The following is a 57671-nucleotide window of genomic DNA, read 5'->3' on the forward strand; positions in this document are numbered from 1 at the left end:
GTCAGGACGTCATCGGCCAGCGTGACCGAGGAAAATGGCAGACTGTTTTCGCCATCCACCATTCCTTTCATCGTAATAAAATCGGTATTTCCGACACGGTCGTAACCGCCGCGATGGTCGTGACCGGCAAAATAGGCGCGTACGTCATAGCGACACAGCAATTCGACCAGCGTCTCGCAATTCCACAGGTTATGGCTGTTGACCGGCGTCAGCGGGTAGTGTCCGAAAACCAGCAGCACTTCTCGCTGTTCGCGGGCTTCGCGAAGATTCTGTTCGATCCATTCCAGCTGCTTGCGCCCTACCGCGCCGTTCCATGGCTGCGCCTGCGACTGCTGACATTCGGTCAGTTCCTCCAGCATATATTCAGCAAGCTGGCGGTCGTCACCGTTAGCATGATTGCAGTACAGGCTGACGTCATTGCCATCGATAACCAGAAAACGATAGCCTGGCAGGCTGAACGAATAATAACTTTTCGGCAGGCCAATTGCCGGTTTCTGCGCGCCCAGATGTTCAGAAATCACCTGCGCGTCGTGGTTGCCGATAAGCACTGCATGCGGATGACGCAAGGCTTCGTAACGGTTCAGTACTGCCTGAAAACTTGTCCAGTCTCTGTCCACCAGGTCACCCAATGTGACGACAAAATCGAGTTTTAAATCATTCAGCTCATGGATGGCGGTCGCCAGTTTATTCAGGCTGTTGCGGTAATAACGGATTTTATGAGTATCCGCATCCGCATATTGCGGATCGGCAATCAGCCCGAACCGCAGCCGCGCGCCGTTTACCAGTGCATCATGAACCTCTGGCGGCTGATACAGTGAACTGACATTGCCCAGCGCCTGTGCCTGTCGTTCGGATAACAAAGGGGATGAAGTCGTGACGGTCATAATATTCTCCTGTCAGATTCTTATCGGATCCCTGCCCGCATAAAAGATTGGACGAACTGACGCTGAAAGATAAGAAACAGCACCAGCAATGGCAGTACGGTCATCAGCGTCGCAGCGCTGATCAGCGCCCATTGCACGCCCTGCTCCGGCGCTGAAAACAGCTGTAGCCCGACGGTAACCGGTCGCACTTTCACCGAATCGGTGATAACCAGTGGCCAGAGAAAATCGTTCCAGTGGAAACTGATGGATACCAGCGCAAAAGCGACGTAAATCGGTTTCGCCAGCGGAATATAGATTTTACGTAAGATATAAAACCGGCTGGCACCTTCCACAATGGCGGCTTCTTCCAGCACCAGCGGGATACTTTTAAATGTCTGCCGCAACAGGAAAATGGCAAAGGCCGAGGCAAAATACGGCAGCGCAATGCCTGCCAGCGTATCGCGCAGCCCCAGCGTGCCAATGGTTTTGTAGTTATTCAGGATCAGAACGTCGGGGCTTATCATCAGCTGTAGCAAGATCAGAGCGAAGATGAATCCGCCCGCTTTCAGTTTAAACCGCACCAGCGCATAGGCCGCCAGCGTCGCCAGTATCAGCTGACAGACCACAATCATCAGCACCAGCAAAGTAGTGTTGAGAAAGTAGCGGGCAAAGGGTGCCGCATTCCAGGCATGGATAAAATTCTGCAAAGTCAGCGGTGCAAACAGCGAGAAACTGCCCTGCGCGGAGGCCGGATGAACAGCCACCCATAGTGAAACCAGCACCGGCAAAAACCACAGTAAAGCAGCCAGCCAGATGGCGAGGTTCAGGGAAAAACGGCTGAGAGAAAAACGATTCACTGATAGTGCGCCCTTTTATCCAGCAGATTAAATTTGATCAGCGCGATCGCAGCGAGGATCACCAGCAATACGACGGTCATGGCTGAAGCCGCCGGTAAATCCCAGTAACTGAACGCCGTCCGGTAGATGTAAAACAGCAATAAACTGGTGCTGTTATTCGGCCCGCCGTTAGTCATGGCAATGACCTGATCGACAATCCGGAAAGCATTCATCGAGGCATTAATCAGGATAAACAGCGTGGTCGGCATCAGTAATGGCCACTGCACGCGAAAGAAAAAATAGCGCCGCGACGCCCCTTCTATTTCTGCCGCTTCGGCCAGTCGTGGATCGATTTGCTGCAATGCAGCCAGATAAAAAATCATAAAAAATCCGGCCTCACGCCAGACGGAAACTGCCATCAGGCTGTAAAGCGCCGTGCCGGGCTCGCCGAGCCAGTTGACCGCAGGCAGCGAAAACAGCGCCAGCAGTTTGTTGAGCAACCCGAGTTGTGGCGTGTAGAAAAACAGCCACAGATTGGCAATCGCCACCATCGGCAGCAGCGAGGGGATGAAAAACGCCGCTCGGGTGATGGCGTTACCGCGCAGACGCCGGTTCACCGCCAGCGCCATCATCAGCGCCAGTACCACCGACAGCGGAATGGTGATCACGGCGTAAAGCAGGTTATTGCGCAGCGACAGCATAAAGATGTCGTCATCGAGCAGTGCGCGGTAATTATCCAGCCCGACAAACTGCGGGACATGCCCGCTGCGCGCGGCGCTGAACAGACTTTCCCACACCGTCGCCAGCGCTGGATAGTGGGTGAAAAGCAGCAGAAAACAGAGCGCGGGTAGCAGCAGAAGATAACCATAAAGCTGTAAAGACAGCCCGCGTGTGCGGGCGGCCGGTGCAACGGTGTGCAATGTGCTCATGCCGGTCCTTACTGGTAAGGTTTCAGCAGGCGGTCGGCCTGTTTCTGCGCGGAACTCAAGGCGTCTGCTGGCGTTTTGGCCTGCGTCACGGCGGCTTCAATGGCGTGGTTAAGCAGTTCCTGGATCTGCACGCTGTTATACGTCGACAACTCCGGTTGTGAATATTTAAGCTGTTCACGCGCCACCAGCGCCTGCGGCACCTGTTTCACGTAATCCTGCATGACCGGCGTTTCCCACGCGGCTGGCGAGGTGGCGACATAACCCGTCGCGATACTCCAGCGTGCGGCCTGCTCAGGTGCAGAAACCCAGCGGATAAATTCCATCGCGGCTTTCTGCTGTTCAGGCGTGGTATTTTTGAAAACGTACAGGTTGCCGCCGCCGGTAGGGCTGCCGCGCTGGGTTTTCTCCGGGAGCATCGCCACGCCAAACGGGAATTTGGCGTTTTCACGCACGGTAGTCAGGTTGCCGGTGGTGGTAACCATCATCGCCGTTTTGCCGTCGATGAAATCCTGTGGCGTAGTGCCCCAGGCAATGGTGCCTTTTGGTGACACGCCGTCTTTTTGTGATAAATCCGTCAGCCATTGCAGCGTTTCGACGTTGGCTGGCGTATCGAACGTGACCACCGTGCCTTTGCCGTTATCCAGATGGCTGCCGTTGGTCGCAGCAATCCCCTGGAAGTTCCAGTAACCATTTGGCGTGGAAGGAATTTCTATCCCCCACTGTTTCACTTCGTTACCGTCACGCACCACCAGTTTCTTACCGAAATCCACCACCTGCTGCCAGTTAGCCGGCGGCGTATCGCCATTCAGTCCGGCTTTCTCAAACGCCTGTTTGTTCCAGTACATCACCACGGTTGAACGCTGGAACGGAATGCCCCAGACCTTGTTCTGAATATGGCGGATAAAGGCCGGATAAAAGCCGTCGATCCACTGTTTGCCGTCTGCATCATTCGCCAGGTCACTGACAGGCAAAATCGCGCCCGCGTCGATCAGCGAATAGGCTTCAATATCGCCGATCACCGCAATCTGCGGCGCATTACCACCACGGAAGGCGGTCAGCGCCTTGGTCACGGTCGTCGCGTAATCCCCGGTATACACCGGCTGAATGCTGATATCCGGGTGCGTTTTCTGGAAATCTTCCACCAACGTATCCACGGTATGGCTGATTTTCCCACCCACGGCGATCGGGTAATACATTTGTAATTTCACCGGATCCGCCGCAAAGGCTGAGGTTCCGGTGATTAAAAGCATCGCTGTGGTCAGACGTGAGAAACGGTGCGCAATAGACATGATGTTCCCTTCGGCAATAGTCGTTGTAAGAATAAAAGTGACTCAAAAACAAGTGCTACACAGCGACGCGGTTATCTGAACGCAGACAGGCTTGTTCCGCCTGATAGCAGCGTTTTCCGTCAGCTGTGAAGAAAAAATATTGCGCACCCGTGGCCCATTGCAGCCCGACGTACTGGCCTTCGGCGTAGCGTTTCATGCCGGCAACTTTGACGGTCAGTGGTTGCGAATATCCGGATAAGGCGCAAGCGATCAGCGTGTCTGCACCCATATATTCATGGCTTATCACCTGCGCGGTCAGGCTGGCGTTTTCGGCGCAAATCAGCTGAATATCTTCTGCACGCAGCCCCAGACTGATGGCATCCTGCAGGAAATTTTCCACCACCGGCACCGGCATATTAGACAGATAATGATGATGCCCCCGGCATTCGAGCGGCAGAATGTTCATCGGCGGCGCACCGATGAATTGCGCGGTAAAAATGCTGGTCGGGTTGTTATAGAGATTGTCCGGCGTGTCGTGCTGCTCGATACAACCGTCGTTAAGCAGAATGATTTTGTCGGCCATGCTCATTGCTTCAGTCTGATCGTGGGTGACGTACACCATCGTCAGACCGAGCTTTTTCTGAATCGCGCGGATTTCACGGCGCATGCTCTGGCGCAGTTTGGCGTCAAGATTGGAAAGCGGTTCATCCATCAGGCACAGCTTGTTGTTAGCAATTACCGCCCGACCCAGCGCCACGCGCTGCTGCTGTCCGCCGGAAAGTTGTGCAGGAAGCCGGTCAAGCAAGGGTTCCAGCTCCATCAGTTTGCTGACCTCCTGTAACCGCGCAGCAAAATGACGTTTATCCTCACCGCGCGCCCGCAGCCCGAATAACAGGTTTTCGCGAACGTTCATGTGAGGAAAAAGTGCATAAGACTGGAACACCATAGAAAGCTTGCGCTGTGACGGGGTAAGCGCGGTGACGTCAGACTGCCGGAAATAAATCGCACCACTGTCAGCGGATTCGAGTCCGGCAATCGTTCGCAGCATGGTGGATTTACCGCAACCGGAAGGCCCCAGCAGCGCAATGAAATCACCCTCTTCCACATCAAAGCTGATGTCGTTAAGCGCTATTTTATTGCCCCAGGATTTCCGGATGTGATGAAGTGATAAATAGCTCATGCCTGCGATGTCTCTCTGACTCGTGATGGGCATAACCTATCGGGCTAAAATGACGCTTTTATGATGGGGAGATGACGGGATAAAGACGGTCAGGGTGTTAAGCCCTCCTCCTGTGCTCAAAATACAAGCATGATTTGTCTGCGGGCCGGGGGCACTTCATCGCAGAGGGAGGTAGGGAGAGGGTTATAATGACAAATCAAAAAGTAGAAATGCTCTGCTACCTTATTTTATCTGATAACTCTGTTGCCCGATTAATTCCAATGGAATAGAATCGCGCCAGCATTAATTTAAAAATAAACGATTGGCCGGATTTTCATTACCAGCAAGGATGCGGAAATATGATTTATTCCATCAGGAAGGCTCTCCTGTTCGTCCCGTTCTTTTTATCGGGTTGCAGTTCACAGCCTAATATTGCAGAGCAGGAGCAATTACAGCCCCCGGTGAGTAAAACCACCCTACATATGCAAAGGCTTTCCACTCTGGAAGATAAAGACGCCGTGACAATTAATGCTGCGCAACTTCAGCCAGGGGATATTCTTCTTTCATCATCGACCGGCGTGACATCACTGGGTATCAGACTATTTAGCATGACGGGCGTCAGTCATGCCTCGGTTTATCTGGGCAATGGTGAAGTCGCCGAAGCGGTCGGGGATGGCGTTCAGATTGTTTCGCTGGAGGACGCATTAACTCACAGCAATTCTATGGTGAGTTTACGCAACCAAAAATTAACTGAACTGCAAGCTGCGAAATTAAGAATTTTCTCTCAGAATAATCAGGGGAGGAAATATAACTATAAAGGCATCATTATTATCGCGCCTTATACCCTGACGCGGAGAGTTTGCGATCTACCGCTATTTTTCGGAAAAGGAAGAAGCACCTGTATAGATACCCTCGCGACGATTCAGATAGGCAACACACCGGAAATACAGAAAACTTTCTTCTGCTCCCAGTTTGTTATTGAAGCCTTTAATTTTGCGGGCAGTCCGCTCACCGCATCTGACGCACTTTGGGTATCTCCTGCCGATTTGTTGCACATGCGCGAAGGAGATGTCTCTTCTTTTGTACCGGTTCAGCCGCTGCATTATGTCGGCCATTTGAAAAAATGGAATTTGTACAACGCGGTCTTTGGGTAAATACCGGTCAAACCAGGTGCCTCCCTTCTGCGGAAGGCACCTGCCAGCAATGACATTACGACTTTGCTACTTTACGTATTTGTTACTTCACGGATTTACTGAATGCGTCCACAGCCAGAATGGCGTTCGCCACGTCTTCAGCAGAAAGATTGTGGTTCAGGTTACCCAGTGTATCGCCCTCGCCGCCTGCCAGCGCACCCACTTTCACCAGATTGGCGAAAGATTCGTTTTCCAGATGCATTTCTTTCAGCGTTGTTGGCATTTTAATGGAACGATAGAAACGCACGTATTTCGCGATCTCTTCGTCAGGACGCTGTTCCAGCACCATTTGCGTCAGCGTGCCGTACGCCACTTTTTCGCCGTGGGTCAGATGATGAATGTCACCGGAAATCGCCGTAAAGCCGTTGTGGATGGCATGCGCGCCTGCCAGACCGGCATTTTCGAAACCGAGGCCGGAGAGCAAGGTGTTGGCTTCTACCACCGCTTCCACCGCTGGCGTCACCAGTTTCTGCTCAACTGAGGTATAAGCGCTGTAGCCGTAAGTCAGCAGCGTTTTCTCGCAGGCTTCAGCAATCGCCATACCCGCAATCGTCGGATCACCGCCCACCATTGAGTGAGAATGTGAACGCAGAACCGCCTGCGCTTCCACAAAAGTCGCCAGGCCATCGGCAATACCCGAAGCGAAAAGACGCACCGGCGCTTGTGCGCATACGTGAGTATCGACCAGCACCAGATCCGGGTTTTTGTTGTAGAAGCGGTAAGATTCAAACACCCCATCATCTGAATAGATAACAGACAGCGCGCTGCATGGCGCATCGGTAGAGGCCACCGTCGGTACAATCACCACGTTTTGCTTCAGTTCATCGGCAATCGCTTTCACGGTATCGAGCGTTTTACCGCCGCCGAGGCCGACCACCACCTGCGTTCCCGCATCGTGGGCGATGGCGGCGAGACGGGTGATTTCTTTCGCGGAGGCTTCTCCGTTAAAACGTTCATAATGGAATTCAACGCTGGCTTTTTTCAGTGAGGCTTTAACGCGCTCCCCGATAATTCCCCAAACGACATCATCAGCTATCAGGAATGATTTTCCGCCCAGTGCAGGCAGATAATCTCCTAATTCATCCAGAACACCGCTGCCCTGAACGTATTTCCTTGGCGAAGAGAAGATAAATTTACTCATGATAAAAACCTCTTTTCGTTGATAATGTTTACGTGAATGACTCTGCTGAGAGTACTCCAGCACTGCACGAAGCCCAACCCTTTTAATTCAGATTAACAGCATGACTTGCAAAGAAATTTTCCAAATAATGAGGATGTTTAGAATATTAAGCGCAATTATTTTTCATCAATTTAATACCTCTAAATGATTATATAAATTGGCATAATTCCCCCGCCAGATTTATACACTCCGCTGTTAGCTTTTATCTATTGAATACATCAATAAAAGCGACTTTCACTTATCAGCGAGTCCCGTAGAATTCACTCCATTGGCAGCACGTCGTAAGCAGTGGTCATTAGCCAGCTCGCTGTTAGCCATTCCATTAATATTTCTGACATTAATAAGGGAACAGCATGTATAACTTTCAGCGCTACAACGCCAAAGAACTGGCGCTTGCCTACATGAGCAGCAAACCACACGATTTTTCGCCAAATGAATTTTTACAGCAGTTGAAAGAGGTCGAAAAATCTTTCGACGCTGCGCTGAGAAACCCTCAGCAACAACCGCAGAACGGAATGCTGGTGAAGGCGTTTTGATTGCCATCTTGGCCTTCATCAGTTGAGTACCGTGCGTTACCCTTGCTTTACCCTTTGAAGTTTTTTTGCAAGATCCTGTGTCTGGTTCAACTGCAAAATAAGATAATGTAAAAAAGCAAAAGCCCCGAATTATCGGGGCTTTTTGTCTTGTTGAATGACGTCTTACTAAGGGACTACTTCGTCATCTGGCGGTCATCAATGTACTTGCGTTTTTCCGGCGCTGGCGGGAAATACTGATACAGCCAGGTTTCTGACAACGCGGTCTGCCCGTTGCGCAGGAACATGCGCAGCTCAACCGGAGCTACAGAATCGCTGTCCGGATACCAGTCGAACAGAATGCGATAGCCATCGAACGGCTGCACATACAGAATTTCGATGTTTTTGATTTTACCGTGAGAGACGTTGATGACCGGTTCGATACCTTTATCAGCAAACGCTTTCAGCTCACCACCGATGAAGTCAATGGCGAAACGACGCGCCCAGACTTGCGGATAGTTCTCGCCCGGTGCCCAGCCTTCCGGGAAACCACCCATACCGGTACGCGTCGCCAGCACGTTGGCCAGCGGGCTGCGGTGTGGCGGCTCGGAACTCCAGTACAGCTTGTAACTGAAGCTGAATTCAGCGCCGGATTTCACCGGTTTTTCCGGCTGCCAGAAGCACACCACGTTATCCAGCGTTTCACCTGTCGTCGGGATTTCCATCAGATTGACAGCGCCCTTCCCCCAGTCTCCGACCGGTTCGACCCACAGGCTCGGACGTTTGTTATACCAGCCAATCACGTCCTGATAATTATTGAAGTCATGATCAAGCTGCAATAAGCCAAAACCTTTCGGACTGTTATCGCTGAAAGCGTTGAACTGCAAACGTTGCGGGTTGTTCAGCGGACGACAAATCCATTCACCGTTACCGGTCCACATTTCAAGACGATCTGAGTCGTGAATTTGCGGATGGATAGTATCGCAGCGTCCACGTTCACTGGTGCCACAGCTGAACATACTGGTCATCGGAGAAATGCCCAACTGTTTGATGTCTTCACGGGCATGCAGGTGGTTTTCAATTTCCATGACGACCCGGGTCGGTTCGCAGTGGATCACGAATTTATAGGCACCCGTGATACTCATGCCGTCCAGCAACGCATAAACGGTGAACGTGGTATCGCCAGGTTTCGGCGTATCAAACCAGAACGCGGTGAAATCCGGGAATTCTTCTGGCTGGTCAGTGAAGGTATCCACCGCCACACCGCGGGCTGACAGGCCGTACTGATAGGTATCATCCACTGCACGGAAATAGCTGGCACCAAGGAAAGAAACCACGTCGCGACGCGTCAGTTCCGGCGCTTTGTTGACTTTAAAACCGGCGAATCCGAGGTTAGAGAAGCCTTCCAGCTGTTTGGTATCAACTCCCGCGTCGTGATAGTTGAACAGTTCCGGGCGGAAATGAATTTCACGCGCCTGATGTTTCACCGGATCCACAGAATACATACGCACGCGGCGCTTAAAGCCCATACCGACGTGGAACAGTTCCACATCCAGCTGGCGGTCTGGCAGACCATTCCACAGTGAATGCGCATGATCGTACTGAATGGCGTTGTATGCCTGCGGCGTCAGTTCAGCCAGCGTTTTCGGCAATGGCTGCGGAGCCCCACCGTAGGGCTTATCCGCCAAATCTTTCGCCATTTTTTTCAGCGCATTGAAATCAAACGGCAATTCGCCGCCGTCTGCCACATTCGCCTCTGCCGCTTCTGCGGAACGGGTGAACAATGTGGACATCGCCGGCACACCACACCAGGCGGCGAATGCCATAGATGCTTTAATAAATGCTCTTCGTTCCATGCCAGAATCGTTTCCTGTACTGGGCAAAAAATCTGGGGACTTCGTCACACAAACGCAATCCCCGCGTATTCTGAATTTTCGACCCTAAGGCTAACGTAAAATTCACAAGCCGAGTACAAGAAATTGAATGCATTCAGCTAATATTTTGCTTGAAAAAGTTAGCGTATATGACTGAGTACATGCCGTGTATGGCAGGGGCTGAGACGGTTTTTGGAAACGGAAACTCCAGTGACAATTACAGCCACTATTTGATGATAAAGCCGTGGCGAATTTAGGAGCATTCTGTTACCGGAGCCTTACTATTCTTCAACTGGCAGACAAGCAGACAATATAACACCGGCGTCTGTAGGGATAAGACTCACCGGTAAATCCTATGTTCAAGAGATAAACTGAATTCGGATTATATACACGAATCATTAATAATACCGCCACAGACATTTATTATCTGTTAAGTGAATATATTAATTTCATACATTATCCTGATGATTGCATTTAATTTGGATTAAATTTTAATACTACGACGGAGATCAATAATGTGTATTCCTATGCGAATAGCATAAGACCTTATCAATGAAATATAAGGTCAGAACAAATGAAAGATGAACTGGGAGTCCCTGTACCGGTAGATGAACTCAGGGGAACGGCGGCCGGGTATTTTGGTGATTACCTACGGGGCAACGTTCCTGTTAATCAACTTATACCTAAACATGAGTATATACAGGACACAATAGGGTTGGAGAGCGCGTTTAATAAAAACAATCAACATTTAATGTTACTGACACTTGAAGAGGCCGACTCGGTCCTGAATCAATTACTCACGGGAATTGATTCTACCGCAACATACGCAGGAAATATAAAAGATGGCAACACCGGACTCAAAAACATCAAAAACCTCACAACGTATTATAACGATTCTAACAAACTTGTTTTCAATTTTAAGGGTTTAGGCATTAAAGCAATCCTCTACAAAATTAAAGGAGTCGAATATGTGAAAATTACCGGCCGCGCAGGTATCCGCAGGATCCTTAAAGGCACCCGATATGCCATTAATAACCCGCAGGTGCTTGAATTAGGCATAGGTAAAGCGGGAATAAACTCTGGGATTATCTCGGGCATACACTTCAGTATTTGGTTTTCGCTTGCATACAGAACCATAGAGTTAATATTCAAAGATGAGTATAACATTGTGGATTTCATTGGCGACATCACCATGGATATGGCAAAAGTTATTGCAATCGTCTTCGTGACAAAATTAATGGCATTAGCAGGAGGATGGTTAATTACTGCAGCAACAACTGTCGTTATTCCTGTTGCGTTGGGTATCGTTGCGATAGTAGTTATCGGTGTTGTCATCACTTATTCCTTAGATACTATTGACCGGCATATGAAACTTTCAGAAAAATTAAAGGAAATGATTAAAGATGGCTTAGCTGAAAGAAATTCAATTGAGAAGTGGAATTTAATGCACCACTCGCCTTTTAACTCATCTTTACACTTCGGAGGCTAGATGCCAATCAGGAATTTTATCGTCATCCTCATTTTCACACTAATTTTTCCTGTTACACTCTTTTTCCTTTATAAATTCTGCCTGGTAGATGCCATGCTGTTATTCAGGTTCAGCGATGCCATTTACTTCAACTGGCGAGTTTTCCCAATATTGACCACGATACCTATGGCAGTATATTTTGAAGTTCTGTTTGTTAGTTGCTTTTTCACCAAAAATAAAAAGGCAAGCCCTGCATTAGAGAAGTACATTTTACGTATGACAGCGATAACCGTTTTAATGTTTTTCCCTGTATTGCTGGCATGCCCGCTTGTTAACTTAGGATTTGCTTTCTCCTCTTATCATAACTGTGCTGTTGGTGGAGCTTTTACCGGAGTTTTCTATGTTAAGGATGAAAACCAGTGTTACACACTCACCGGAGTTAAATCCTGGAATAAGAGTCACGAGAAATTTAATCTGGAACATAAGCTTGGAATAGATGACTAGAAGTGCCGGACTTCAGGCCTGACAGGTGATAAACCGCTCACCCGTCAGGCATTTGAATTTTACATCACTCTGTCATTCCATAAACTATATGCACTAGTTCCCGCTGAAACATGTTCCCATGTAATCGTTTCATAGGAGAAAGTAATGGCTTCCTGTGGCTGTCCTTGGCTATCGTGAAGAACATGCGGAAGCAAAATATGCAAATCGGTAATTCTCGCACCTGTTAACTTGAATTTATAAAATAGCTCGTTAATACCAAATTGATTTATGCGGTACACGTCAATATCACAGGTGAGAACTTCATTTTCGGAAATTGCTTTCCCAATTAATGGGGAGGACTTATCCAACGGTTTAGTGATAATGACCGGATGGTGTGCAGCATTCTGTTCACGTGAAATCGAGTGGCTTAATTCATAAACCATGATCTGATCTAAATGGGCTAATTGTGCTTTGTTACCAATAGAGTCCAGCGACGAGCATCCTGATGATATTAACCCCTGAGTTTTACCATTTAGAGTTAGATAGATTTCATTAGCCATAAGGTTATTCCTTTAAGTTTAATATTTTACAAAAAAATATTTCCATCCCGAATCATAAGTCATATTAATGTTTATAATTCATAGTAAGCATGAAGCCGGATGAATATAACATCCATTCATTAGTTAAACTGTGACAAAAAGCTAAAACAAATTTTCTTAGTTAATTATTAACCTCATAGTTCGCAGTAAAATAAGATATTAAATTATTATGTCGTTGCCATCAGCAATCCCAGCCCTGCCATGCTAAATTGTTATTGTTCTGTAATTCCTATGCTTCACATATTGAGGTTAACGCATGTCAGATGAACCTATCCAGCAAAAAGCACGGGCGTTGTACGCTCAGCTCACCGGCGAGATTTCACTTCCCTGCTCGCTTCATATTAACGGCGCAGGAAATCTGACCTCTTATTATCCGGTTACGCCGCTCATCACCGCGTCTGTCGCATTAGCCGGGATGGCGTTAACGCGTTTACTGGCGCTTAAACACGGCGGACACGAAACCGTTACAGTCGACCGGCGGCTTGCGTCGCTTTGGTGTAAAACCAGTATAAAACCAGAGGGTTGGGAAATCCCGCCCGCGTGGGACAGTCTGGCGGGGGATTACGCCACCGCTGATGGCTGGATCCGCCTGCATACCAATGCTCCGGCGCATCGCAAAGTGGTGGAATCCCTGCTCGGTAAGGCGCAAAACCGCGAAGCCCTGGCACAGCGGGTAATAATGTGGAAAAAGGCTGAACTGGAACAGGCCGTGGTTCAGGCGGGCGGATGCGCCGCGCAGATGCTCATCCCGGGTGAATGGCAGCAGCATGTGCAGGGGAAATCCCTGCAAAATGAGCCGTTGTTTCAGCGCTCTTTATCCCCTGCCACGGCACTACCTGAGTGGGCGTTATCCCGTGAAAAGCCGCTGGCAGGCATAAAAGTTCTCGACCTGACTCGGATTATCGCCGGGCCCGTCGCCACACGTTTTCTGGCCGGACTAGGCGCGGATGTGCTGCGTATCGATCCCTTCGGCTGGGATGAAACCAGTCAGGAAGCTGACCTCACATTAGGCAAACACTGCGCCCGGCTCAATCTGCATAACCCGCAGGACCGTCATCGTTTCGAAGAATTATTACGCGATGCGGATGTGATCGTCCATGGCTACCGTGCCGGTGCGTTGCATAAACTCGGCTATGGCAGCGAGCAGCGCCGTGCTATCGCGCCGGGTGTGGTGGATGTTTGTCTGAATGCCTATGGCTGGAGCGGGCCGTGGCGCGAGCGGCGCGGCTTTGACAGTCTGGTGCAGATGAGTTGCGGTATTGCACAACAGGGAATGAAACTGTCAGGCAGTAATAAACCGGTGCCTTTACCGGTTCAGGCGCTCGATCACACCACCGGTTATCTGATGGCGGCAGCAGTTTTGCAGGGTTTAGCGCAACGAATGGAAAACGGTCAGGGCAGCGAATCCCGCCTGTCGCTAGCACGTACCGCACGGGAACTGATGGAAAACGGTGCAACAGCCGTCAGCGACGAACCGCTGACTGAATCCGCACATCAGGCCGACTTCTCACCTGAACAGGAAATCACTGTCTGGGGCAATGCACGACGTTTACTTGCGCCCGTCTGGCTGGAAAACACCTTGCTGCAATGGCATCTACCGGCATCACCGCTCGGTTCTGCCTCTGCCAGCTGGCAATCCGATTCGTCGGGAAAATGAGGTTTGACGCGGTCCGGTCACCCTTAAGACAACAATGAAAATGCCGCTTTGCGATATTGCAGCGGCGTTTTGCCAATCATTTTCTTGAAACGGGTGATGAAATACGGCGCGTCTGAAAAGCCGCATTGCAACCCAATTTCCTCGACCGAATGGTCGGTTGAGCGCAGCAGTTCGCAGGCGCGCTTCACCCGCCGCGTGGCGAGATAATCCTGAATCGAGCCCCCGGTTTCCTGCCCGAATACCCGTGATATATAGCTTTCAGAAAGCCCGAGAGCCGCCGCAAGCGCTGCCAGTGAAAACTTCTGCACGTAATTTTCTTCAATCCATTGCATCACTTTCGAAGCCGTTGTGCGGCTGATGGTTTTCGGCTGCCCGTCTTCTGCAGGCATAAAAACCATCAGTTGCAGGATGAGCATGGTGATCTCTTCCCACTGGTTCGACTGGGATTCGGGTAACTGATTGAACTGTTCGAGGATCACTTCTATATGACTGGCGTGCTCGCTCAGATCGAAAATCGGTGCGGCGCGGTCGGCATCCCATAAACTGGCAAATCGTCTGCGACGCTGCGGGAAGGATTGCAAACATCCATCCAGTAACTGATGGTCGAGATGAATGGTGGTGCGCAAATAGGCGTTCTTCTCGTCAGCTTCCACAAAAACTTTATGCAGTTTGAAGGGCGGGAAGACAAACATCCGCCCCGGCCTCAGCGTGTATTGCTGATTATCGACGATCACAATGCCGTAGCCCTGGCTAACAAAAAGTAATTCCAGGCACTGATGCCAGTGAAAATAATTGGCACTTCCGCGGCTCATCCGGTTAAAAGAAACCTGTCGTTCGTTAAGGGCAATACGTTCAAGATAATCAGATGCCGGCATTGGGGTTCCTCATAATGCATTTCTGCGTCATTTTTATCCAGGACAACAAAACACAATTTTCAGTCAGCTTTTTATAATTTAAGCCCTTTTATCCGCCATTTAATAATCACAATTTTAAAAATCACGCCATTGTGTGAAGCAGTTAACAATCAGCGCGGGTCACTTCTCTATATTTCATTCCTGAAACAGAGAAATGAAATAATATTTCAAATTAATAGACCTTTATTTTTTGGTTCCCACTCAGTCACCGGGAGAGCTTTGATGACCCTGAATATTGTCAACATCGATAATCCGTTGCGTACCCGCAACGATATGCAGCAACTGCTCAATGACATGCTCTCGGCAGTGTCGCCGTACACCGAAGAAGGTAAAAGCGGCATTGATCTCGGAAATACCACCACGCATTACGGTAAAGAAATTGCCAAAATGGAAGCGCTGTCGCGCATGCTGTGGGGGATTTTCCCATTGCTCGCCGGTGGCGGCGAATGTGCGGACCTGCCCTTCTATATTAATGCTATTCGCTTTGGTACCGACCCGCAGCATCCGCAGTACTGGGGAAATATCCGTGATTTCGACCAGCGTTGCGTAGAAATGGCTGCTTTTGGTGTTGGTCTCACGCTGCTCAACAAACGGTTGTTGCAGCACTTCACTGTGCAGGAACAGCAAAATCTGGCGGACTGGCTTAATCAGGGACGCGACGCGACCATTCCCAATAACAACTGGAATTTCTTCCCGGTCATGGTGCAGATGGGCTTTAAGCAGTCCGGCCTGCCCTGGGATCAGGCCGCCGTGGCTGCCCGATTTGAGCTGATGGAAAGCTATTATCTCGGTGACGGCTGGTATTCCGATGGCCCCGGTCGTCCGCGTGATTACTACATTTCCATGGCGTTTCATTATTACGGGCTGCTTTACGCACAAAATATGGCCGATGTGGATGCACCACGTGCCGCCATGCTGCGTGAACGCGCTCAGCGCTTCGCACAGGATTTCATTACGCTGTTCTCTGCCGGCGGCGCGGCTGTACCTTTCGGGCGCAGCCTGACCTATCGCTTCGCCGAAGCCGCTTTCTGGAGCGCTGCCGCGTACAGCAAGCTGGACGTGTTCACGCCAGGCATCATCAAAGGGGTAATTCTGCGCCATCTGCGCCACTGGCTGAAAGAGCCGATTTTTGACCGTGACGGCGTGCTCAGTATTGGTTATCACACGCCCAATCTGGTGATGGCCGAGGACTATAACGCGCCGGGCTCCCCTTACTGGGCGTGCAAACTATTTCTGGTGCTGGCACTGCCACAGGACGATGCGTTCTGGCAGGCTGAAGAAGCACCGCTGCCGGAGCTTTCCCGCGCCCACTGTATTCCTCACGCGAATCAGATCCTGACCCGCGACGGGGAAAGTCAGCACGTAGTGATGCTCACTTCCGGTCAGCTAGAGCTGAATAACTTCGTCAATACCGAAGCCAAGTACACCAAATTTGCTTATTCCAGCCAGTTCGGTTTTACCCTCGACAGGGGCCGCTACGGACTCAAACATGCCGGTTGTGATTCGATGCTGATGTTCTCAGAGGGTGACGGGTATTTCCGCGGGCGTCGCGACTGCGCCGAAACCCGGATCACCGAATCAATGATTTATTCCCGCTGGCTGCCGTGGCACGACGTTTGCGTGCGCACCTGGCTCATTCCCTGCGGCGACTGGCATTTACGCGTTCACCATGTTGAAAACCAGCGCCCGCTTGATACAGCCGAAGGCGGTTTCGCCGTCATTCAGGAGCCTGCCACACAAACCGAATATACCGGTGATCGCCGTGCCATGACGGTTTGCGCGCGTAACGGCATCAGCCGGATTGTCAGCCTGGAAAGTCTGTCGGCGCGCGTAGCCGAAGCGGTGATTACCCCGCCAAACAGCAGCATTATGTTTGCCGAAACCGCTGTTATACCGGTACTGAAAAATACCCTTAACGCAGGTTCTCACTGGCTGATCACCGCCGTGTGCGCGTCTGCAACAGCCGATATCAGCAACAAATCCGTGCCGGAAGTCAGCCTCGATGGCGGGCAACTGCGCTGGCAGTCGAACGGCCACAGCGGCCAGATCTCGTTGAATTAACCGTCAGAGTCCGTTTCAGGAGTCACTATGAAAGCCATAAAAACTGCCAGTAAAACGGCTTACTATAAAATGAGCAGCTTTATATTCCTGTATTTCTTCACCTGGTCTTCGAGCTTCGGGCTCTACGCCCTGTGGCTCGGCCAAAAAGCCGGGCTGGACAGCGTCAGTATCGGCACGGTCTTTGCCATCAACGGCGTGTTCGCGGTGATCATGAAGCCGGTATATGGCTACATCATGGACAAAATCGGGATGAGCAAGTCCCTGCTCTATTTTGTCGTGCTGGTTTCCGCGCTGATGGCTCCGTTCTTTATTTTCGTCTATCAGCCGCTGCTGGACAGCCATCTGATGCTCGGCATTATCGTCGGCGCACTGTATCTGAGCCTCGGCTGGTATGCCGGTGTGGCAGCGTCAGAATCTTACGCCGACCGTTTCAGCCGTTTGTATCACATGGAATTCGGGCAGGTGCGGATGTGGGGCTCACTGGGCTGGGCGCTGGCTGCCTCGTTTTCCGGCGTGCTGTTTAATCTGTCTCCGGCCTGGAACTTCGGTCTGAGCAGCGCCACATCACTGGTGATGTTAGTGGTGCTGTTGTCACTGAAGATTGGTGATGAAGAACTCAAAAATAATGACGTCATTTCTTCGCAAAAAATCATGTTCGGCGACGTTATTTTGCTGCTCAAAAACCGCAAATTCTGGATGTTCTCGATGTATGTGGCGGGCGTGGCGTGGATGATGTTTGTCGCCGAACAACAGTTCTCGCGCTATTTCGTCACCTTCTTCGACACCAAAGAACAAGGCAACGCGTGGTACGGATATCTGAGCACCGTACAGTCCGGCATGGAATTCCTGATGATGATGGTGATCCCCTTCCTGGTGAACTATTTCGGGGCCAAGAAGGGCCTGCTGTTTGTCGGTGCGCTGGTGGGATTACGCCTGATCGCTTCCGGGCTGACCCACGATCCGCTGCTTATCTCGATTATCAAACCGTTCTACGGCCTGGAAATCGCCCTGCTGCTGGTGTCGGTATTTAAATATATCGCTGAGCATTTCAGCAAACGTGTCAACGCCACCATGTATCTGCTGGGTTATCAGGCGATGATCTATGTCGGCTCGATTGTGGTCGCCCCGCCTGCCGGCTACTTCTACGATCGCATTGGTTTCGAACACACCTATCTGGTGATGGGCGGCATTGCCCTGTGCTTTACGCTGATTTCCGCTTTCACTTTGTCGGCCTGTCACAGCCTGCGATCCGGCGTGCCTGCACCCGTGACACCCGCTGAGAATAACGGCGAACTCGCGCCGCTGAAGCGGTGACCGACACAAACCCATTTATTGAACTCTATCCACCGAAATAAAGACACTTATTGCTCTGCAAAAGGGAGACGTTATGACGCTTAACATCACGAAAGAAAAGTTATTGCCCGTTGAACTGAATCAGCTGGACAGAATTGCTTTCGCGCAGAAATTACAACGGGCACGTCAGGTAGTGCTTAGTAAAATTTCCCGCAATCTGGATAATTTTGGCGATAAGTTTCCGTCAGAAAACTGCGAAAACGGCCACTACAAACTGACAGACAATGTGGAATGGACCACCAGTTTCTGGACCGGTCAGCTGTGGCTGGCCTGGGAGATGACCGGCGACGACCGTTACCGGCTGGCGGCAGAAAAACAGGTGACGTCATTTGGCAACCGCATCGCTAACCGCATTGATACGGCCACGCACGATCTCGGCTTTCTCTACAGTTTATCCTGCGTCAGCGCCTTTAAACTGACCGGTAATCGTCAGGCGCGCGGATTTGCCCTGCTGGCCGCTGAGGCACTGATGGAGCGTTTTAACACCAAAGCTAAAATCATTCAGGCATGGGGTGATTTAAAGGATCCGGAACAGGCCGGACGCATGATTATTGACTGCAATATGAACCTGCCTCTGCTGTACTGGGCGAGCGAGCAAACCGGGGAGGCGCGCTTTGCCGAAGCCGCGCGCGCCCATGCGGAGCAGGCAGCGAAATATATCGTGCGCCCGGACGCTTCCACTTATCACACCTATTACATGGATACCGTGACCGGCGAGCCACGTTTTGGTAATACTCATCAGGGTTACGCTGATGACTCCTGCTGGTCGCGCGGTCAGGCCTGGGGCATTTACGGATTCCTGCTCAGTTATCGCTATACCGGTGATGAAGAACAGGTCGAGTTGTCTCGCTGTCTGGCACATTATTTCCTTAATCGTCTGCCGGAAGATGATGTCTGCCACTGGGATTTAGCGTTGCTGGGCACCGATGCGGTTCGCGACAGTTCAGCGGCAGCCATTGCAGTGTGCGGGTTGCTCAGTCTGGCGACGACGCTGCCCGCCACCGACGACAAACGCGCATGCTACGAAGAAATGGCGCTGCGTATTATGGATTCGCTGACTGAGAATTATCTGGCCGGTGAGCAAGAAGATTGTGACGGGCTGCTTAAGCATTCTGTGTATCACATGGGAAGCGGCAAAGGCGTGGATGAGTGTTGCAGCTGGGGCGATTATTTTTATGTCGAAGCGCTGACGCGCCTGACGCAATGCTGGCAGTCCTACTGGTAATCACTGTGACGCAGCGCTGACACGCTGCGTCCGCTTTTGTTGCCATTTTTCATTCGTGAATTGTTTTTAAGCATAAGCAGCATCATCATCTCCTTGCGAAGTGTTACATCGTGTTACGGTAACACGCCCATTGTTTAGCACTTCTTCTATGTCCTTACAACCATTAAGAATAATCCGAATTAGTTCCTTTTTTTTGTTCAGTTACAAAGTTAATCCTGACATAAACCAAATTAATCAAAAACCTCCCTGCCTGTGAACGCCTGAAAATAACACTTCCACGCCGCCATCTTTCATGCAAAAAGTAGAGTCAGCGCTCATTCTTTGCGCTTTTTTGCTGACACTAAAGAATCCAATCATTATGCAGAACAAGGACGTCCTAAGAGGACTTACTATGCAAACGATAATCTTGGATCCATGCCGGTATACCCGTCTGGGGTTGCAACAATTACTCACCAGTGAACAGGAGATCAGTTACGCCACCCATTTTGACCAGTTACACGCCGGATGCATCAGACTCAATCCCTCTGTGGTGTTTATAAATGAGGATTGCATGTTGTCTCAGTCACAGAACAAAGAGCGACTGGGCGAACTGATTACTGACTGCCCGGAGACGTTATTTTTTATCTTCATGTCGCGTACGCGTATACATTTTGAAGAATATATTTTTGTTCGTAAGAACGTGATTATCACCTCGAAATCGATTAAGGCAGAAACGCTCCGGCAGTTACTGAATCATCCTTCACTCCCGCAGGCACAGGATCCGGCCAGTTGCGCGGCTCTGGATATCAGACCGGTGATGCTTAGCCGCTCAGAATCCGCCATGCTAAGAATGTGGATGTCGGGTAACGGAACGATTGAAATATCTGATAAGTTGCAAATCAAAACAAAAACGGTGTCTTCGTATAAGGGAAATATTAAGCGGAAAATAAAATCACCGAATAAGCATATTATTTATCACGTTGTTCGTTTGTGTGATCAACTCACCAATGGAATTTACGTGAATTAACCCTTTCCTGGTTCCCGCTACAGGCTGTGTCTTAACGTAGCCTGTAGCGAACGTAATTAATCTGCAAAAATGCGATCTGCCCCACAAATATAAACTGAATCCCTCCGCCCGAATGCCGATGAATCTTAATGGCGTTTTCTTTTCGTCACGGCAGGACTTGCCCGCTGGCAATGCCTACATCGCTGTTATTTACCGTCCGGAACCGACGGTATGCAGGATCAACAGAGCGGAATAAAATAAAATGGATACTCCTACCCTTTCAGATACCAGAACGTCTTTCATCAGCAATATTCGACTGATTACCCTGATTAGCCTGATCCTCACCGGGATCCTATTTCTTTTTGCCGTTTCCATCGGCACATCCAGTTTCTTTCTTAAGCAAAGCAATGCCGCATTGGCCAATGCCACGCAGGAACTGCAAATTCGTCTGGCGCTTTCGAACAGTTCTAACCATTTGCGTACGGCACGTTTGTTGCTGATCCAGGCCGCTGCTGCCGCCCGTATCGGTGATCAGGATGTTTTCAACCAGAACCTGACTGACGCGGCCAGCCGTATTAAACAATCGCAGTCTTCGTTTGAAAGCTATATCAACCGCCCGAATAAAACGGAAAAGGATCTGGCGCTCGATGAACCGCTGAAAAAAGCCTACAACGAATATCTGACCAAAGGCATGGCGCCGATGCTGGAATCAGCAAAGCAGGCGCATTTTGAAGAAGTCATTTCTCAGGAAGCGGAAACCGTGCGCAACCTTGATCTGGCCAACAATACGCCGTTACTGGCTGCCATTGCCTATCGCACCGAAACCGCCAATGCCATTAATGACAAAGCCCAGCGCAATGCTGTTCTCGGTTATACCCTGATGGCAGGCAGTTTCCTGCTGGCGCTGGTGCTGACCTTCATCACTTATCTGGTGATGCGTAAAGTAATCATTCATCCGCTGAACCGTCTGGTGGTGCGTATTCAGAAAATCTCCGAGGGCGACCTGACGCAGCCGGGCCAGAGCAACGGTCGCAATGAAATTGGCGTGCTGAGCAGCAATGTTGAGCAGATGCAGCAGTCTCTGGCATCCACCGTGCTGACCGTGCGCGAAGGTGCCATGTCGATTTATCAGGGGTCGACGGAAATCGCTTCCGGCAATACCGACCTTTCCTCACGTACCGAGCAACAGGCTGCTGCGCTGGAACAAACGGCCGCCAGTATGGAGCAGCTGACCGCGACCGTGAAGCAGAACTCCGAAAATGCCCACCACGCCAGCAAACTGGCCGCTGATGCCTCGCATAAAGCGCAAAAAGGCGGCAGCATCGTGGAAGATGTGGTAACGACGATGGACAAAATTTCCCGCAGCTCGTCCAAAATTGCCGAAATCACCAACGTGATTAACAGCATTGCCTTCCAGACCAATATTCTGGCGCTGAACGCCGCGGTTGAAGCCGCGCGTGCAGGAGAACAGGGACGCGGATTTGCCGTCGTTGCCAGCGAAGTGCGTAGTCTGGCGCAAAGAAGCGCGCAGGCTGCGAAAGAAATTGAAACGCTGATTGAAGAATCAGTCGATTACGTGGGCGAAGGCTGCATTCTGGTCGGCGACGCGGGCGATACGATGTCTGAAATCGTCACCGCCGTCAGTCATGTCACGGATATCATGGGTGAAATCGCTTCTGCTTCTGACGAGCAGAGCCGCGGGATCAGTCAGGTCAGTCTGGCCGTGTCGGAAATGGACGGCGTCACCCAGCAAAACGCCTCGCTGGTACAGGAAGCCTCCGCTGCGGCGGCATCGCTGGAAGAACAGGCGGCGCGTCTTACACAGGCCGTGGCAGTTTTTCGTCTTGAAAACACGGCTCAAAAAGCCCCTGCACACCGCCAGCCACCGGCACGCGCCCTTTCCGTTCCGGACAAGCGCTTATCCAAACAGGCCAGTGAACAACCTGGCTGGGAAACTTTCTGATCCCGAAACATCACCGTAAAGGACGGCCTTAAAAACAAAAACACCGGCGGCATTGCCCCGGTGTTTTTTATGCCGACTGAATTTTGCAGGTAACGGCTATTCTGTTTCTTCGCGCGGCTCAACGAATGTGCCGTCTTTGGTGTCGCCTTCATTGAAGAACCAGATGCCTGCCGGATAATCTTCCAGCGATACCAGATACATAACGCCTTCATAAAATTCTTCTACGGCTAATACTTTACCTGGCCGGCGCGGTCCGCCGTCGGTTTTTACTGTCACAAGATCATTAACTTTCATCGGGTTATCCCATGGTTTTCAATTATGTTTATTGTAGTACAGACAGCCACACAAAAGCAGGTGGCGAGGGGAAAGTTAGCCTGAAAAGTAGAAAATAACCCTGCGGCACTAATTTGCATTTCCTTAACATATTGCGGCCAGAATACTGACTTTCATTTCCTTTATACTGGCGCGTGCTCACCCCCGAGGGAGTACAACAATGAATGTCATAAGAAATATTTTTGCCCGCCACTATGCGGGCTTTTTTTTGCTCTTTTGCCAGCACGTCCCAGCGGAGTAGTCATCACAGAACTGTCTACACAATCAGAGCCACAAACCCGATCCATAAACGAGATCCATAAACTACAGACGTAAAAAAACCCGCGCATGCGGGTTTTTGTTATCTTTACGTTTATCGCTGAAACAGCGGTAAAGCAAGATTAGATAGCGGTAACGTTAGCCGCAGACGGACCTTTAGCACCGTTCTCGATAGTGAACTGTACGTTCTGGCCTTCAGCCAGGGTCTTGAAACCTTGGTCCTGGATTGCAGAGAAGTGTACGAATACATCTTTGCTGCCGTCAGCAGGAGTGATGAAGCCAAAGCCTTTAGACTCGTTAAACCACTTAACCTGACCTTTCATCATTGACATAGGAATTACCTTTTAAAAATAAATTTCGCCACCATGGGCATGTTATAGCCGGATTTCAGTCGTTACTTATGGAGGCACTAAGAAGGAAATTCGTCAGAGCAGGGTTATCATGGATAACGCTTTAAATTGGAACAACTTTACTCAGGATGTCGTGCATAAATAGGTCTGTACCACAGGCCGGTACGCATTAACTCATGACTGCCCTTTAATAGCAACTCTTTTTAATGCAATGGTGAGGTAAACTCTCAAAATAGTCTAAATATGTACCATTCAGTACAATCATTAACCAATCATCAGGCTATTTTTCAATAGGTTGTGAAGTATCTGCCTCAAGGACCGTACCGCAATGCGCGCAAAATTTTGCATCAATTTCATGTCCGGAATGCAGACAAATCTGACAAGAACGCGCTGCCCGTCCTTTTTCCAATTCTTGTGACATATAAGCCGTTAAGATCCCGGTAGGTACGGCGATGATGGAATACCCCAGCAGGATAAGCACCGATGCCAGCATTCGCCCGAGAGCAGTGTGCGGAGTAATATCACCATAACCGACCGTGGTGAGCGTCACGACCGCCCAGTAGACCGAGGCACCCAATGAGGTAAATCCGTCCTTCCCCCCTTCTACCGCGAACATCAGCCCGCCGAACAGGCAAAGGATTATCGCTACAAAGCCGAAGAAGATGCCCAGTTTACGTCGCGCGCGCATCAGGCTTCGCCACAAAATTCCGGCGTCACTCATATAACGCAGCAGCTTAAGCACCCGCAATACGCGCAGCACCCTCAGCAGGCGCACCAGCACCACCAGATCGGGTGACACGCTGAGTGACGGTATCAGCCACAGGATGTACATCGGCAAAATCGTACAGAGGTCTATAAACCCGAAGAAGCTCAACGGATAGTGGACTTTTCGCGGTGAGGAGATCACCCGCAGAACGTATTCCACCGTGAACAGCACGGTGAAAGCCACTTCTATCGTGCCAAATCGGTACAGGATGTCCGGAATAGTGGGAAAGAGATCGGTCGCGCTCGACTCTATAAACAAAAACAGAACGCTCAGCAGCGAGATGACAATCCAGAAGGTTTCCATCCGGCGGCCGCTGCGGGTACGGTGCTCAAATAAAAGGGCATAACATCTGCGTCTTGCTGACGCGAAATAGCGGTAATCCTGTGACATAAACGGCACCGGCAAAAGGAGTTACGGCAAGAATAGACGCTTTTTTCCGCCGCGCCTATGGCTTAGAAAGTCCAAAAAAAACGCCGGTCACATATTGTCTTTAAAAGACCAGTGACCGGCGTTTGTACAGCGCGCTGAAAGCGTGCCGGATTAATCCATGAGCTCTGAAACTGCATGACGGACATAGGCCGTAATTTGTGCGACGTCTTCTGCGTCAGCGCTGCCGCCGCCAATTGACCGCACAGTATTCTCCAGATGGCCGATATCCTGTTCGACTTTCTTCGCAATCTGCACTTTAACAATGGTGTCGACCGAAGAAATAAAAGCCCGCATCACGGCTTTCAGGGCGAAAATCTCACCGAAAGAATCGTACGCAGGTTTGTCCGCAGCGATTGGTTGCGCTGCACGTGGCGGCAGGTCTTTCAGCCTGTCCACATGTTCAATCATCAGATCCATGTCTCTGATGAGTTCATCAAAACTCTTAGCCACTGGTTTTCCTTCGCCCGGCGAAAGGCAGCAGGATACCACCGCGCTTTCAAGCCGAGAAGTCACAGAAACGTGTAAAGAGTAAATTTCGCCACAATGCGCCTGCCCCGCTGATTTAACTCAATTATCAGGACAGACGCATTAGGTCGCTATTTAACCAATATCTCGATACAACACGTAATAAACGTTATTTCTTGCGCAATAACGGTCATTCATTGCTCAGTATGAGTTAGCCGGCGTTTTTCAGCGAAGCCATATCAACAACAAAGCGGTATTTCACATCGCTTTTCAGCATACGTTCGTAAGCGCCGTTGATATCCTGCATGTCGATCATTTCCACATCACAGGAAATGTCATGCTCAGCACAGAAATCCAGCATTTCCTGCGTTTCTGCGATACCGCCGATCAGAGAGCCAGCCACGGTTTTGCGGCCCATCACCAGTTTGCCGCTGTGCAGCGCAGGTTCGATTGGCTCGATAAGGCCAACCAGAATATGCGTACCATCGCGCTTGAGGGTTTCCAGATACGGATTCAGGTCGTGAGGATTCGGTACGGTGTCCAGGATGAAGTCGAAGTGGCTTTTCACTGCGGCCATTTGTTCTGCATCAGTAGACAACACCACGTGGTCAGCGCCCAGACGGTAAGCTTCCTGCTCTTTGCCTTTGGAACGGGTAAACAACGTCACATCCGCGCCCAGGGCTTTAGCGAATTTCAGGCCCATGTGACCTAAGCCGCCTAAACCGACGATCGCCACTTTATGGCCTTTTCCTACTTTCCAGTGTTTGAGCGGAGAGTAAGTGGTGATACCAGCACACAGCAGCGGTGCTGCAGATTTGATGTCCAGTTTTTCAGAAACGCGCAGAACGAATTTTTCTGAAACAACGATTTGTTCAGAATAACCGCCGTAGGTCATCATGTTGTCATGACGATCATGGCTGTTGTAAGTCATGGTAGCGCCTTCTTCACAGTACTGTTCCAGGCTTTCTGCACAGGACTCACAATGCTGACAAGAATCAACCATACAACCCACACCGACGGTATCGCCGACGCTGAAGCCTGTTACTTTCGCGCCAACTTGCTTAACGCGACCGATAATTTCATGGCCCGGAACCATCGGATAAATGCTCTGATGCCATTCGTTACGTGCCTGATGAATATCAGAGTGACACACACCGCAGTACAGAATGTCGATCACAACGTCGGTATCACGCGGGTCACGGCGAACAAAATTATGAGGCGCGAGAGGCGCATCCGCTGAATGTGCAGCGAAACCACGAACGTTAAGTGTCATTTTTTTCTCCTGGTAGGCAAACGGAATACTTCATGCCCGCACAAACTGCGGGCACCAGGAAATTATGAAGGTTTCAGATGACAAACAGATATAACGATTCTCGCTATTGCTTGCCTGAATCTGTTTTTTTGAGGAGATTTGGTGAACAGCGTGGCGTCACGGACACGAAGTAAACAGTAACGCCAGAAACCTGTTCGCTTCAGATTTCATGCGCCACTGTTCGGGGAAGATTAAACCAGACCGGCTTCTTTCAGCTCGCTTTTCATATAGGCATAATAGATAGGTGCCGCCACGACGCCGGGGATTCCAAACGCCGCTTCAAAGACCAGCATCGCCAGCAGAACCTCCCAGGATTTCGCCTTGATACGGCTGCCCACAATGCGCGCATTCAGGAAGTATTCCACTTTATGAATGATGATCAGATACGCCAGCACCAGCGCCCCGACCCATAACGAAAGCGAAAGACCGACGATGAAAATCAGCGTGTTAGAAATAAGATTACCGATCACCGGTAGCAGTCCGCACACGAACGTCACCACCACCAGCGTTTTCGCCAGCGGCAGATGAATGCCGAACAACGGTAAAATCCCGAACAGAAAAACACCTGACAGCACGGTGTTGATCAGCGAAATCTGGAACTGAGCGAATACCACATTGCGGAACGCTTCACCCAGCAAACGCATGCGCTGCAACAATTCCTTTTTCAGCGGCGCATGATGTTCGCCCTGATTGGGTTGCTGAAGTGAAATAATTGCGCCAAGGATCATCCCGATAATCATTGTCAGAAAAACATGCGCTGCATTCTTGCCGAAGGCCTGAATCATCACAATATGCTCGCGTAACCATTGCAGGAAACTGCGCTGTAACTCTTCGATATTGGCGGGCAGATAATGCAGCAACACCGGCGACAGACGGCTCTGCGCGTCGGTCAGCAACCGCGACACCATGGCATTAAAGGCCACCGGGTTTTTCATATCTTCCATCAGAAAATCTGCAATGCCTGCTATCGCCAGCGTCAGGAAACTGACGACCAGCGTGCCGATGACCGCAACCACCGCCCAGCGGGCGCGTTCACCGCTGATGATCTTCTGAAAGTAAGGTGTCAGGGCGTTGATGAGTTCAAACACTAAAAAACCGGCGATGAAACATGCCAGTAAATGGAGAGGAAGAATCAGCAACAGCCCGCCCATCACAATCAACACACTGAGCCAGCGAATTTGATTCGATCTCATAATCTGCATTACCTGTTTCCTTAAAATCTCTGTGTACCGGGCTGCGCCCTGCAATCGTCCTTATCATAGCACTGAACAATGCCCTGCCATTCGCCTCCGGCATAAACACTCAAGAAAATTTTGACAGTCACGCAGGGTTCTCTATGATCGTGCCTGATAACAGATAAAGAAATTCCTACATTCTGTGTGAGTCACTCTCGTGAAAAGCTCTGGTGAATAACAATGTCTGAATTAATCCGTGAAATGCTCGCCCTTCCTGAAGGTCACGATAAATTACTTCTGCACTCTTGCTGCGCGCCCTGTTCAGGTGAAGTGATGGAAGCCATTCAGGCATCGGGTATCGACTATACAATCTATTTCTACAACCCGAATATTCACCCGCAAAAAGAATATATGCTGCGTAAAGAAGAGAATATGCGTTTTGCCGAGCAACATGGCATTCCTTTTATTGATGCGGATTACGACACGGATAATTGGTTTGAGCGCGCAAAAGGCATGGAGAATGCTCCTGAGCGGGGCGAGCGTTGCACCATGTGTTTTGATATGCGTTTTGAACGCACGGCGCTTTATGCCTGGGAAAATGGTTTCAGTGCTATTACCAGCTGTCTGGGTATTTCACGCTGGAAAGATATGAAACAAATTACTGGCTGCGGCGAACGTGCGGCAGCGCCCTATCCGGGCATGGTGTACTGGGATTATAACTGGCGTAAAAAAGGCGGTTCGGCGCGAATGATTGACATCAGCAAGCGCGAGCGTTTTTATCAGCAGGAATACTGCGGGTGTGTTTACTCCTTACGTGACAGCAACTTGCACCGGAAGTCGCAGGGGCGCGGGCTTATCAAACTCGGCTTGAAATATTACGGCGACGAAGACGACGAATAACCGGCTTTCTTTTCCCGGCATCCCCTTCAAACCCGACCTGACTGTCGGGTTTATTATTCTGCTATTTCCCCCCTCACCTCTCAGATACACCAGATTAAAATCTGCGGTCAGTTATTTATATTGCCAGAATAATTACCGGCCTTGTTTAACCACTCCGCTTTGAGATATTTCGCTATTTATTTGCATCTTGCGTTCATTCATGACGCTTGTTACTTTCCGCTTCACGCATTTTTTATGCGAATTAGATCTATGTAATTACTCAGGGTTATTACCTGTGTACTCACCAGGCAGAGAACCATCAAAAATATAAAACAATCACAACATCATTGAGGGACACACCATGTGGGTTTTAATTGGTATTCCGATCGTCGTGCTGGGGTTCGCACTGCGGTTTAATCCATTATTAGTGGTCACGGTGGCCGGTATTTCTACCGGACTGGCGGGCGGTATGCATACCGTTGAGATCATCAGTGCTTTCGGCAAAGCCTTCACCGATAACCGTTATATGGGCCTGATCTGGCTGACGCTTCCGGTCATTGCCATTCTTGAGCGCAGTGGTCTCAAGGAACAGGCGCGGCATCTGATTTCCAAAGTCCATGCCGCCACCACCGGACGCGTTCTGATGTTGTATTTCTTCCTGCGCCAGATGACTGCCGCGCTGGGGCTCAACTCCCTGGGTGGCCACGCCCAGATGGTTCGCCCGCTGATTGCGCCCATGGCGGAAGCGGCTGCCACCACCAAATACGGCGACCTGCCCAATGATGTGCGCCAAAAAATTCGCGCTCATGCGGCGGCTACAGATAACGTTGCGGTGTTTTTCGGTGAGGATATTTTCATCGCCGTACAGTCCATTCTGCTGATCAAAGGTTTTCTCGAGCAGTACGGTATTAATGTCGAGCCATTGCATCTTTCCGTCTGGGCAATTCCGACGGCAATTGCCGCGCTGATTATCCATTTTATTCGTATGTGGTTGCTTGACCGCTCACTGGCTAAACGTTTTGACGTTCAACATGGGAGCGCAGCAAAATGATCACCTTACAAACTGTATATATCCTCGCAGGACTGATGTTCTGCGCTTACGCCTTCTTTAACCTGCTCGATAAAAGCAATTCACGTCGTTATGTGAACGCGCTGTTCTGGGGCGTTTACGGTATTACGTTCCTGTTTGGCGCAGAGTTACCGCATTTCGTCACCGGCTGCATGGCGATTTTACTGGCCGTCATTGCCGGTACCGGAAAACTCGGGAAAGGTAAAACCGATAACGATCAACCGCAAATGGTGGAAAAACGTGAGGCGGGTGCGAAGCGTTTTGGGAATAAATTATTTATTCCTGCCCTGCTCATCCCCATTGTGACACTGATTGGCACCCTGACACTCAAATACACGCCGCTGGTGGAAACCAAAAACGTCACGCTGATTTCGCTGGTGATCGGCACACTGGTGGCATTTATTGTCGCGCTGTTGCTGCTGCGCGATTCGCCGTTCAAAGCAATTAAAGCTGGCGGACAGACGATGGATACCGTCGGCTGGGCGGCTATTTTGCCACAGATGCTGGCCGCTCTGGGCGCACTGTTTGCGCTGGCAGGCGTCGGCGATGTGGTGTCGGAACTGGTGAAAAACATCATCCCGCTGGGGTCACCGCTGGCGATTGTTATCGCCTATACCTTCGGAATGGCGCTGTTCACCATGATTATGGGTAACGGCTTCGCTGCCTTCCCGGTCATGACCGCCGGTATCGGTTTGCCGCTCATCGTTAACCAACTCGGCGGAAATCCGGCCATCATGGGCGCGATCGGGATGTTATCGGGTTTTTGCGGAACGCTGATGACGCCAATGGCCGCCAATTTCAACATTGTTCCGGCGGCTTTGCTTGAATTGCAGGACAAAAATGGCGTGATCAAAGCGCAGTGGAAAACCGGCGTATTGCTGTTACTGGTCAACACCGCCTTTATGTATCTCTTTGTATTCCGTTTCTGATAAGGGAAAAGATGACAACGCAACCGACATTGAAACTGACACCGGAAATGGCGTCCCGTTTTGCTTCACTGGCGCTGAACCATTTAACGCGCGAGTATCCGAATAAAATTATGCACGCCATGAGCAGCGCGGCGGATGCACAGACCCCGCGCGAGCTGCATCCGATTTTTTACGGCAGCTACGACTGGCATTCTTGCGTTCATGGTTACTGGCTGTTATTGCGCCTGCTGGACCGTTTTCCTGACCTGCCGGAAGCTGAAAAAATCGTCAGCGTGGTCACGGCGCATTTCACCGCCGAAAATGTCGCGGCGGAGATGGCTTATCTGCAACAGCCACAGCATAACGGATTCGAACGGCCTTACGGCTGGGCATGGTTTCTGGCCCTGACACAGCAACTGCATGAAATGGCATTGCCGCAGGCCGCCGGATGGGCCAAAACGCTGGCACCGATGAGTCGCTTCTTCGAGAAAAGTTTTGCCGATTTTCTGCCGAAAGCCACCTATCCGCTGCGCGTCGGCAGCCATTTTAATACGGCCTTCGCTCTGGCACTGACGCTCGATTATGCGCGCAGTGTTAAGCACTCTGCACTGGCGTCGACCATTGAGGAAACGGCGTTGCGCTGGCATCTGGAGGATGTGCATTGTCAGGCGTGGGAGCCGGGTGGTGATGAATTCCTTTCACCTTCGCTGATGGAAGCTGAGCTGATGCGCCGCGTGTTGCCTGCGGAGGCCTTTGTGACCTGGTTCGGGCGTTTCCTGCCTGACCTGGCACACAGCCAGCCCGCAACGCTTTTCACCCCGGCGACAGTGACTGACCGTAATGATGGCAAAATCGGCCATCTCGACGGACTCAATCTCAGCCGCGCGTGGTGCCAGCGTTCTCTGGCGGGCGCGTTGCCTGCCGGTGATCCGCGTACTGCGCTGCTGCGCCAGACCGCCGAAGCGCATTTGCACAGCGCGCTGGATCATCTCGACAGTTCATACATGGGCGAACACTGGCTGGCGACTTTCGCACTGTTAGCACTCGAGGCCTGAGCCCTTTTTCCTCCGTGAAGCGCCGGATTGCTCGTGAACAGCTTTTGATCAGAAATAGTGTTTGATCAGGAATAGCTAGCGCACAATCCCGCGCGCTGAACGGAGGAAGAATTCATTGAAATGGCACAGGAGCGGATATTCAACGCTCAGACGCCCGATCTCCAGCCTTACTTTTTCGATCGCCGCCTGCTGGTGATACAGCAGGTCATACAGATAGCGGATCACCTCCCGCTCAGCGTGTTCTGCCTGCATGAATCTGCTGGCCAGTTCATTAATCCCCTGCGGCGACGCACGGTTGCCCCCCGCCAGAACATAAGGAGGGACATCCTGCACAACGCAGGATCCGGCCAGCAGACGGGCTCCCGTGCCAATAATGCAAAACTGATGGACCGCACACATCGCATCAATGTACGTTTCATTCCCAAGCTCTACATGCCCGGCCAGTCCGCTGTTCTCGCCCATAAAAATGCCATTCCCTACCTGACAGTCATGTCCGATATGCACACCGCGTCCCAGGTGATTGTCGTCGCCAATTCGGGTCATCCCTCCGCCCTGTGCGGTTCCCCGATGCAATGTGGCATGACACCCGATCCTGTTGCCGTTGCCTATTTCCAGCCCGGCAGGTTCTCCGGCATATTTCAGATCCTGACTGATTTCGCCAATCGATGAACCCATCCCAATCTGGTTATCTGACCCGATTTGCGTGTTCCCGTTGATGACCACATGCGAAGAAATTATTGTCCCTTCCCCGATTTTCACACCGGCGGAAATAATACAAAAAGGCCCAATCACTACCCGCGGGCCGATAATGACATCTGATTCGATGATACTGCTGGCCGCAATGGTGGCCGAAGATGAAATAAACACAAACGTCCTTCTGTCAGCCGGTAAGCCGCCAGTGGTGAATTAAACGTGTCAGGAGTAATCAGGAAAGGTCAGAATGAGCGGAAGGAAACGCACTCAGAAAGGCTTAAACGAAACTGTTTATATTTAAACGACATTTCACTATACCGTACAGGATAAGGCTTCAGGAGGTGAAAACAGGCCAACTATTTTTTATTTATTTTCTGAACCTTTTCTAAAAATCCCCCACGTTAAACATTTATGACATTCCATTAAGGCTTTCTTAAGCTTGAACCAATACTATGCTAACCATCCAACTAGACACGTTATGTTTGCTACGCATTACGTTTGCTTTTCTTACCCTTTTGGGAGTTGTCATTGCGCTATTTATTGCCAAAAATCAGCTATTTTAAGCTCACCTTGCTCTTAACGTTGTATTTTACCTTTGTCGTCAACCTGCCGATTTTGCTGCACTTTTATCGCATTCTCCATGCGTTACCTGCTTATAATCTGGCCTTTGCCCTGACGATCCCGGTAGTGCTGTTTGCTGCGCTGAACTTTGTCTTCACCCCGTTCAGCTTCCGCCCGTTGCTTAAGCCTTTCTTTATCATTGTGTTGCCGGTCAGCGCCCTCGCCAGTTTTGCGATGATGACCTTTCAGGTCGTTTTCGACCGCGGCATGATCGAAAACATTATTGAGACCCAATCGTCTGAAGCGACGTCGTACCTCAATCTCAAAGTGGTGCTGTGGTTTGTCTTTACCGGCATCCTGCCTGCGGTGCTGTTATTCCTGACACCGGTCAGTTATGAGAAAACCCGCCTGCGTCGCCTCGGCGTGCGTCTGGTGTCGATGGTGATCTCACTGCTGGTGGTGGCGTCGGTCGCCGGAGTTTTCTATAAAGATTACGCGTCAGTCGGGCGTAATAACCGCACACTCAATCTGGAAATCGTCCCGACCAATTATCTGTACAGCGCATTCCAGTACATGAATCACCGCTATTTCACACCGAAGATGCCTTTCCAGACGATAGGTGACGATGCAAAACTGGTGCAACAACCCGGTCAGAAACCGAATCTGGTCTTCCTGGTCGTGGGTGAAACCGCGCGGGCGCAAAACCAGTCGTGGAATGGTTATGACAAACCAACCAACCCATATACACAGGCCATTGCGGATGTGGTGAATTTCAGCAAAATGACGTCATGCGGTACCGCAACGGCAATTTCCGTGCCGTGCATGTTCTCGAATATGAAACGCACCAGCTACGACGCTAACCGCGCCCGTAACAGTGAAGGTTTGCTGGATATTTTGCATAAAGCCGGTGTGTCCGTTTTCTGGAAAGATAACGATGAAGGCTGTAAAGGTGTCTGTGACCGCGTGCCTAACGTGATCATCGATACTCAAAAAGACGGCAAATATTGTGATGGCGACACCTGCTACGACATGGCGCTGATGCAAAATATTGATAGTGATATTAAAAACGACGGCAAAAATACCCTGATCGCCCTTCATCTGATTGGCAGCCACGGGCCAACGTATTACAAACGTTATCCGCCGCAATTTCGCAAGTTCACGCCTGACTGTCCGCGAAGCGACATTGAAAACTGCACGCAGGAACAGCTGGTCAATACCTACGACAATACCCTGCTCTACACGGATTATCTGGTGTCGCAGGTGATTGAAAAGGCGAAACAGTATCAGGATAAATATAACGTGGCGGTGATTTACCTTTCCGACCACGGTGAATCACTGGGCGAAAACGGGTTGTATCTGCACGGCACACCTTACAGCGTCGCGCCTGCTCAGCAGACGCATGTTCCGATGTTGTTCTGGCTGTCCGAAGGTTATGCAAAAGCGCAGGGCATCGACATGCAATGCCTGAAAGCCAATGCGGCAGACAAAGATGTCTCACAGGATAATCTGTTCCACACTGTGCTCAGCGCGATGAATGTTCAGACGTCGGAGCATGATCCTCAGCTCGATATTCTTGCTGCCTGTAAAGCGTCTCACTGAATTGCTCTGAACTGAACTCATCAGAGGTTCTTAAACGGTTTGCTGCCGGATTTCACGGCAGCAAACCGCACTCCTCCAGAATACTTTTCGCCAGCGCGCTGACTGTCTGATCATACCGCTGCGTTTCATTATCGAGCATCATGTACAACGACGTTTGCCGGATCGTTCTTGCCGACAATATCAGGCGGCTGAGCAGGCCGTTTTCCAGCGCTTTATCCACACTTTCCAGCGGCAACCAGCCGTAACCGACGCCCACCGTGATCGCTTCCAGTGCCGCTCCGACGGTTGTGAATGTCCAGTGCGCCACCGTGCCAGCCGGATGCTTATCTTCCGGCGGCGCATGGCGGTCAGCAACGCTTATCAGCGGGAAACGTGCCAGATCCTGCGCAGTCAGCGGAGCAGGCAAAGACAGCAGCGGATGATCACTTTTCGCCACCGGCACAAAATCCACATCCAGCAGAAAGCGTCCGAGAATGGCGTTTTCCGGTGCCAGCGTAGTGATATATAAATCAGCCGATTGTTCGCTGAGTTGTTCCAGGCTTTCGCCGCGTAAAATCTCGGTCAGATGCACGCGGGTGTCCGGAAACTGCATCTGGAAGTGTTTCAGTGCGCGGAACAGCCTGTTTTTGGGAAACACGCTGTCGACCACCAGACTCAGTTCGGTGCGCACTCCCCCTTTCAGCCCGGCAGCCCGATGTTCAAGCTGTAAAAACGCTGAAATCAGCGGCGTTGCTTGTGCCAGTAAGGCGCGCCCCTGTTCAGTCAGCGTGGCCTTCCTGCCATTGATCTCCAGCAACGGTAAACCGATGCGTTCCTGTAGTCCGCTCAGCGCATAGCTGACAGAAGACTGACTGCGGTTGAGCACCGTCGCGGCCTGCGCGTAACTGCCTTGCTCTATCACCGTTTGTAACACCACCCATTGCTCAAGTGTGGTTCTTGGTAGCGCCATTTACCCTGTCCTTTCACCTGCATTCATATCGGAATAATAGATGGTTTTAATCTAAATTTAGCATTTTTTAATCAAATTTTTAGCGAGTAAACTTCTTCTCATCGAAACAAAACGTTTCATTCCAACACTGAGTTAAGGAGCATTACCATGAGCAACTTTGATAAACATGACCTGAGCGGTTTCGTTGGCAAACATGTGGTTTATACCTATGACAACGGCTGGAATTATGAAATCTACGTCAAAAACGCGCAGACTCTGGATTACCGTATTCACAGCGGCATTGTGGGCAACCGTTGGGTGAAAGATCAGCGGGCTTATATCGTTCGTGTGGCGTCAGACGTTTATAAAATTTCCTGGACTGAACCGACCGGGACTGACGTCAGTCTGATTGTTAATCTGGGCGATAACGTGTTCCACGGCACTATTTTCTTCCCGCGGTGGGTTATCAACAATCCGGAAAAAACCGTTTGCTTCCAGAACGATCATATTCCGCTGATGAATGCTTACCGCGATGCCGGTCCGGCATATCCGACAGAAATCATCGACGAATTCGCAACCATCACATTCGTGCGTGATTGTGGTGCGGATAACGATACGGTGATCGACTGCGCTGCGAGCGAACTGCCTGCGAACTTCCCTGACAATCTGCGTTAACTTCAGCAAATCCCGCAGAGTGATTTATCCCGATGAAAAAAAACGCAGCCCGGTCAGGCTGCGGTTTTTCATGGCTTGAAGATAAATAATTAAAGGATCAGCGCGACAGTGTCTTCAGCAATGACGCATTAAATTTCTCCGGTTCTTCCATCTGCGGGGCATGGCCGAGACCTTTGAATACAATCAGCTTCGCATGGGGGATCAGTTTCGCGACCTGTTTACCCAGCACATTGTAGTGACCAATTTTGGCTTTTACCGCTGGCGGCGCGATGTCGCTGCCAATCGCAGTGGTGTCGGCGGTGCCGATCATCAGCGTGGTCGGCACACGCAGATTCTTGAATTCGTAATAGACCGGCTGCGTGAAAATCATGTCGTAAATCAGCGCAGAGTTCCAGGCTACCAGTTTATGCCCCGGCCCGTTGTTCAGCCCAGCCAGCATATCCACCCAGCGGTCATATTCCGGCTTCCACTTATTCACGTAATAGGTTTTCAGTTCATACTGCTTAATGCTGTCGGCGGAAGTATTCAGCTCACGCGTATACCACTGATCGACCGTGCGGTACGGCACGCCTTTAGCTTTCCAGTCTTCCAGACCAATAGGATTTACCATCACCAGCTTTGAGACTTCCGGAGCAAACATCAGGCTGTAACGCGTCGCCAGCATGCCGCCGGTTGAATGCCCGACAATCACGGCTTTAGTTATTTTCAGGCTTTTCAACAATTCATGAGTATTGATCGCCAGTTGCTGAAAACTGTACTGATAATGTTGCGGTTTGGTCGATGAGCAAAATCCGACCTGATCGGGCGCAATCACTCTGTAGCCTTTGCCCGCCAGCGCTTTAATGGTGTCGCCCCACGTCGCCGCACAGAAGTTTTTCCCATGCATCAGCACCACGGTCTGTCCATTTTTTCGACCCACCGGCGATACATCGAGATAGCCCATTTGCAGTTGCGCACCCTGGGAATTAAAGGAGAAATGTTTCAGCGGGAAAGGATAGTCAAAGCCCTGTAATTGCGGCCCGTAGCTCGGCGCATCAGCGGCAAGCGCTGCACCTGATATGGATAATGAGAAAACAGCGGCAGAAAGAAGTATTTTAAGACGGGGAAGCATCGGATAGTCCTGGTGTCGGTAACTGACAGGCGGCATAAAGTCTTATGCTACAAACTTTATGCCGCCAGGAAAACCCGATAAAACTGAAACCGCACGAACTGAATTAGTCTTTAGATTCCAGGACACAGCGGTAAATCAGACCGCCCACGATGGCACCCACAATCGGCATCAGCCAGAACATCCACAGCTGATGGATAGCCCAGGTTCCCTGGAACAATGCTACCGCAGTGCTGCGCGCCGGGTTAACAGACGTGTTAGTCACCGGAATACTGATGAGGTGGATAAGGGTCAGTGCCAGACCAATGGCAATCGGCGCTAAACCTGCCGGTGCACGTTTGTCCGTCGCCCCATGGATAACAATCAGGAAGATAGCCGTCAGCACACCTTCACACACCATCGCAGCTGCAAGGCTGTAGCCACCCGGTGAATGTTCACCATAACCGTTGGATGCAAAACCACTCGCGGTCGCATCAAAACCAGCATGACCGCTGGCAATGACATACAACACCGCCGCAGCAGCAATCCCACCCAGTACCTGAGAAATAATATAAGGCACGACATCACTGGCCGGAATACGTCCGCCGGCAAATAATCCCAGCGTTACTGCCGGATTAAAATGGCCGCCGGAAATATGGCCGACAGCAAACGCCATCGTTAATACAGTCAGACCAAACGCTAATGCAACACCGGCAAAACCAATGCCCAGTTCGGGAAAGCCTGCTGCTAAAACTGCGCTACCACAACCACCCAAGACTAAAACGAAAGTACCGATAAACTCAGCCGATAATTTCCTAAACATACAAAACCCCTGCATTTATAAACCAAAAATTTCGCTTAATAGCGTAATAAGTTACCGTACAATACGCTAAACCGGGATAATACGCTTACAAAATTAGATAAATACAAAATTGAAAAAATCAGAATAGGGTTCAACAATGACCCATTAATGATTTGTTTCAAAAGACTGGCTTATCAATGGCGTGAAGTTAACCTTCTTATTCAGCTGTAACATGGGTTAACAGTATTATAGGTTATATTAACAATATGAAACTTCTTTCTCTGACTCTCACAGGTGGATATTTCTTTGGTCTCAAACTGGTTAAACCGACCTTATATCCGGATTTGCCTCTCACTGCTTGCGTTTCTGATGGTCGCGGCGGTCGGAATAGTGGCTATTTCGTGGCAAACTACGCAGGGATTACGGCGTGACGTCAGCGCCAGCCTGCAACAATCCGTAAGGCTGGTGGACATGACGCTGGATAATGCCGCAATCGCCTCAGGCGCCGTGGAAAATCTGATCGGCTCGCCTTGTGATCAGGCGACCATTCAGGCATTACGCTGGCAAGTCGCCAAAGTGCCCAACGTGAGAACCGTCAATTTATACCGGCAGCATACTGTTTATTGCGCCTCTTTATTCGGTGAGCGGGACGACACCATCTCGACCAGCAATTACACCGGCGGAAAACTGATGCTGATGAGTGGTAATGTGGTGACACCCGATCATCCACTGATTGCCTATCGCCATGACGTCAACGGCAGCGGCGTACTGGTCGGGGTCGATGGTTATTTTCTGCATAATATTCTGCAATTGCTCAGTACTCATGCGTATCTGATTCTACAGGTGGGCGACCGCTGGATGGACAGCCAGGGCAAAATTCATACTTCTGAAACCTGGCCAGATGGCGAAAAGATGTCGCTGAAATCCTCATTTTACCCTTATGAAATGCGGCTCGTTATCCGCAAAAGCGATCACTGGCGTTATATTTTCGATTACGCCACCGTCAGTCTGATCTTGTTCCCGCTGATCAGCATCTTCATTGCTTTCATGACATATGCGCTGCTTGGTCGTTTAGGCGGCCCTGTTTCTGCATTGAAAAACGCAATGGAGAAAAAACAATTCATTCCTTATTTGCAGCCGGTGGTGGATGGCACGAATCATGAAATCACCGGGGCCGAAGTCCTGATGCGCTGGCAGCACCCGCAACTGGGGCTGATCCCTCCTTATCAGTTTATTCCCCTGGCAGAAGAAAGCGGGCTGATTGTGCCGATGACGCGGCAGATGATGGCGCAGGTGCGCGATCAGTTCGGACCGCTGGCCGCTGAATTGCCAGCAAACTTCCATTTCGGGTTCAATATTTGTGCCAGCCACTTCAAAGACCTGACACTGATCGAAGACTGCAAAGCCTTTATTGACGCCTTCAGGGAAAACCCGATCCATCTGGTGCTGGAGCTGACGGAACGCGAGCTCATCGAGCCCTCAGAAATCACCCACAGCCTGTTCAAAGCGCTGCGCCGGATGGGGGTGCTGATTGCCATGGATGACTTTGGTACCGGCCACTCCAGCCTGGCTTACCTGCAAAAATTCCACATCGACATTTTGAAAATCGACCAGAGTTTCATTGGCCGCATCGGCACAGATGCGCTGGCCGGGCATATCGTCGATAACGTTATTGATCTGGCCAAACGCCTGCAAATGGTCATCGTGGCAGAAGGTATCGAAACACAGAAACAGGTCGATTATCTCGCCCCCTACCGTCTCGAATACCTGCAAGGCTACTTTTTCGGAAAGCCTGTTGCTCCATCAGAATTTATCGAAAAGTGGATCCGGCACTAACCCTTCCCTGCGCCCGCCGTGCTTCTCAACGTTGCGGGCGCATTACGCGCTCAGTGACTAGAATAATAACGTGAGCTACGTCTGATTAGACGTGTGTGCGTTTTGCTTAAAATCTCATGATGTGTAACATCCACTCAGAATTATCCCTATACGCGGCTAACTTGTTGAAGTTACTTGTATTGGTGTAGTCTGAGGCAAAACCCTGCTGATAAATTGAATGATCACTTTGCGAGCAAGATGATGATTAAGTGGCCGTGGAAAGCGAATGAACTGAAAATTGAGAAATCAGAAGCGTGGAATGACGCCCTGAATATCCCGCTGTTATCCTCCCTGAACGAGCAAGAGCAACAGCGTCTGGTTCAGATAGCCAGCCAGCTTTTGCAGCAGAAACGACTGGTTCCGTTGCAGGGTATCGTGCTCACTGAACAAATGCAGGCACGCATTGCTTTGCTTTTTGCGCTGCCGGTGATGGAACTCGGTGCATCGTGGCTCGATGGTTTTCATGAAATTTTGCTCTACCCTTCGCCTTTCGTTGTCGATGCGCCGTGGCAGGATGAAAACGGACTGGTTCATGCCGGTTCGCAAATTCACGCCGGTCAGAGCTGGGATCAGGGGCCGATCGTGCTGAACTGGCAGGATATCGAAGACTCGTTTGATAACTCCGGTTTTAACCTGATCATCCACGAAGCCGCGCATAAACTTGATATGCGTAACGGCGGCGAAGTGAGCGGTATTCCGCCGATTCCGCTGCGTGAAGTGGTGGCCTGGGAGCATGATTTACAGGCGGCGATGCAGAATTTGCAGGATGAAATTGATACTGTTGGCGAAGAAGCAGCCAGTATGGATGCTTACGCAGCAACCGATCCGGCGGAGTGTTTTGCCGTACTGTCTGAATATTTCTTTAGTGCACCAGAACTGCTTTCAGAACGTTTTCCGCTGGTATACGGCCATTTTACCCGTTTTTATCAGCAGGACCCGCTGGCAAGGCAACTTCGTGGACACCGTTGTGATTGTTAGAAAACGAGATTAAACCCATTTCTCTGGCAGAAAAGCGATTGTTTGTGGCTGTGTTGATTAGTTGCTGACCAGTCAGACGCATTTAAAGAATTTGCCGTTGACACTCCACAGCCCTCTGGATATCATGCGCCCCGTTCACACGATTCCTCTGTAGTTCAGTCGGTAGAACGGCGGACTGTTAATCCGTATGTCACTGGTTCGAGTCCAGTCAGAGGAGCCAAATTCTTGTTTTCATGCCGCTTTGCGAATCCTTATGTGATTCCGATTCAATGAGTTGGCGTGAAAAGTCTTCCCGATGCATTTTCAGTTTTCCCTCCGCATCGGGAGAATTTGGTGGTCAGATTTGGGGTCAAGTTGGTTCGATGACGGAGTGACCCGCAAATGTCTCTTAACGACTCAAAAATCCGCAACTTAAAATCATCTGCAAAACCCTTCAAAGTTTCCGATTCACACGGCCTGTACCCCTTAGTAAATCCCGGCGGTTCGCGTCTTTGGTATCTAAAACGGTAAAGAATCTCTCCTTGGCTTAGGCGCCTACCCCGACGTATCTTTGGCTGATGCTCGTCGACAGCGTGATGGTATCCGTAAATTTCTGGCGCAGAATATCAACCCCGCATACCATCGGGCGACTGACCCGATCCCAGTCAGAGAGCCAAATTTAGAAAAACCCGCTAAGTAAATTTTAGCGGGCTTCGTGATATTATCTCCCTCCTTTACGGCAATTTCTCTTACCGGGAAAGCACAGATATTGGATAAAAAAGTCAGTCAGGCTTAACTGACCGGCATTGCGCCCCGGCGTATTTTTTGTCAGGACTTCTGTATCAGGAAACAACTGACCCGGTGATTAGCGTATATTTCTCCCAAAGTTTTTCTTTGCTTTCGGCAAGTTCGGGTAACAGCGGAATACATTCCACCGGACACACTTGCTGACATTGTGGTTCATCATAATGACCCACACATTCCGTGCAAAGGTTCGGGTTAATCACATAAAATTCATCACCTGCGGAAATCGCGCTGTTAGGACACGCCGGACGGCAAATATCACAGTAGATACACTCTTCAGTAATAGTAAGTGACATCGCGCAACCTTATGATTTCCAGTGTGGGTTGAAAGGAAGCTGTACATTTTCCGGTGCTGCCGTGCGCGCGACGTTAAGTTCCTGGGCAAGTAGCCCGAAATAACTGTCCAGCGCGGTCAGCTCAACCACGCCTGACTCTCCAAAACGCGCTTTGAATGCGTCATAGGTGGCATCCTGCACCATATGAGTTTTATGAAGTTCGGTGACAAACTGATAGGTAATGGCTTCATCGTGGGTCATATGCGGAGGTCTGCGCTGTGCCGCCAGGGCATCGGCGGTTTCACGGGTCACCCCTGAGCGTAAGGCAATTGGCTCATGAATATACCACTCGTAGGGCGATTGCATTTCGCGTCCGGCAATCAGAATGGCGAACTCACGGATGCGTTTAGGCAATTCGGAAGTGAAACGCACGTGCTCACCCAGCATCTGAACACGCGTCAGTAATTCCGGGCTTCTCAGTAACACCGAAAACGGCCCGAAAATACAACCGCGCGGTCCGGCACTGATTTTTTTAATCGCTGCAAGCTGCTCCGGACTGGCCTTCTGCGGATCCATATCTGGCAATCTGTCCAGGCTCAGGTCGCTGTCAGAAAACTTGACTTCATCACACTGTGCGGGCCATTTCAGCGGGTCGCTGATTTTCTTTGCCTGTGCAGCATGCGCTGCACCGTTTGCCAGTAAAAATGCCATCGCCACTGCTGTTTTTTTAAACGTATTCATTTCTGACTTCTCTGTTTATTGTAGATATTGGCCTCAACTCTGAAGCCCATTTTTCTGAACCCGCCACCCGGCGGCGTCCAATGTTCTTTAGGGAACCTCGTGGAAAGCATCAAGCTCATAACACAACGCATAAATACCGAAGAGCAACTTGTGATGGCTCAGTTCTATCCCCTGTTTACGCGCCGACTCACACTGAGCAAAAAGACATATATCCGCCATCACAGGAGAAGCACCACAGCAAAACGGGTGGTGTACGGCTCTCTGCGACAAGGTTTCTTCTGCCACTTGCAGGGATTCGTCCAGCCAATGCAGCTTCCACTGACTGATATCGGTATCGGCCATGCCAGACGCACGCAGTCTGTCTGCCACACGACGGGTGATCAGCGGGTGATAATCAGCCGCGAACAGAGAGGCAAAACTCCGGCAGGTGGCCCGCTCCAGCGGATCGCGAGGCAGTATGTCGTGCCCGGCATGGATATCGTTCAGGTATTCGATAATGGCCAGTGACTGCGTCAATATCTGACCGTTATGCATTAACAACGGCAGCTTTCTTTGTGCATTGAGTTCGCGGTAAGAGGAGGTAAGATGCTCCCCCTGTTGTAAATCGACCTCAACATATTGATAGCTAATGTCTTTTAAACGTAATGCAATGCGTACCCTGTTCGTCGCAGACGACGTGCGGCAACCATAGAGCCTGATCATAAGCTGTCATCCGCCGTCTTCAGTGAACCACGCTTCATCACACCCACGAGCCATTTGAAGAAGCCTGGTGCCTGCAGGAGGATCATAAAACCAAACGCGGCCTGATAGGCTATTTGCGGATAATGACCTGCGGCATCCATTGGCCAGAATCCAATGATCACCCCGAACAACGTTTGCGTGAGAAAGGCACCGAACAAGATAAGCAGATTGAGACAGGTTGCCGCGCGGCCGGTCATTGCCGGTGACACATTTTGCGCGACGATGGTGTATTCAAGACCAGCGATGGTGCCGATGAGTGTGAAACCTATCGACAATGCGGGAAGCAAAGGCACGATATTTAATGCACAGAGCACCTGCACGGCCAAAAACAGCGCAATACCGATCCCCCCCACGTCCAGCGGTTTAATGTTAAATTTTCCGGCCCATTGCGTTACCGCTCCCACGGACAACGACCCCACCACGACCGCGCCCATGCCAATGAAAAGATAAACGGAGGTTTCCGCGATGCTGTACTGCCCGACATCCTGCAACCATTTCCCCATCCACAGTCCCTGCAAACCAAAAGCGACAGTGTGCGGGAGCAGCAACAGGCTGATCACTTTGCGAAACGCCCGGTCTTTATATACCTCAAGCAATGAGGCGAGGCTCGGCCACTTCACCATTTTGTGTTCAACAGGATCTTTCGGTACCCACAAGGCGATGGCCAACATCACCATCAGCGTGATGCCTGCCATGACAAAAAACAGCGTCCGCCAGGAGATAAATCCTACCAGCCAGGCAACCGGCAAGGTTGACAACATCGCGCCCAGTCCGCCTGCCGCCAGGAGATACCCATGAATCGAGGGTAATTTGCGTACCGGCACCCAAAATGACAGCACTTTAATTGAGCCCATAAAACATGCCGCCAACCCCAGCCCGATGAGTATTCTCGCCAGCAATAAGGTGGTGAAGCTGTGCCCGATACCAAACAGCACCGCCCCTGCCACCGCCACGCCAAGCAGAGTAAGCTGCACACGTTTCGGACCATAACGATCAAGCGCCAGCCCGACCGGCAACTGCGCCAGAGAAAATGAGAAGAAATACGCACTGGATAAAATGCCGAGCTGCCCGGCCGACAGCGACATTGCCGAAATCAGAAAGGGTGCTAATACCGCATTAATATTCCTGAACAGAAATGACGTGCAATGCCCGAAAGCAAACGGCAAGAAGATGTGCGTCATTACTTTTGATGCGCTCAGCGACGGAGACGAAGATATTTCAGCCATGATGATACCTTTAATAATTAAGTAATTTATTTCGAATGAGGCGAGTAGGTTTTATCTCCATCGTTTCGTAATAATGTTCCCTGCTTTGCCATACCCGGCAAATTCTGGATCACATACAAAACCAGATTTTCATCCTCCTGATTAATAAACTGATGCTCACTCCATGCCGGCACATATATAACGTCACCGTTGGTCAACGGCGTCGGGGATTTATTATCCAGCACCAGTTCCCCCTTTCCGGATATCACCACGTACAGATGCCAGAAAGAGTGAGAGTGTGGCGTAGTGCGGTCGCCGGCAGGAATAACCTGAACGGTGACAGACAGATCATGCAAGGTTTCTCCCTGCTTCTCGCGATGGGGATTTTCAAGAAACAGTGCACCACGGGCGGTGAATTTTTCAGTTTGCAGAGCCTGTAAAATAGATGACTGCTTCCAGATGACGCTCTCTTCGCGAGGCCGCTGGTTATCCACCAGATAGCGACTGAATGAACGCAAGTTTCCCGGCTGTAAGACGTACTGTTCAGTCATGCTGATGCCTCCACCGGTGTCGTGAGCGGATATTCCTGACGGACGAGGCGGCGCAGGCAACTCTTCACGCTGATATTCGCATCCTCAAACTGTCGCGAGGGCAAATGTGGGCGAGGCAAGGCGTGGGTATAGTAATGTGGACCTTCGACGGGGAAACCGATCGCCCAAAGATTTTCGTCGGCCACTCCGCTGGCATTAATCGGATGCAGCTCGCTATCTACCGCCATACCCCCCGGATGATAATCGCCATTCATATAAGGCGTCATGAGTCCGTTCCTGAGCAGATTACGAGTAAGCTCGCTGCCATCCGTCAGAGGGGAATATGCGTCGAGTCTGGCGATAATAATGGCGTCTACCTGGCTCTGGTAATTTTGCCGGGTAAACTGGCCGCGCAGGACGAAGCGGGACTGGCTTTCATCGCAAACAATCCCGGTCGCCGGACCGCCACCCAGTGTGACGACACCGGCCGCAAACAAGGCGAGTAGCTCCTGGTTTCTGCGCAGCGGAGGACCGAAAGAGATGCGATTAATAATCGGATTAAAGGATTCGATAAAGTAACGGTGTGATTCTGGTGTCAGCCCGTTCCATTCAACCGCCCGGCGCAAGGCTTCCCGCACATCGCGCAATACATCGGTCGCCGCCTTTAACGGGCTGTTCATATTGCCTGATTTAGCCTGTTGCAGGTCATGATTAACCATCTTAAGGAAGAATTCGCACCAGGACGGGTAGTCATCAAAGGTCCTGTTGCGCAGCGGCCAGAGCACCTGCTCAATCTGCGCAACAACATGTTCGTCGGCGCTAAATGTGTCCGGATCCAGCCGCGTCTGCGTCAGCGCGCACTGCCAGGCATAAGCCATTTCTTTAATTAAGAGCGGCAATATCTGCGATTGGAAATCGATCTGTTTTGAATTCCGTTCGGCAATATTGCTGGCAGCGATCGCCTCTACAATCGCAGGCGTCAGAAATTGCCCGGTATGACGACCGGTTAACCCCTTCTGATTAATACCCCTACCCGCAAAGGGCAGACACTGGCGTGAGGACAGCACTATTTCCGGCTCCCTTCCCGAGGCGATATATTCAAGCCCGTCACCGGATTTGATATAGCGTCCCCCGCGCCCGAGGGTCAGCGCCGAAATCGCGTCATGCGCCGTCAGGCCGAATCCCTGAATAAGCACCCGGCATTTTGCCGAAAGCGTATCAAGCCGCTTAACCGGATAGGGAGAAGCGTGATAAGCCAGCAGCGGATTGCGATCACGATGACGCTCGCAAAATGCTGAAAAATGGCTATCGCTGTGCGTGGGTTTACGGTATCCGTGCCCGGTGGTCAGGAAAACAAAATCACAGGCAATACTTTTTCCGTCTTGCAGAGTGACTGTAAAACGTTCGTCTTTGGTCAGGTTCACGGCAAACTGACGATATTCGGTAATCGTGATATTTTCCGGTAAAAGCTTAAGCAAACGCTGATAGTAATCCGCGAGATATTCACCCAGCAGCGATCGGGGCAAATACTCCATATCCGTCAGCTCTGCCCCGACGCCATTTTGCGTAAAGGTATCGTTATCACGCCGGTAACCCGCCGTTTTTGCCCACTGAATAAACGATTCGCCTCCGGCTTTCAATGCCTGGCTGTTACCTGCAAACAAGGTGATTTGCGAGGAGACCGTATTCACCAATAAATGCTCAGGTTGTTCTGCCGAATGGCTCCCCTGTCCCGGATTTCCCGGATTAATAATATGCAGGTGAATAGGATCCTGAATATCATCGTTAATGACATTTTCAATAATACGGTCAAGGACATTCAGGCCACGAGGACCAAAACCAATAATAGCGAGATGATTAACGCGCACGGATCTCTCCTTCTGGCGGAAGGTGGAGTTGTACAATATTTTCTTCGCCCTTAAAGCGCGGGAATAACGTTCGCACCTGCGGATCATGACCGGGAATAATGCAGGTAAGGTCGGATACAAGCTGCTTCATGGTATTATGCGCCGCCAGCATGTCGGGAATATCCATCACGATTGGAAACGGTGTTGAGGCATCGACATGGTGCCAGTAATGCGCAGAATCGCTGGCCAGGACAATTTTGCCACGCGCTGTATTTACCGTGACAATTTGCAACCCTGCGGTGTGCCCCCCCACAAGCTGCGTATTAATACCCGGTAAAATTTCCTCATGCCTGCCGACATAGCGCACTTTACCTTCATGCAGACGATAAACCGCATTGGCAATATTCTCGGGATCATAAGGCGCTCTCACATAGCGGTGCAGCATGTGTCTGCCGGTGCAGTAATGCAGCTCTTTTTCCTGCATATACAGCGTGGCATTGGGAAAGGCCTTCAGATTGCCGATATGGTCATAATGCATATGCGTGACAATAACTTTTTCAATGCGGTTTGCGTCAACATCCAGCTTTTGCAACAGCGATTCTGGCGAACCGTAATAATGTCGATTACGTTTCACGGCCAGCTCGCGATTAAATCCGGTATCCACCATCAGTAAGGTATTTTCATGGCGAATTAACCAGCAATAAAAATCCAGCGGCATATCACTGTTATCGTGTTCATCGTGCGAAATAAAGTTTTCATTACGCGACCGGTTTTTATGCTCTGCGTAGCGCAGCGCATAGACTTCATATTCAGGTATCATTTTTAATTCCGGGCAGTTTATACAGTGACGATTCTGGCCATTTCTTCGAAAGGCGTGGTTTTGTCTTTATTTTCGAAAAAGAAATGTGACTCACCAAAGGCAGGTCGCAGATGGTCCAGCCACGAGGCCTGCGGGTCATATTTGGCAAAGAAGGGCCGACGTACCCAGTCCGGATTACGCGCCTGAAGAAATTGCAGTGCAAAGACTTTCTCGCCACGGATTTCTGTTATCCCATCAATCATGACTTTACCGGGGAAGGCACTCATTGAAGGGCCGCGCACCGTCCTCGCCAAACCGGATACCGACTGATAAGCTTGCTGGAATATTTCCCAGGCTTTAAAGAGAGGAAGCCCGAAATATTCGTTGGGGCCGGTATCCCGCTCGACAAACATGTAATAAGGGATAGCGCCGAGACGTACACCGGTTGTCCACAGGGTCGCCCACCCTTTTGGATCTTCATTAATATGGCGGATAAGTGGAGATTGCATTCTCACCGTAGCACCGGTGGCAATAATACGCTTCAGCGCAGTCTGGGCTATTTCAGGCTGGATCTCCTGAGGGTGATTATAGTGCGCCATCAACGCAAGATTTTTCCCCGCAGCCACAACCTCTTCAAACAAGCGTAATACATCGTCAGCGTCTTTATCGGTAACATAGCGCTGCGGCCAGTAAGCCACCGACTTTGTACCGATACGAATATTCTTGATATGGCTAAGCTCAGGAATAAGCAGAGGACGAATATACTCACCCAGAGCGCGCGCATTCATAATCATCGGATCGCCGCCGGTGATTAATACATCGGAAACTTCAGGATGACGCTTGAGATATTCAACCAGCAGTGCGGAAGTCCGCGCCTCAAATTTAAGTTCATCCATGCCCACAAACTGCGGCCAGCGGAAACAAAAGGTGCAATAAGCATGGCACGTTTGACCCGCAGAAGGGAAAAATAGCACGGTCTCTTTGTATTTGTGCTGAAGCCCCTGCACTGCCTCACCATTGAGCATAGGAACATTATGTGTAAGCTGGCCCGCCGGGTGCGGATTCATGCGATGGCGGATCTTATTAATGATCGTCTGCAAAGTCGCTTCGTCTTTATTCTGACGAAGGGCATCACTGAGCTGAGAAAATTCATTTTCCCTCAGCATTTCACGATGCGGGAAGGTCAGACGAAAAATAGGGTCATCGGGGATATTATCCCAGTCAATAAGTTCATCGAGAATATATTGATTGACACGAAAAGGTAATACCTGACTCAGCACCTCAACGGTATGTTTCATTTCGGGAGTGAACTTTTCCCATTGAGGGGCTTTACTGATAGTACGTTGGGTATAAGGGATAAACTTCGTTACGGCTGTCATTTTATTACTCACCTTGCCTTCAATTTAAAAACATGATTAATGGCCCTCGAATGGGGCGCATTTTTAATACTGATATTTATTTTATATATTCACCGGGTACAGACAACAACAACAGTGAATTCCTTAATTATCTAATTTTTCACCCACTGTGGCCGGCTTACTCCCCGTACAAGGCCATAAGCCCCATAACACAGCAGTTCAACCACAATCAGAGAGGAAAAAATACTCACTGAAAGCATTAGTCCATAATCAGCGATGTGAAAGAGGTAAAAGACCGCAACAGGCGTCACCAGCGCAGTGAAGATACTGAAATTAATCACACCAAGACGGTTATTCGTCATCAGGACAGAACGACAATATCCGCGGACAATCCACAGTGTCGAAACACCGATAATAGCGATAAAGAAATATGCATTCATATATAACGCTTTACTGCCTGCCGGAAACAAATTAAAGCTACCCAGAATGACACACAGTAATATAAACAACACCGGCGCAACCAGACACTGAACGCTGAGAAATGTGAATAGTGATTTTCCCGGCGGCTGATGGCCCAGTATCTTGAGCAGAATACTTTCGATATCGAGCACCGAGCCTATCGAAATACATATCATCCCGAAGGTCAGCGGCCAGTATTTTAAAACAGTGTCTCCTTCCGCGACTTGCCCCAAACAGATCACAACGATGATATTACTCATCAGTGATGAAGCTGACATAAGGAAAGCCGAAACGTACGGCGCTAACAGCGCAGCATAGTGATGACCTGTGCTGTCATATAAACGAATGCCCTGCCAGCGTACCATAATGAACAACAGGGCCGCCTCGGTGTATGCTCCGCAAACCAGCGCCACAATGGCCGCCATATCGACAGGCACCTGAAATCGGGTCAAGGTAAAACAACCGATGACCGAGACCAGCACCCGCACTAAAGAAGCCCGGCTCATTAGTGCAGTTTTTCCTTCCAAAATACAGCATCCCTGCAAATACCTCCTGACGGCTACGGCCAATAATGAGAGTGAAAAGAAATGCGTGATGAATACAATATGTGGCGTCATCTTCGAACTGAATATTGAGACAGCAATATTTAATATAACAAAGACACTGACAGCCAGCAGCATGGCGAATATCAGCGCCTCCCTGTTCTTTCTTATTTTGATAACCACTGCACACAAAGGAAAAACAAAGGCATTGGCAAACATAAAGGTACTTAAGGCTATGGCATAATCTCCGGACGCCTGCAGACTATAGGCAGACAGAATGACCGAAATAATCGGTAACTCCAGATTAAGTAAGCTAATACTGATTGCGCTTGGCCACCATAACCTCAACATACCCCATGCATTCATTCCGTGACCCCATTACCGACCTGTTGCATACACTGATAAGGAATATATTGTTCAACCAGCCATTGATAATCTTCTTTCAGAGACGAATAAGTGGATCCCCAAAGCAGAATACCGCCAATACGGTCGCGAACACTTTGCGGGCGAACAAGCAGCGAACCCTGTTTCACTTCCCACACCGTTTTATATTCATTAGCGATATTGATGTCTTTCGTCAGGTCGGCACATTCCCCTTCCCGATGGGGATACCACACCCAGGCGGCATAAGTTTCGGGCTGTGGCACCGGTTTCTGCCACTGCCCCATTTGTGAACGAAAATGCTGCTCTTCAATATTACTTCCGGTGCAGAGTGCATGCATTTGTGGGATCCAACCGCCAGGCGCCCGTGCTGCAATCTCTAAAAATACGATACGGTTATCCTGAGTGAGGAAAGCTTCGAGGTGTGTGGCCCCGTCCGGCACATAGCCCAGAGCATCAAATACGCTTTGATTGTATTCATAAAACTGCTGATACAACGGGTCATTTTTTTCCACCGGCAGGCTACCAATAGGTTTGCCCTCAATGAATTCCGCATTCGGATAGCTGTATTGGCAGATATAAATCTCTTCGATTTTGCCGTTAAAAATCAGCGAGTCGATATGGTAAAGACGCCCTTCGATAAACTCATCGAGCTCATAGTTTGCGACGACACGGTTATCACTGCACCAGCGGCGTAACGCGGCAGGATCCTCAATTTTAGCGATCAGCTCACTCCCCGCCGAGTCAATCTGCTTGGCAAAAACGGGATACCCCACGGCCTTCTCAATCTGCTGGCAATATTTTTCCGGCTCACGCTGATACTCAGCCGGTGAGAATGGCAGCACCCTGGGAATAGTTATGTTCCCGGCTTCCATTACCGCTTTCATACGCAGCTTGTTGATGAATGGCTCTATTTGCGCAAATGTCGCGCCCTTAACACCCCATATTTCACGCAACCGGGCAGCATGGCCGAGGAAATACTCGTCATTAGTGATGATGCTGACTTCAGACATATCGCTGATATGACGCTCAGCGAACAAATCGCGGCAAGCTTGCTCGAGATTGTCGACGGTAAAAGGGTCGCAAATTTTGATATCGTCAAAACAGACTTTTTGATCTTCAGGCAGATTTCCCCATCCCTGATGTCCGGTAAGCAAACAGACCGAAAACTGATCGCGGTCGATTAATTTATTCCAGTCAGCACGAAAGGTGACAATATTTTGAAGAATGATAAATGTTTTCATATTAACAATACTCCGGTGAGTCCTGCTTAATAACCGTTGACCAGTCGTGAGTGTTTACTGTCTTGCCATAAAAATCAGTCACTGTCGCGGTGTCGGTATTCCAGTGTTCGCTGGGAACAACGACTTTTCCGGATGCGCTGGGAATATCGATAACATGCTGCGGGAAGGCCAGACCGGAAAGTTCATTACGTAATTGCGTCATGATCGCCATTTCATCTTCCAGGCTCATAACAAAGCGACGCGTTGAGGTCACTTCCTGACCATGATAAATATAATAAGGTCGTACACCCAGTTCGAATAAACGCAGGAACAGCGTTTTAAGTGTTTCTTTATTATCGTTGATGGTTTTTAAGAAAACGGTCTGCGTTAACATCACATAACCCATTTTTCTAAATGCATGAATCAGCTCTATGACTTCAGGCTGAAGCTCATCGGGGTGATCAATATGCAGGCTTAAATAGACCGTTGGTTTTGCTTTTGCCAACTCTTCCATTAATTCCATACGTACTTTGCCAGGGTTTTGTAACGGATAACGCGTATGGATCCTCACCACCTTAACATGTTCGATTTCTTTCAACTTGTTAAACAGGTATTGCAATCCTTTCGGGTTGGTCAGAGGGTCACCCCCGCTGGCAATGACTTCATAAATGGTCGGATCATTGGCGATATACTCAACAATATCATCGATCTGAGACATTTTAAGTCTGCCTTCAACGTCCAGACCTACCCCGACACGATCCTGACGTTCGCAATAACGACAGTTGGCCGCACAGGTATAAGAGAGCAACACCAGCAGCTGACCATCATATTTTCTTACCGTGCCGAATACCGGTGTCGAGGTCTTTTCATTTAATAAATCCACATCCAGATTAGCCGGCAAGGTTTCATATTCTGGGTTAAACTCGTACATATCTCTGATTGCGACACTTTTCTTAATCAGCTCTCTTAAATAAGGCGTGGTTTTTTCAGAGAATCGGGTTTCTTCTTCAAATTGCTTAATTTCAATCATATTATCTTTAGACATGCTCATAACCTTTGTATTTAGTAGGGTACAGAGTGCTCGCCGGCATTTTCATTAACGCAGTTTCTGACAGGTAGCCCATTCATTTTTTGTCGAACCAGTTCAGCGGATTTGGTTCGCATTTCGAGAAAAGATTCCTCCGTATAAAAAGCGGAGTGTGCGGTCAGCAGCACGTTATCCAGCGTTCTGAATCCTTCGGGAATGTCGGGTTCATTTTCCAGCACGTCCAGACCAGCAGCCGCCACTTTTCCTGAATTCATGGCTGAAAAAAGGGCGTCAGAATCAATAATTCCGCCACGCGCCGTGTTGACCAGCAAAACACCCTTTTTCATCATGTCGAATTCGGCGTGTGACAACAGATGGTGAGAAGTGCGGTTTAAAGACGCATTCACGGAGATGATGTCTGAGCTAGTCAGAAGCTCTTGCAGAGATTCGCAGCGAAAGACACCATGCGTTTTATCCAGCCCGCTGACCGCATAGGGATCGTAGAACTGTACATTCAGACCAAACGCCGCCGCCCTTCTGGCAACCGCACCACCGATACGGCCAAAACCGATAATGCCTAATTTACGGCCACGCAGGCGATAGAGCTTTTTGACACTTGCCCAATCCCAGCCACCTTGTTTGACGTGGATATGGATCTCTTCAAGTTTTCTCGCAATGCCCAGCAGCAGTGCCAAAGTATGGTCGGCAACTTCCTCCGTGCCATAATCCGGAATATTAAGCACTGAAATGCCCAACTCACGAGCAGCAGAGATATCAATATTGTCAAAACCCACCGCCGCTTTAACAATGGTTCGGCAATTTTTTAAACTGGATAAAAATGCTTTATCGAAATTAACGGCGGGGACACATGCCCAGATAATAAGATAATTGACTTCTAAAAGAAGATTTAAAGGAAGTTCAGTTACATGGCTAATATGCAGTAACTGAACATCATGTCCGGCCAAAATCTGTTGTTCGACAATAGCTGTTTTGAAATGCTTTTCAGTCGTTGAATCGATGATTAAAATTTTTTCTTTGCTGATGTTCAAATTACCGTCCTTAATACGGGAGCCAAATGATGGTTTTAAAGCGCCATGACCAGAATATATTTAATAAAAAACTCTTTGCCGTCGCTGGAATTAGACATTCATAGCGTTGACTCCTCCTGGCGACGACTTACGCTGCCTGGAAGGTCAAGAATGAAAAAACATCTCATTTATAAATAATTATTTTATCTGCTCAATGACTTTTTCGCTCGAAACGACCGGCCGATGAAAGTTGATTTTTTCGGCAAATTTTACGGCCAGACGTTTTTTCGTACGCATATTTCCGTCAGGATTTTTCCGATAAGCAATATTTACCAAAATGAAAAACATGATACAATTTCATTAAATTGATTTCAGTAATGACGAACGGAAATGGTGATGGGTTTATATCTTGATATGCATTCAGTTGAGGCTTTTCTTAAAGTTGCCGAGCTAAATAGCTTTACCCTGGCAGCAGAGTCACTTTGCATCACTCAGTCAGGAGTAACCGTTAAAATTCAAAAGCTTGAGAATATTCTTGGATATCCGCTTTTCCACCGAACGCCGCGTCATATCTACCTTTCGCCGCAGGGCGAAGTGTTCCTTTCCCGGGCTCAAAGCCTGATGGTGGCCCACGCCAGCGCGTTAACAACGCTCAACGTCTGTGAAAATATCCAAAATATCAAAATTGGTATTAGCGACCATGTACTGGATATCCCGCTCATGCAGACGATTCAAAGTATCAGACAAACTTATTCCGATCTTATGATTGAAGTTAAAGTAGACAGCTCTTCCAAAGTTCTGTACGCACTCGAAAATAAAAAATTAGATATAGCAATTATCACTCAGGATGGCGATAAAAAAGGCGGTGAATATCTAAGGAGTGAAAACTATAGATGGTATTGCTCTCCAACTTTGGCTTTTAAACAGGATAAAATCCCGCTTATTACCTTAAGAGAATCTTGCCGTATGAGGAAGCTCATTCTGGACTTATTACTTGAATCTCGAATCCCGTGGTTTGATAGTTTCCAAGGCGGCGGAATGGATACCATCATTGCGGCAGCAAAATCAGGGCTGGGGATTGTCCCCTTACCAGAAACCGCGCTCACAGTTTCGGATCTGAAAGAGCTAACGGACGCCAGTCACTTTGTCAGTCTTCCGAAAATACCATCGGCACGCATCGTTACCTATAACAACTGCCTAGATGTGCGCTCCAGAACGATGCTTAAGGATATTTCTCAGGCAATAAAAAATCAGATGTTGAAGATGCCTGATGCCGATGAGTTTGTCTCCCTGAGTAGACTGATGGCGGTTTAACGTTTCCGCCCTATTCTATTTTGTTGGAAAAACATACTTTGGCGTAATGCTTGTCTCTTGGCCTTTATATGTTCCTGTCAGTGTAGCTTTCTGTCGATAACAGTCGGATGTGCAATGAAAAGCATTAGCCTCGACGGAGTAAAGTACCATGGGCGGCGGCCATTGTTACCCACTCCCTGGCTACGCTTATTTTTGGGGGAACGCCATAGTAATGTTCACCACATACAATAAAGGCTCCAAACTCCTTTTACTCAACACAATCTTATCGGTGGTCATTCTGGTGGTTTTGACAGAAAGGGAATTCAGGATTTTCTTGTTTATTAGCCAGTTACTGGCAAAGGCGATCCCAGTCAGAGGAGCCAAATTAGAAAAGCCCGCTTAAGGAAACTTAAGCGGGCTTTTTGCTTTACCACATCAAATCGTCTGGCACTTTGAAATCTGCATACGGATCGTCTTCGTCCTGCTCTTCCTGACTCAGTGTGCTGTTTAATACAATGCTGTTCGCATCACGCTGTGCGATTTTATCCGCCACAATGGCAGGGATAATCGCGTATTCGCTCTCGCCGCTCTTTTCAGAAACCAGACGCGCGATGGCCAGACGCCCACTGATCAGCTGCGCCTGAGTGGTTTTATCCACGGCAATCCGCTTAATCAGCTTGTCGTCGGTAAAGTTAAAATCGATATTGCCTTTAGAAATGACGATTTTGTTCATTTCAATCAGCTGCTTCACCTGAGCTTTATACTCTTTAGATAGCGCTGCCTGCTTTTGTTCTTCGCTCAGCTGTTTATCGCGCTCGAGCTGCGCTTTTTTATTTTCTTCCACAGCCGCCCTGGCTTCGCGCGCCTGAACGCGTGACTTTTTCGCCGTTCTCTCAACTTTGGCCAATTTTTTGCTGCTTACTAATCCCGCTTTCAGCAGCTGTTCCTGCAAGGTGAGTTTTGTCATCGTCGTTTCTGAATCCATTGAATAATTTCGGTGATTATAACCGTAATTCCTCAGGCTATACAGGCTACCGGGTCTTTTCCCCTTCAGGCTGCTTTACTCGTGCTCAGGCGACGCTATTTGCGTCATTTATTGCTCAAGGTATTGCCTGAAATGCCGATAACAATGTAATGGCGGGTTCCGGCCCTATTTCGTTCCTTTTATGATATCCCGAACAGGAGAGCAAAATGGATGTATCGCAAATTGCGTCGCTGGCAACCAGTCTGAACAGTCTGGATACCAGTAATCAGGTGAATAACATCCTGCTGAAAAAGTCTCTGGATAACCAGCAGACTGCAGTGACCAGTATGATTGACTCAATTCCCTCGTTACCTGCTAATCCGGCCATCGGGCGCAATATCAATACCACCGCCTGACCGGTATCCGAAAAAAAAGCCCGCCTGAGATGACTCGGCGGGCTTTTTGCTTTTTAGGGTGGCTTACCCTTTAGCGAAATTCGCCTGAATACGCTGTTGCAGATAGTCCTCGGCGCTGATGGCAGGGTATTTGGCCTGCGGCCCGAGAATTTCGACGTCTTTATTGGCCTGACAGAAAAACGCCAGGCTGTAGCGCGCGCCCTGATATTCACCGGGCAGCGGGCTTCTGACACGGTGGAAATTTGACGGCAGCTGATCGTCGCTCCAGCGCATCAGCATGTCACCGATATTACAGGTGATCACGTCTTCGCGCGGTTCGATGCTGGTCCACTGCTGGCTTTCGCTGTCTTTACCCGGACATACCTGCAATCCGCCCTGTCCCGGACGCTGGAAAAGCAGCGTCAGGCAGTCAAAATCGGTATGTGCGCCTGCCCGCCACATCCCCTGCTCTGATTGTTCCGTGGCATAGTAATGCAGCATGCGCAGCGTGCTCTGATAGGTTTGCTGATCCGGATTATGTGCCTGCTCGAAAAAGTGCTCAGGAAAGCCCAGCCTGAGCGCAAAGCAGGAAAGCAATTTCATGCCCAGCTGCCAGCACTGCGATTCAAAGCTCAGCATGGTGTTTTTAAACGCAGGCAGCTCCTGTTCGCTCGGCCACAGCGGGCCCATCAGCGGACGGGTAATCTGATACGATTCCTTCTGATCTGGCGTTCGGGTCGACGGACGCACCTGAGATTTATTCTCCCAACCGGCGTTACGCGCCAGTGGATATTGCGCCTTTACGTTATCGGGCAGCGCGAAGAAATTCTCGGTCATGCTGAAAGCCTGACGAATATCGCCCAGCGCAATGCCATGATTGCTGACCTGGAAAAAACCAATTTCGACGGCTGCACTCCAGAGTTCGTCGGCTATCTCACTTTTACGCTGCTCAAAATCTGATAAATCAATACAACGCACTTCACGGGCAAACGTCTCTTCGCCCATCGCGCCCATTCCTGCTTCTTTTTCCAGTTCCTTCAGTGCATAGCCAGCTGTCTGAATAGATTGCGTCATTGTTTTTATCCTTCTTAATCAACAGGGTTAGCGCGCAGCGCGCTGTTGCAGGGTACGGACGGCGGACATGGCCTGATGGCGCATTTCTTCCAGATCCAGACCGGGGATGACATCGTTTTCGACGATCACGCGGCCATTAATCATCAGCGCTTTCAGTGAGGCACGCCCGCCGCAGGCCACCGGGCCGATTGCCATGTCATGCAGACCGAAGTAGCGTGGGTCGTCCAGCCGGTAAATGGCGATATCCGCCAGCATCCCGACCTGCACGGTGCCGCTTTGTTGCAGCC

Annotated in this window: 54 protein-coding genes, 1 tRNA gene and 1 pseudogene (2 of these 56 cut by a window edge); 22 read left to right on the top strand and 34 right to left on the bottom strand. The window is 49.9% G+C overall.

Annotation, left to right across the window (positions count from 1 at the left end):
* The 5 genes in view from D5398_RS13660 to D5398_RS13680 are tightly spaced (at most 55 nt apart) and all read right to left on the bottom strand, a layout consistent with a single transcriptional unit that may run on beyond the window.
* Positions 1-884, bottom strand: the 5' portion of a protein-coding gene (locus D5398_RS13660; RefSeq protein WP_120508128.1) for a metallophosphoesterase. It extends 46 nt beyond the left edge of the window; only the first 884 of its 930 coding nucleotides appear in the window; it begins with the start codon at positions 882-884; its stop codon lies beyond the left edge, outside the window.
* A 20-nt stretch (positions 885-904) separates the two neighbouring features.
* Positions 905-1720, bottom strand: a complete 816-nt coding sequence (locus tag D5398_RS13665; protein ID WP_120508129.1) for a carbohydrate ABC transporter permease — start codon at positions 1718-1720, stop codon at positions 905-907.
* Positions 1717-2628, bottom strand: a complete 912-nt coding sequence (locus tag D5398_RS13670) for a carbohydrate ABC transporter permease (protein WP_120508130.1) — start codon at positions 2626-2628, stop codon at positions 1717-1719. The genes D5398_RS13665 and D5398_RS13670 overlap by 4 nt, the downstream gene beginning before the upstream one ends.
* An 8-nt stretch (positions 2629-2636) precedes the next feature.
* Positions 2637-3917: an ABC transporter substrate-binding protein gene (locus D5398_RS13675; protein WP_120508131.1), complete on the bottom strand. Its 1281-nt coding sequence runs from the start codon at positions 3915-3917 to the stop codon at positions 2637-2639.
* 55 nt (positions 3918-3972) lie between these two features.
* Positions 3973-5076, bottom strand: coding sequence for an ABC transporter ATP-binding protein (locus D5398_RS13680; RefSeq protein WP_120508132.1), 1104 nt, complete (start codon positions 5074-5076; stop codon positions 3973-3975).
* Positions 5077-5414: 338 nt separating this feature from the next.
* Between D5398_RS13680 and D5398_RS13685 the strand changes: the two genes are divergently transcribed.
* Positions 5415-6209 carry a YaeF family permuted papain-like enzyme gene (locus tag D5398_RS13685; RefSeq protein WP_120508133.1) on the top strand — a complete coding sequence of 265 codons (795 nt, stop codon included), beginning with the start codon at positions 5415-5417 and terminating at the stop codon, positions 6207-6209.
* An 82-nt stretch (positions 6210-6291) separates the two neighbouring features.
* Here the strand turns inward: D5398_RS13685 and D5398_RS13690 are convergent, their stop codons facing one another.
* On the bottom strand, positions 6292-7389 hold the full coding sequence (locus D5398_RS13690; protein ID WP_120508134.1) for a glycerol dehydrogenase: 1098 nt from the start codon (positions 7387-7389) through the stop codon (positions 6292-6294).
* A gap of 392 nt (positions 7390-7781) precedes the next feature.
* Between D5398_RS13690 and D5398_RS13695 the strand changes: the two genes are divergently transcribed.
* The gene (locus D5398_RS13695; protein ID WP_112289272.1) at positions 7782-7964 is read left to right on the top strand and encodes a hypothetical protein; all 183 of its coding nucleotides are present in this window, start codon (positions 7782-7784) and stop codon (positions 7962-7964) included.
* 173 nt (positions 7965-8137) lie between these two features.
* Here D5398_RS13695 and D5398_RS13700 read toward each other — a convergent pair whose 3' ends face one another.
* On the bottom strand, positions 8138-9796 hold the full coding sequence (locus tag D5398_RS13700) for a glucan biosynthesis protein D (RefSeq protein WP_120508135.1): 1659 nt from the start codon (positions 9794-9796) through the stop codon (positions 8138-8140).
* Between the two features lie 592 nt (positions 9797-10388).
* Here D5398_RS13700 and D5398_RS13705 point away from each other — a divergent pair.
* Together D5398_RS13705 and D5398_RS13710 are read left to right on the top strand one after the other, a co-directional pair.
* Positions 10389-11303: a hypothetical protein gene (locus D5398_RS13705; protein WP_120508136.1), complete on the top strand. Its 915-nt coding sequence runs from the start codon at positions 10389-10391 to the stop codon at positions 11301-11303.
* On the top strand, positions 11304-11786 hold the full coding sequence (locus D5398_RS13710) for a DUF1240 domain-containing protein (protein WP_120508137.1): 483 nt from the start codon (positions 11304-11306) through the stop codon (positions 11784-11786).
* 59 nt (positions 11787-11845) lie between these two features.
* Here D5398_RS13710 and D5398_RS13715 read toward each other — a convergent pair whose 3' ends face one another.
* Positions 11846-12325 (bottom strand): Hcp family type VI secretion system effector, encoded by a 480-nt coding sequence (locus tag D5398_RS13715; protein ID WP_120508138.1) that lies wholly within the window; start codon positions 12323-12325, stop codon positions 11846-11848.
* Positions 12326-12620: 295 nt separating this feature from the next.
* Between D5398_RS13715 and D5398_RS13720 the strand changes: the two genes are divergently transcribed.
* Positions 12621-14021, top strand: coding sequence for a CoA transferase (locus tag D5398_RS13720; protein WP_120508139.1), 1401 nt, complete (start codon positions 12621-12623; stop codon positions 14019-14021).
* 23 nt (positions 14022-14044) lie between these two features.
* Here the strand turns inward: D5398_RS13720 and D5398_RS13725 are convergent, their stop codons facing one another.
* Positions 14045-14896: an AraC family transcriptional regulator gene (locus D5398_RS13725; protein ID WP_120508140.1), complete on the bottom strand. Its 852-nt coding sequence runs from the start codon at positions 14894-14896 to the stop codon at positions 14045-14047.
* 261 nt (positions 14897-15157) lie between these two features.
* Between D5398_RS13725 and D5398_RS13730 the strand changes: the two genes are divergently transcribed.
* The 5 genes from D5398_RS13730 to D5398_RS13750 all read left to right on the top strand — a co-directional run bounded on the left by D5398_RS13730 (position 15158) and on the right by D5398_RS13750 (position 22522).
* The gene (locus tag D5398_RS13730) at positions 15158-16996 is read left to right on the top strand and encodes a DUF2264 domain-containing protein (protein ID WP_120508141.1); all 1839 of its coding nucleotides are present in this window, start codon (positions 15158-15160) and stop codon (positions 16994-16996) included.
* A 27-nt stretch (positions 16997-17023) separates the two neighbouring features.
* Entirely contained in the window at positions 17024-18310 is a 1287-nt protein-coding gene (locus D5398_RS13735) for an oligosaccharide MFS transporter (RefSeq protein ID WP_120508142.1), read from the top strand.
* A gap of 73 nt (positions 18311-18383) precedes the next feature.
* Positions 18384-19574 carry a glycoside hydrolase family 88 protein gene (locus D5398_RS13740; RefSeq protein WP_120508143.1) on the top strand — a complete coding sequence of 397 codons (1191 nt, stop codon included), beginning with the start codon at positions 18384-18386 and terminating at the stop codon, positions 19572-19574.
* Positions 19575-19965: 391 nt separating this feature from the next.
* Positions 19966-20580: a transcriptional regulator RcsA gene (rcsA, locus tag D5398_RS13745; protein WP_120508244.1), complete on the top strand. Its 615-nt coding sequence runs from the start codon at positions 19966-19968 to the stop codon at positions 20578-20580.
* A 241-nt stretch (positions 20581-20821) separates the two neighbouring features.
* On the top strand, positions 20822-22522 hold the full coding sequence (locus D5398_RS13750; protein ID WP_120508144.1) for a methyl-accepting chemotaxis protein: 1701 nt from the start codon (positions 20822-20824) through the stop codon (positions 22520-22522).
* A 96-nt stretch (positions 22523-22618) separates the two neighbouring features.
* Here the strand turns inward: D5398_RS13750 and dsrB are convergent, their stop codons facing one another.
* From dsrB to D5398_RS13780, 6 genes are all read right to left on the bottom strand, one after another.
* Positions 22619-22816 (bottom strand): protein DsrB, encoded by a 198-nt coding sequence (gene dsrB, locus D5398_RS13755; RefSeq protein ID WP_120508145.1) that lies wholly within the window; start codon positions 22814-22816, stop codon positions 22619-22621.
* A 419-nt stretch (positions 22817-23235) separates the two neighbouring features.
* Positions 23236-23445: a transcription antiterminator/RNA stability regulator CspE gene (gene cspE, locus D5398_RS13760; RefSeq protein WP_013575246.1), complete on the bottom strand. Its 210-nt coding sequence runs from the start codon at positions 23443-23445 to the stop codon at positions 23236-23238.
* A gap of 298 nt (positions 23446-23743) precedes the next feature.
* Positions 23744-24619: an ion transporter gene (locus tag D5398_RS13765; RefSeq protein WP_120508146.1), complete on the bottom strand. Its 876-nt coding sequence runs from the start codon at positions 24617-24619 to the stop codon at positions 23744-23746.
* 150 nt (positions 24620-24769) lie between these two features.
* Positions 24770-25108: a hypothetical protein gene (locus D5398_RS13770; protein ID WP_120508147.1), complete on the bottom strand. Its 339-nt coding sequence runs from the start codon at positions 25106-25108 to the stop codon at positions 24770-24772.
* Between the two features lie 226 nt (positions 25109-25334).
* Positions 25335-26396 carry an NAD(P)-dependent alcohol dehydrogenase gene (locus D5398_RS13775; RefSeq protein ID WP_120508148.1) on the bottom strand — a complete coding sequence of 354 codons (1062 nt, stop codon included), beginning with the start codon at positions 26394-26396 and terminating at the stop codon, positions 25335-25337.
* Positions 26397-26626: 230 nt separating this feature from the next.
* Positions 26627-27637 carry an AI-2E family transporter gene (locus D5398_RS13780; protein ID WP_120508149.1) on the bottom strand — a complete coding sequence of 337 codons (1011 nt, stop codon included), beginning with the start codon at positions 27635-27637 and terminating at the stop codon, positions 26627-26629.
* A gap of 213 nt (positions 27638-27850) precedes the next feature.
* Here D5398_RS13780 and D5398_RS13785 point away from each other — a divergent pair, with 213 nt between their 5' ends.
* The 4 genes from D5398_RS13785 to D5398_RS13800 all read left to right on the top strand — a co-directional run bounded on the left by D5398_RS13785 (position 27851) and on the right by D5398_RS13800 (position 31521).
* The gene (locus tag D5398_RS13785; RefSeq protein ID WP_120508150.1) at positions 27851-28510 is read left to right on the top strand and encodes an epoxyqueuosine reductase QueH; all 660 of its coding nucleotides are present in this window, start codon (positions 27851-27853) and stop codon (positions 28508-28510) included.
* Positions 28511-28850: 340 nt separating this feature from the next.
* The gene (locus D5398_RS13790) at positions 28851-29540 is read left to right on the top strand and encodes a DUF969 domain-containing protein (protein WP_120508151.1); all 690 of its coding nucleotides are present in this window, start codon (positions 28851-28853) and stop codon (positions 29538-29540) included.
* Positions 29537-30487 (top strand): DUF979 domain-containing protein, encoded by a 951-nt coding sequence (locus tag D5398_RS13795; protein ID WP_120508152.1) that lies wholly within the window; start codon positions 29537-29539, stop codon positions 30485-30487. Before D5398_RS13790 ends, D5398_RS13795 begins: the two co-directional genes overlap by 4 nt.
* An 11-nt stretch (positions 30488-30498) precedes the next feature.
* Positions 30499-31521, top strand: a complete 1023-nt coding sequence (locus tag D5398_RS13800) for a DUF2891 domain-containing protein (protein WP_120508153.1) — start codon at positions 30499-30501, stop codon at positions 31519-31521.
* 75 nt (positions 31522-31596) lie between these two features.
* Here the strand turns inward: D5398_RS13800 and lpxA are convergent, their stop codons facing one another.
* On the bottom strand, positions 31597-32388 hold the full coding sequence (gene lpxA / locus D5398_RS13805; RefSeq protein ID WP_120508154.1) for an acyl-ACP--UDP-N-acetylglucosamine O-acyltransferase: 792 nt from the start codon (positions 32386-32388) through the stop codon (positions 31597-31599).
* A 354-nt stretch (positions 32389-32742) separates the two neighbouring features.
* Between lpxA and D5398_RS13810 the strand changes: the two genes are divergently transcribed.
* Positions 32743-34374 carry a phosphoethanolamine transferase gene (locus D5398_RS13810; RefSeq protein WP_120508155.1) on the top strand — a complete coding sequence of 544 codons (1632 nt, stop codon included), beginning with the start codon at positions 32743-32745 and terminating at the stop codon, positions 34372-34374.
* A gap of 52 nt (positions 34375-34426) precedes the next feature.
* Here D5398_RS13810 and D5398_RS13815 read toward each other — a convergent pair whose 3' ends face one another.
* Entirely contained in the window at positions 34427-35323 is an 897-nt protein-coding gene (locus tag D5398_RS13815) for a LysR family transcriptional regulator (RefSeq protein ID WP_120508156.1), read from the bottom strand.
* 147 nt (positions 35324-35470) lie between these two features.
* Between D5398_RS13815 and D5398_RS13820 the strand changes: the two genes are divergently transcribed.
* Positions 35471-35977, top strand: a complete 507-nt coding sequence (locus D5398_RS13820) for a phenolic acid decarboxylase (protein WP_120508157.1) — start codon at positions 35471-35473, stop codon at positions 35975-35977.
* A gap of 97 nt (positions 35978-36074) precedes the next feature.
* Here D5398_RS13820 and D5398_RS13825 read toward each other — a convergent pair whose 3' ends face one another.
* Together D5398_RS13825 and aqpZ are read right to left on the bottom strand one after the other, a co-directional pair.
* On the bottom strand, positions 36075-37088 hold the full coding sequence (locus D5398_RS13825; protein WP_120508158.1) for an alpha/beta fold hydrolase: 1014 nt from the start codon (positions 37086-37088) through the stop codon (positions 36075-36077).
* Positions 37089-37191: 103 nt separating this feature from the next.
* Positions 37192-37887, bottom strand: a complete 696-nt coding sequence (gene aqpZ, locus D5398_RS13830; protein ID WP_120508159.1) for an aquaporin Z — start codon at positions 37885-37887, stop codon at positions 37192-37194.
* A gap of 369 nt (positions 37888-38256) precedes the next feature.
* Here aqpZ and D5398_RS13835 point away from each other — a divergent pair, with 369 nt between their 5' ends.
* The 4 genes and pseudogenes from D5398_RS13835 to D5398_RS13850 form a co-directional block, all read left to right on the top strand.
* Positions 38257-39702, top strand: a complete 1446-nt coding sequence (locus D5398_RS13835; RefSeq protein WP_244216764.1) for an EAL domain-containing protein — start codon at positions 38257-38259, stop codon at positions 39700-39702.
* Positions 39703-39942: 240 nt separating this feature from the next.
* Complete coding sequence (gene mtfA, locus D5398_RS13840) at positions 39943-40719, top strand: DgsA anti-repressor MtfA (RefSeq protein ID WP_120508160.1); 777 nt, start codon at positions 39943-39945, stop codon at positions 40717-40719.
* 144 nt (positions 40720-40863) lie between these two features.
* A tRNA-Asn gene (locus D5398_RS13845) sits at positions 40864-40939 on the top strand.
* 161 nt (positions 40940-41100) lie between these two features.
* Positions 41101-41353, top strand: a pseudogene (locus D5398_RS13850) (Arm DNA-binding domain-containing protein); the annotation flags it as partial.
* 187 nt (positions 41354-41540) lie between these two features.
* On the opposite strand, the gene D5398_RS13855 reads toward D5398_RS13850, so the two are convergent.
* The 12 genes from D5398_RS13855 to D5398_RS13910 all read right to left on the bottom strand — a co-directional run bounded on the left by D5398_RS13855 (position 41541) and on the right by D5398_RS13910 (position 53679).
* The gene (locus D5398_RS13855) at positions 41541-41798 is read right to left on the bottom strand and encodes a YfhL family 4Fe-4S dicluster ferredoxin (RefSeq protein WP_120508161.1); all 258 of its coding nucleotides are present in this window, start codon (positions 41796-41798) and stop codon (positions 41541-41543) included.
* A gap of 9 nt (positions 41799-41807) precedes the next feature.
* Positions 41808-42518 carry a carboxymuconolactone decarboxylase family protein gene (locus D5398_RS13860; protein WP_208645952.1) on the bottom strand — a complete coding sequence of 237 codons (711 nt, stop codon included), beginning with the start codon at positions 42516-42518 and terminating at the stop codon, positions 41808-41810.
* Positions 42519-42605: 87 nt separating this feature from the next.
* Positions 42606-43220 (bottom strand): maleylacetoacetate isomerase, encoded by a 615-nt coding sequence (gene maiA / locus D5398_RS13865; protein ID WP_120508162.1) that lies wholly within the window; start codon positions 43218-43220, stop codon positions 42606-42608.
* The gene (locus D5398_RS13870; protein ID WP_120508163.1) at positions 43217-44485 is read right to left on the bottom strand and encodes an MFS transporter; all 1269 of its coding nucleotides are present in this window, start codon (positions 44483-44485) and stop codon (positions 43217-43219) included. Before D5398_RS13870 ends, maiA begins: the two co-directional genes overlap by 4 nt.
* A 26-nt stretch (positions 44486-44511) precedes the next feature.
* Positions 44512-45015, bottom strand: coding sequence for a cupin domain-containing protein (locus D5398_RS13875; protein ID WP_120508164.1), 504 nt, complete (start codon positions 45013-45015; stop codon positions 44512-44514).
* Positions 45012-46862, bottom strand: coding sequence for an FAD/NAD(P)-binding protein (locus D5398_RS13880; protein ID WP_120508165.1), 1851 nt, complete (start codon positions 46860-46862; stop codon positions 45012-45014). Before D5398_RS13880 ends, D5398_RS13875 begins: the two co-directional genes overlap by 4 nt.
* Positions 46852-47661, bottom strand: coding sequence for an N-acyl homoserine lactonase family protein (locus D5398_RS13885; RefSeq protein ID WP_120508166.1), 810 nt, complete (start codon positions 47659-47661; stop codon positions 46852-46854). The genes D5398_RS13880 and D5398_RS13885 overlap by 11 nt, the downstream gene beginning before the upstream one ends.
* Positions 47662-47678: 17 nt before the next feature.
* Complete coding sequence (locus D5398_RS13890) at positions 47679-49019, bottom strand: KamA family radical SAM protein (RefSeq protein ID WP_120508167.1); 1341 nt, start codon at positions 49017-49019, stop codon at positions 47679-47681.
* A gap of 131 nt (positions 49020-49150) precedes the next feature.
* Positions 49151-50365, bottom strand: coding sequence for a hypothetical protein (locus D5398_RS13895; RefSeq protein WP_120508168.1), 1215 nt, complete (start codon positions 50363-50365; stop codon positions 49151-49153).
* Positions 50362-51624 (bottom strand): ATP-grasp domain-containing protein, encoded by a 1263-nt coding sequence (locus tag D5398_RS13900; RefSeq protein WP_120508169.1) that lies wholly within the window; start codon positions 51622-51624, stop codon positions 50362-50364. Before D5398_RS13900 ends, D5398_RS13895 begins: the two co-directional genes overlap by 4 nt.
* 1 nt (position 51625) lies before the next feature.
* The gene (locus D5398_RS13905) at positions 51626-52648 is read right to left on the bottom strand and encodes a KamA family radical SAM protein (RefSeq protein ID WP_120508170.1); all 1023 of its coding nucleotides are present in this window, start codon (positions 52646-52648) and stop codon (positions 51626-51628) included.
* Positions 52649-52665: 17 nt separating this feature from the next.
* Positions 52666-53679, bottom strand: a complete 1014-nt coding sequence (locus D5398_RS13910; RefSeq protein WP_120508171.1) for a C-terminal binding protein — start codon at positions 53677-53679, stop codon at positions 52666-52668.
* Positions 53680-54054: 375 nt separating this feature from the next.
* Here D5398_RS13910 and D5398_RS25785 point away from each other — a divergent pair, with 375 nt between their 5' ends.
* Positions 54055-54972 carry a LysR family transcriptional regulator gene (locus D5398_RS25785; protein WP_162940764.1) on the top strand — a complete coding sequence of 306 codons (918 nt, stop codon included), beginning with the start codon at positions 54055-54057 and terminating at the stop codon, positions 54970-54972.
* Positions 54973-55378: 406 nt separating this feature from the next.
* Here D5398_RS25785 and D5398_RS13925 read toward each other — a convergent pair whose 3' ends face one another.
* Positions 55379-55918 carry a DUF2058 domain-containing protein gene (locus D5398_RS13925; protein WP_120508247.1) on the bottom strand — a complete coding sequence of 180 codons (540 nt, stop codon included), beginning with the start codon at positions 55916-55918 and terminating at the stop codon, positions 55379-55381.
* Between the two features lie 224 nt (positions 55919-56142).
* Here D5398_RS13925 and D5398_RS13930 point away from each other — a divergent pair, with 224 nt between their 5' ends.
* Entirely contained in the window at positions 56143-56331 is a 189-nt protein-coding gene (locus D5398_RS13930) for a YjfB family protein (RefSeq protein WP_120508174.1), read from the top strand.
* A gap of 63 nt (positions 56332-56394) precedes the next feature.
* On the opposite strand, the gene D5398_RS13935 is transcribed toward D5398_RS13930, so the two are convergent.
* Positions 56395-57384 carry an isopenicillin N synthase family dioxygenase gene (locus D5398_RS13935; RefSeq protein WP_120508175.1) on the bottom strand — a complete coding sequence of 330 codons (990 nt, stop codon included), beginning with the start codon at positions 57382-57384 and terminating at the stop codon, positions 56395-56397.
* A 27-nt stretch (positions 57385-57411) separates the two neighbouring features.
* Positions 57412-57671: the final stretch of an amidohydrolase family protein gene (locus tag D5398_RS13940; RefSeq protein WP_120508176.1), read on the bottom strand. 1168 nt of this gene lie beyond the right edge of the window; 260 of the gene's 1428 nt are visible here — the last part of the coding sequence; its start codon lies off the right edge, out of view — the gene reads right to left on this strand; the stop codon is at positions 57412-57414.

It is taken from the genome of Rahnella bruchi, assembly GCF_003614975.1.
In the GTDB taxonomy this organism is placed as follows: Bacteria; Pseudomonadota; Gammaproteobacteria; order Enterobacterales; family Enterobacteriaceae; genus Rahnella; species Rahnella bruchi.

Coding starts and splice junctions, on each gene's coding strand:
- D5398_RS13670 (WP_120508130.1), bottom strand. CDS start 2,628: ATGAGCACATTGCACACCGTTGCACCGGCCGCCCGCACACGCGGGCTG.
- D5398_RS13675 (WP_120508131.1), bottom strand. CDS start 3,917: ATGTCTATTGCGCACCGTTTCTCACGTCTGACCACAGCGATGCTTTTA.
- D5398_RS13680 (WP_120508132.1), bottom strand. CDS start 5,076: ATGAGCTATTTATCACTTCATCACATCCGGAAATCCTGGGGCAATAAA.
- D5398_RS13685 (WP_120508133.1), top strand. CDS start 5,415: ATGATTTATTCCATCAGGAAGGCTCTCCTGTTCGTCCCGTTCTTTTTA.
- D5398_RS13690 (WP_120508134.1), bottom strand. CDS start 7,389: ATGAGTAAATTTATCTTCTCTTCGCCAAGGAAATACGTTCAGGGCAGC.
- D5398_RS13695 (WP_112289272.1), top strand. CDS start 7,782: ATGTATAACTTTCAGCGCTACAACGCCAAAGAACTGGCGCTTGCCTAC.
- D5398_RS13700 (WP_120508135.1), bottom strand. CDS start 9,796: ATGGAACGAAGAGCATTTATTAAAGCATCTATGGCATTCGCCGCCTGG.
- D5398_RS13705 (WP_120508136.1), top strand. CDS start 10,389: ATGAAAGATGAACTGGGAGTCCCTGTACCGGTAGATGAACTCAGGGGA.
- D5398_RS13710 (WP_120508137.1), top strand. CDS start 11,304: ATGCCAATCAGGAATTTTATCGTCATCCTCATTTTCACACTAATTTTT.
- D5398_RS13715 (WP_120508138.1), bottom strand. CDS start 12,325: ATGGCTAATGAAATCTATCTAACTCTAAATGGTAAAACTCAGGGGTTA.
- D5398_RS13720 (WP_120508139.1), top strand. CDS start 12,621: ATGTCAGATGAACCTATCCAGCAAAAAGCACGGGCGTTGTACGCTCAG.
- D5398_RS13725 (WP_120508140.1), bottom strand. CDS start 14,896: ATGCCGGCATCTGATTATCTTGAACGTATTGCCCTTAACGAACGACAG.
- D5398_RS13730 (WP_120508141.1), top strand. CDS start 15,158: ATGACCCTGAATATTGTCAACATCGATAATCCGTTGCGTACCCGCAAC.
- D5398_RS13735 (WP_120508142.1), top strand. CDS start 17,024: ATGAAAGCCATAAAAACTGCCAGTAAAACGGCTTACTATAAAATGAGC.
- D5398_RS13740 (WP_120508143.1), top strand. CDS start 18,384: ATGACGCTTAACATCACGAAAGAAAAGTTATTGCCCGTTGAACTGAAT.
- rcsA (WP_120508244.1), top strand. CDS start 19,966: ATGCAAACGATAATCTTGGATCCATGCCGGTATACCCGTCTGGGGTTG.
- D5398_RS13750 (WP_120508144.1), top strand. CDS start 20,822: ATGGATACTCCTACCCTTTCAGATACCAGAACGTCTTTCATCAGCAAT.
- dsrB (WP_120508145.1), bottom strand. CDS start 22,816: ATGAAAGTTAATGATCTTGTGACAGTAAAAACCGACGGCGGACCGCGC.
- cspE (WP_013575246.1), bottom strand. CDS start 23,445: ATGTCAATGATGAAAGGTCAGGTTAAGTGGTTTAACGAGTCTAAAGGC.
- D5398_RS13765 (WP_120508146.1), bottom strand. CDS start 24,619: ATGTCACAGGATTACCGCTATTTCGCGTCAGCAAGACGCAGATGTTAT.
- D5398_RS13775 (WP_120508148.1), bottom strand. CDS start 26,396: ATGACACTTAACGTTCGTGGTTTCGCTGCACATTCAGCGGATGCGCCT.
- D5398_RS13780 (WP_120508149.1), bottom strand. CDS start 27,637: ATGCAGATTATGAGATCGAATCAAATTCGCTGGCTCAGTGTGTTGATT.
- D5398_RS13785 (WP_120508150.1), top strand. CDS start 27,851: ATGTCTGAATTAATCCGTGAAATGCTCGCCCTTCCTGAAGGTCACGAT.
- D5398_RS13790 (WP_120508151.1), top strand. CDS start 28,851: ATGTGGGTTTTAATTGGTATTCCGATCGTCGTGCTGGGGTTCGCACTG.
- D5398_RS13795 (WP_120508152.1), top strand. CDS start 29,537: ATGATCACCTTACAAACTGTATATATCCTCGCAGGACTGATGTTCTGC.
- D5398_RS13800 (WP_120508153.1), top strand. CDS start 30,499: ATGACAACGCAACCGACATTGAAACTGACACCGGAAATGGCGTCCCGT.
- D5398_RS13815 (WP_120508156.1), bottom strand. CDS start 35,323: ATGGCGCTACCAAGAACCACACTTGAGCAATGGGTGGTGTTACAAACG.
- D5398_RS13820 (WP_120508157.1), top strand. CDS start 35,471: ATGAGCAACTTTGATAAACATGACCTGAGCGGTTTCGTTGGCAAACAT.
- D5398_RS13825 (WP_120508158.1), bottom strand. CDS start 37,088: ATGCTTCCCCGTCTTAAAATACTTCTTTCTGCCGCTGTTTTCTCATTA.
- aqpZ (WP_120508159.1), bottom strand. CDS start 37,887: ATGTTTAGGAAATTATCGGCTGAGTTTATCGGTACTTTCGTTTTAGTC.
- mtfA (WP_120508160.1), top strand. CDS start 39,943: ATGATTAAGTGGCCGTGGAAAGCGAATGAACTGAAAATTGAGAAATCA.
- D5398_RS13855 (WP_120508161.1), bottom strand. CDS start 41,798: ATGTCACTTACTATTACTGAAGAGTGTATCTACTGTGATATTTGCCGT.
- D5398_RS13860 (WP_208645952.1), bottom strand. CDS start 42,518: ATGAATACGTTTAAAAAAACAGCAGTGGCGATGGCATTTTTACTGGCA.
- maiA (WP_120508162.1), bottom strand. CDS start 43,220: ATGATCAGGCTCTATGGTTGCCGCACGTCGTCTGCGACGAACAGGGTA.
- D5398_RS13870 (WP_120508163.1), bottom strand. CDS start 44,485: ATGGCTGAAATATCTTCGTCTCCGTCGCTGAGCGCATCAAAAGTAATG.
- D5398_RS13875 (WP_120508164.1), bottom strand. CDS start 45,015: ATGACTGAACAGTACGTCTTACAGCCGGGAAACTTGCGTTCATTCAGT.
- D5398_RS13885 (WP_120508166.1), bottom strand. CDS start 47,661: ATGATACCTGAATATGAAGTCTATGCGCTGCGCTACGCAGAGCATAAA.
- D5398_RS13890 (WP_120508167.1), bottom strand. CDS start 49,019: ATGACAGCCGTAACGAAGTTTATCCCTTATACCCAACGTACTATCAGT.
- D5398_RS13895 (WP_120508168.1), bottom strand. CDS start 50,365: ATGAATGCATGGGGTATGTTGAGGTTATGGTGGCCAAGCGCAATCAGT.
- D5398_RS13900 (WP_120508169.1), bottom strand. CDS start 51,624: ATGAAAACATTTATCATTCTTCAAAATATTGTCACCTTTCGTGCTGAC.
- D5398_RS13905 (WP_120508170.1), bottom strand. CDS start 52,648: ATGTCTAAAGATAATATGATTGAAATTAAGCAATTTGAAGAAGAAACC.
- D5398_RS25785 (WP_162940764.1), top strand. CDS start 54,055: ATGGGTTTATATCTTGATATGCATTCAGTTGAGGCTTTTCTTAAAGTT.
- D5398_RS13925 (WP_120508247.1), bottom strand. CDS start 55,918: ATGACAAAACTCACCTTGCAGGAACAGCTGCTGAAAGCGGGATTAGTA.
- D5398_RS13930 (WP_120508174.1), top strand. CDS start 56,143: ATGGATGTATCGCAAATTGCGTCGCTGGCAACCAGTCTGAACAGTCTG.
- D5398_RS13935 (WP_120508175.1), bottom strand. CDS start 57,384: ATGACGCAATCTATTCAGACAGCTGGCTATGCACTGAAGGAACTGGAA.